The organism is Pseudomonas putida (assembly GCF_002741075.1).
Taxonomy (GTDB): domain Bacteria; phylum Pseudomonadota; class Gammaproteobacteria; order Pseudomonadales; family Pseudomonadaceae; genus Aquipseudomonas; species Aquipseudomonas putida_T.
Map to the genome: position 1 here is coordinate 2,354,151 of NZ_CP016634.1, position 51,512 is coordinate 2,405,662.

Genomic DNA, 51,512 nt, shown 5'->3' on the forward strand with positions numbered 1-51,512 from the left:
GGGTTCTACCATGCAGCAACACCCCTTTGGACGCTGTGAATGGACTAGAATCCGGCTTCTTGGTGTCGACTCTGCTGAATAGCTGGATACTGTGCAGGCAACAGGCTGCGCAATCGATAAATCACAAGGGCAAACCGTATACGCTTAGGCGGAAGCCAAAGCCTCCTCCTCCACCTGCTCGATGGCTTCCTCAGCCTCGATCTGGTGACGCGTCCATTCGGCAGCAATCACTGGGTTTTCAATGATCTGTTGCTCGATGCGTTGAGTCTCTCTGTACTCAATCGCCTTGGCGCTCATCGTCCACTGCGTTTCGACACCGAGCTGCTCTAGTTCAGCCCGGATAGCTGGTAAACCAATGCGGAAGAATTCCTTACGCGGGTTGACCTTGTTCACCTGTTCTCGCAGGAAATGGCGATGAAGCTGTTTCTCAAGCCCAGGTGCGTCGTCGCTGAAGATCATGGCATGCACATCGAATTCGAACGGAACACTTGCGTCACCGAGTTCCCGTACCCGATCCAGAGGCTCCAGGCGACGAGTCATGCCGATTTTGAAGACCTGCTCACCGAATGAGCCGATGTTGGAGATGATGTAGACATGGCCAGCACGTGTCTGTTGGGCCATAGAGAGTGCGCGCTGGTTCTTGTCTTCGGCTGCTTGTAGCTGTTCCTGCAGCAGCGCCAGGCGGGCCTCGAAGTCTGCGCGCTCAGCGGCACTGGCTGCGGCCACCTGCTCTTGGGCTTTTTCCAGCGCTTTGCGCAAGGTGGCCTCTTCCTTCGCAGCATCCTTGATCGCGCGCTCGAATTCGCGTCGAGCCTTCTCTTCCTCACGGATTTGCTCACGCAGTTGACGTTGCTCTTCACGCTCCTGGTCTTTGAGGAGCTTTGCAGTCACTGCCCATCGCAGCTCCTCCAAACGAGCGCTCATGAACTCCTCAGTGATTCGCGCATTTCGGAATGACGCACCGTTAAGGTTGACCAGTGCGGCAGCATCGCGGATTTCCTGCTCCAGCTTCCCATGGTTGTCAGCTTTGGAACGCGTGAGGATGGAATCCACCTTGCCGTTAAAGGCATCTACGACGAAGCGTACAGCGGTGTCGCGACGGTTAGCCTCGACATAGTCGCAAGCTGCGGCCCTTCCTGCCTTGACCATAAAGCGTGTGTAATCCCGAGCGGCTTTGAGCTTCTGGCCAGCTTCGGTGAAACCGAATTCTTCGGCGAGGTCATCCAGGAGGTTGTAGGTTGGAACGATGTAAGCATCGCCATACCCTTCAACAACGTTCTTCATGGCTTGGGCAGCATCGGCGTAGTGCTTGGCCTTACCCATTGCAGCCAAAGCATCGCCAGCGACCTGCTGAGCTCGCGCCTGAGCATCGGCAATGATCTTGTCGGCATCTGTGACAGCCTGCTGCAAGCGGCTCTCGGCCTGGCTGACTTTCAACTGAGCTTGCTGCAGTAGCTGATCGCGCTCTGCCCTGCCCTTGCTGACTATTTGGACTTTCTCGGCTTCCGCATCTGCAATGGCTTGCTTGAGCCTGCTCTCGGCCTCCGCCAATTTGACCTGAGCCTGCTGAAGCAGTTGATTCCGCTCGGCCCGGGTCTCACCAAGGATCCTCGCAGCTTCTGCTTCCGCGTCAAGAACTTCTCTGAAACGCTCCAACTCAATCAAGGTTCGCTGCAGCTCGGCGTTCAGCGCTGCGGATCCTTCCTCGGTGGACTTGAGATCGTTTTGCCTAGCCTCGAGCTCCATCCTCAGCTGGCCAATGACTCCCTTCGCCCTGATGCTCTGTACGAGAAACACACAGGCGGTGATACCTGCGACTATTGCTAGAAGCTCCATTTGCAGCAATTCCCTGTCTGAAACGAAAGCAGAATCCTACATCGCTATGCCGGCCATTAGCCACCAACACGATTCACCGCAGAGCTTGGTACAGCTAACATGCCTCAGCTCGGGACGAGTACATTTGTACTCCTTCCGCTTGGCACTGCCCTTCGTCTACATCGAGGGGCTCTAAGGCTTAACTGTGCCAGCGCAAGTCGGCACGAAACCATCCAAATGGATCTCCAGAAGCCTGTACTAGACGCATCTTCGGGCAAATTCCCTTGCACGCTTAGAATGGGGTTGGTAGATTTCAGATTGCGTTAGGTAGGCGCACCTCACTCGTCAGTGGCAGCTGGAAACGGCACTACCTGTAATACCTCTTATGCATAGGCCGTGTTTTATCTGGCCCCCTAGCAACGTAGACGAGTGGCGTAGCTCATGGGGCGGAGAAGAACATGCGCACTACTGATACACCTCCCTCTACCCTCCGTGGTATCCGGCGAAAAGCTAAGAAGCTCAAGCACGAGAAGCACATCACCCACGATGAAGCGCTACATCTTGTTGCCCGTGAGTGTGGCTTCCAGGACTTCCATCACGCTCGGCGATCGCTGGAGCGTGGCTCATCTACATCAGAACCACAACCTACCCCGACCGAACAGCAACCACCCGCTGAAAAACCGCGCGCAGAAGGAACAGCTATGGGCATCAAAATGAACCTCGCGAAAGACCAGAATGGACGCGAGTGGGACGCAGACACCTATCAACGCGGGATGGGTGCCGAACCCTTGATGTGCACACACTGCGGAGTCGCAGTCACACACAACCCTTCCTACACGCGCGAAATGTACGACAAGCCTGTTCTGGTGCCTGGCTACTTTCGGCTGCTTCCCAAAGGCGCTCATGCCTCACATTGTCGCTTTGGGGTGGATGAAGAGGTCGACAAGATCGCAATGGAGTCTGAGGGGCTGATCGAAAGCCTTCAGCGGGACAAATACCGGATGCGCCTGGTGATGATCAAAGAGGCGTTGGAAGGTGGCAGCCCGGCAAAAAAACCGGACTCTGATGGTTCCCGAGCGAAGACTGGGCGTACCTACGTCCGCAATCCCAGCCTCTTGCCCGCCTATATCAACTCTGCGAACCGCGCCCTCAAGCTGCGGGCCCTCTGCGCGAGCAACCAGGATATCGAGCAGCACTTGGAACTGATTTTCGAGGGCAACGTAAAGGTTAGCTGGGATCAGTTTTACTTTGAGACGGAACGGCACATGGAGGCCTTCCATGCAGTGTCGCAAAACGTGGTTCAACACCCCATCGCGATTCAGGGCAACGTCAAGAGCGTGCGCCGGGCGCTAAAAGGTGACGCAACGAAGAATGTGCTAAATCTGCAGATGAACCCCTTCCGCGTTGATCAAGACGATGCTGAGAACGGTATCGGGCTAGAAGTAAGCATTTGGGCGCGGGAAACATCCTGGTTCAATGGCATCGAGGATGGCGATGACGTTGTAGTGCTGGGTGTGTGGAAATCTAGCGTCACTCCGCCCTCTGCTGCGCCTCGGGAAGGAGGACGATTCAAGACCCTAACCAAGCGTCGGCTTAGCTTGAGCATGGTGCTCAAACCGCAGATTTCAAAGATTCGGTAGGGAACCTATTTGCATGACCGCCCAAACGCACAACGCATAAGAATCTCACTGCCATTACGGCGTCCAATGCGGTCAGCCTGGCCTCGGGAAGCATTTTGAAACGCTTCCCGACACGCCACTCAAAAAGGCTGAGGTTGATCAGGTAAGGTAGGCGTGACCTGCCCAAAATCCCAAAAGAGCTGCTGGAGCAGTTCGGTGAGGGCTTGATGACCGCAGAAGCTATCGAGGATGCCTCTGCGGCGTTCAAGAAGGCCCTGATCGAACGTGCTCTGCATGCCGAGCTTGGCCACCACCTAGGTTATCCGCCGGGCGCGCAGCGCCCAGAGGATGAAACCAACCAGCGTAACGGCAAGAGTGGCAAGACGGTTTTGACCGGCGATGGCCCGCTGCGACTGGAAATTCCTCGCGACCGAGACGGCAGTTTTGCGCCCATTCTCATCCCCAAGCACGAGCGGCGGTACACCGGTTTCGATGACAAGATCATCGCCATGTACGCCCGGGGCATGACGGTCAGAGAGATCCGAGCCTTTCTGTCCGAGCAGTATGGAACCGACGTGTCGCCTGATTTCATCAGCTCTGTAACTGACGAGGTCATGGAAGAGATTGGTGCTTGGCAACAGCGGCCACTGGAGCCGATGTATCCGGTCATTTTCTTTGATGCACTGCGGGTGAAGATCCGCGAAGAAGGCCTGGTGCGCAACAAGGCCATTTACCTGGCACTGGGCGTTCTCCCCGACGGTACGCGCGACATCTTGGGTATCTGGATCGAAAACACCGAAGGTGCGAAGTTCTGGATGAAGGTCTTTAACGATCTCAAGACGCGTGGCGTCGAAGATGTGCTGATTGCCGTGACCGATGGCCTCAAAGGCATGCCAGAGGCTCTCAGCGCCGTGTTTCCAGAGACGACGCTGCAGACGTGCATCGTGCACCTGATCCGCAACAGTCTCGACTTCGCGGCCTGGGACAAGCGCCGGGCACTGGCCAAGGCGCTGAAGCCGATTTACCAGGCTATCAATGCAGAAGCGGCTGAGCAGGCATTGGATGAGTTTGAAAACGGCCCCTGGGGCAAGCAGTATCCAACGGTCGTTGCGGCCTGGAGACGCGCCTGGGATCGAGTGATTCCCTTCTTTGTCTTCCCGCCAGCCATCCGGAAAGTGATCTACACCACCAACGCCATCGAGAGTATCAATGCCCAGCTGCGCAAGATCATCAAGACCCGAGGCCATTTCCCGAACGACGACGCAGCCACCAAGCTGATCTGGCTGGGGCTGCGAAACATCACGGCGAACTGGGGCTCAGCGGCGCATGATTGGAAAAGTGCGATGAATCAATTCGCGATTTTGTACGGAGATCGGTTCATCAGGCCGACTTGGTGAAAATCAGGGCCTGCCTGACGGCAGGCCGTTACCGGCCCGCACACAAAAAATCTGACACTTCCACGGTGTCAGGTCCAACTAGTTCCCTACGGAGAGAACTAGCGCATTCCGGACGCGGGCTCAACTTCCCCGGCCCAGCACAGGCTATCCAACGCATTCTTGTGTCACCACCCGGTAGATCGGAAGAGATAAGGCACATGCCCTTCAAACCGATAGAAGGTTCGAATTAGAGGCTCATGGAGCAATGATGCCCTCCTTACACCTGAGTGGCGAATTTGCCTCCTATGAAGTAGGTAAGACTGCCCAGCAAGCCCCGAAGCCCCTGATTAAGTTCTCTACGGGCGATTACTACTAATCCGAGCTGATCACCCTCGCCGTGTCGCACTGTCCCCAAGACACTCAAAAACCACCAGGCATAAAAAAATCCAGTCGCCTCACGGTGACTGGATTTTTAGGGATTTTTGGTCGGGACGGAGTGATTCGAACACTCGGCCCCTTGCACCCCATGCATGCCAAGCCAACCTAAAGGCATGATAACACAGGATTTCCGGCCCTGCTTTCGCTGCAACGAAGCCTCACGCGTCCGGACGCATCCTAGCGAAGTCACTTCAAAAGTCACTGGCCCAGGCCAGCCCGCCCGCGGCGTTCTGCCGACCGTTTCCCTTCCTTTATATAGCTACTCACAGATCGGCGCCATCCAGCGCCCACAGTCTGGCCGACTCGACGATTTCCAGCATGTCGACCAGGTCGCCGTCATCGACCTCCAGCCGCCGGCGCGCGGCATAAGCCATCTCATCGAGCACCGCTGCGCGCCCATCAGGGTCAGCCACCAGGGCAGCCTGATCGTTCAGCTCGGCCAGCCAGGCCTCCGGCAGTTCAGTTGCCATATTGCCCTACCGCCCTGCACCACCATGACTGCGCGTAAAGCACGCCGTCGATTTCCTCGACCCCGTTGATGTTGATCCCGAGCTGGGCCATGCCGTTGAGCTTGGCATCGTGCAGCCGGGGGATGATGTCGGGCCCGGGCGATGGGTTGAACACCCAGGCCTGGGTCGAAACCCGGCCCAGCGGCTCACTGTAGTGGTCACCGATATGGATGTCGGCCCGCAGGGGCTGGACCTTCCGGAGCTGATCGGAGGGGATGGCCACGCCATTCACGCGGCGGCGAACGAGGAGGAAGTACATGCTGCACCGATACTGTATAAAACCACAGTATCGTATAGATGCGCATCACTGCGGGCAAATGCCGATCAATGGAGCGGCGGCAGGTCCTTGCCGCGCAGCTTGGCAATCACCCGAAGCTGAAGTCGGACCCCACTTGGAACAGAGACTCAGCCAGGAGGCGCAGGCGTTCGACCTCTTCAAGCGGTGCGCCGCTATCTTGGGCCTGGTGATACTCACGCATGGCGTCGACAGCCTGCTGAATTAGCGGCTCCCCTGCTTCAATCAACCCTGCTAGAGTTCTCCGCTCCACGAACCTGTACAATATAGTGGATATCTGGGAACAATAGCGGATCAGAATGGAATTCCAATACATCTACGTTGAAGCGGCAACATCTACCGATTGGTGGGAGCCCATTCTCGCTGTTGCTTCCGGAATAGTCGCGCTATGCGCTCTTGGCGCATCACTTTATCAGGCCTACCTGTCAAGGCTGCACAATCGTCTCTCGGTTAAGCCCCACCTGGCGCTGCATGTAGAGCAGAGCCCTGGAAAATACAAAATCGAGCTTAGAAACGACGGGATAGGCCCAGCCATTATCACTTCGGCGGTGCTCATGAATCGAGGGTCTGCAGTACAGGGTGTAGGGCTGCCTCTGATTGCTAATGCAGTGGCTCTTGTTCCGGAATGCAACCTGGTGGAAAGTGAATTTTTCAAGCCTGACTTTGTTCTGCCGGCAGGAAAAGCAATCGCAATTGCCACGATCGAGCACAACCCGATTATTGCTGATTTCGACGACTATCTCTCTGGGCATCTGGAACTGACAATCACCTATGAATCTGCCTACGGCGAGAAATTCACTCTTGAGTCAGAGCGACCTGAATAGAACCAGCCATGGGCTTGCCTCCAGTGCAGCACATAGTTAATCGCTACGGGCTTTAACCCGATCAACCACGGCCTCGCACGCCAGGCCGGCTATTCGGCTTCGCTCAAGCGCTGTCGCGAGGTCTCCCGCCATTCGGTCAGACTCTTCAAGCAATCCCCCGAGCACCACGACGGCAGAGGTTCCTGCTTTGCGCTGCTGGGTAGCGATGGTGTCGCAGGTGGCTGCTCGGCCGGCGCGCAGTCGGGCGATTTCACCCCGCAGCCCACCAGCAGCAGACTCAGCGTCAGCGGCGCGGCCTTGGGCCAGCTCCAGTTTCTTGCGTGCACTCTCACCCTCCTCGTCCGCCGCAGCTTGGCGGCGCTGTTCTTCGGTTCTGGCCTGGGCTGCTGCGCGCCTGTCGCGCTCGGACACCTCCAGGCGGTAGTCAGCCAAGGCATTGTCGGACTTGGCAGTGTCACCCCTGGCCACGGCCGCTTCGCCATTGGCTACCACGACCCGGTATTGCTGGCCGCCGGCGACCAGCACCAAGGCGATCAGCCACCAGCACCAGGCCGGTACCGCGCGGAGCCAGGTCATGCCAGCACAGCCTTGAGCGCAGCCGCGTAATTGCGCTTGAACTTGGCGCGCAGCTCTTCGGGCTGTCTGGCGTACGCGCCAGGGCGCCACACGCGCAGGTAGAGATCCCACGCGGCTTGCTCATCGCCGGCGCCGGGCAACGGCTTCGGGTCGGTCCAGATCAGCAGGCGTGCCAGGGCCGCAGCCAGTAGCGGGTCGCGACCGATCGTCTGATAGATCGATTCGGAATCGAAGGCCACGCCGCGGGCACGGCACACCTCCTCGGCCAGACGCTTGGACGCCGGGTGCGTCATGACACCCTTCACCCCGCCGCCGCGCTCGAACTGGTAATCCCCGCGTGCCGGGCCTCCTACCTGCTGCTCCAGGCGTGTCGGGTTCTCCTGCAGATTGAAGGCGTGCAGCAGGATGCGCGCAGATCGGGTGCCCATCTGCGGCGGCAGCAGGGCCAGGCCTTCGCGGATGTCTTGATCCAATGGCATGGGTTTTCTCCAGGCAAAAAAATGCCCGCAACCTGGCGGGCACTGGTGATTCTTGAAAAAGCTACTAATCAGATATATAAGCGATGTGGTTATCTATCGGGCAGGCCGTAACATCCATATGGGAGTACTCCAAAATATGACGGAGCCTCATTTAAATTGTGATGTTTAATTTAAGCGCAATCCATAACGTTATGGTCCAGCATCAATTTTTTTGAAGTCATCATAGAATCCCTGAATGCTAACATGCTCCATACCTACTCTAACTCCTGGGTAGAAATTTTCACCAGCATACTGCCAGAATATTGGATTATATGAATCGCTATATATACCTTTTGATGCATCACATGTTCCCAATCTCATATCCGAGTATGAGCACTTGTAAATCGCCCCAAGCGTTGGGTCAACTGTGTATGTCTTTCCTTTTTTCTCTACTTCAACAACGGTATGCATGGCTTGTGTTTCTGTTGTTCCAGCTATAACCTTCCACTTAACTTTATCGCCCAGATCATGCGCCAAAATGTAGCTATAATTACCACAATGCAGAGACTCTTTTTCTCGAAACTCTTTTGCTAGGTCATCAGCATTCTTAGCTGACACCTGCGTGACACCTGGCCCATATGGAGCAATCAAGGATACTTCCTTTGCTTTTTTAAGAAGGTCATATGATTCAGGGTCTATTTGTTTTTTGAAGAATGGAGATAGCGCTCTCAGAAGTAGCCTATCCTGACTCGCTCCTGAAATGTAATTCACGATAAAGCTTTTATATTTAGAATCAGAATCTATTGAGATGTCGGAGTAATAAACTCCATCATAGCTATATAAAGGTAAATCATTAGTACCAGAAACCATAACATTGGTTACACCATCAGCATCAACACCAATTACCTCAATATGCTTTGGCGCCTCGCTTTCGGAATACCATACCATCTTTAGCCTAGATAGCTGCGATGGCTCCCCAGCTTCAAAACAGACACTAGAATCCTCACTATTGGTCGACGCTAAATAATCATCTATTGTATCTGTATTCAGGGCCTCAACGCCACTTCCATGATAGTACTTAGATTCTTCGCACGGTTTGAATATTACATCACCAAGAATGCTAATCTCTGGATAATTATTTGCATTATTTGCATTTTCCGACTTACTGTATTTAAAATAAAAAAGCCAAGACAAGGCCAAGGCCAAGGCCAAAATAACAAATACAAACCTTAAAGACTTGACGCGCGCCACATCAACCTCCAATTAATACAACTTCCAAACGATAAATATTGCACTTTACATAATCACTATTGCGTATAGCGAATATGTGCTATTAATTTTAAATTAACATTATATCATAGATTCTAATTTAATTGCACAAAAATTACAACTCTCGATTTCGCGCATTAGGAATCCGCCTGTTTCTTTTCCATGAAAATCAGGCGGATCTATTAAACAAATGTGATCCAGTAATGTTTCTATAGGCGCACGAACTAAACTATGTAGTTTGGAGAAATTGTATTTCCAGACCCTGAATTACTAATAGTATTATTGGTGCAATCGGTGAATGTATTGTTAGCGACTAGATTGTTTGTGCTGCCAGCATCAAGGCGGACGACAGTGTTTATGTTTCTAACCCTGACATCTCGGAAGACGTTTCTGTCTCCGTTCGAGTTGAATGCCCAACCAGTTGCGCCTGCGGCGAAATTGCTTACTGATCCGCCATTCACCGTTACCTTTGAGGAGGTATCCAGGGAATATCCAGTTCGCCATCCGAAAAGGTGATTTCCCTCGAAATGGAAGCCTGTTACCCCGGATGCTAGAGCCACTGCGGCTCCGGTAGACTCGGCGCCGCCAGAAACCGCAGCTAAATTTTGAACTATGTTGTTCCGCATCGTGGTGCTAGCGCCCACTGATACCGCAGGACCAACGTTAGCCACCGCTACGTTGCTTGCTTTCAGGTCGATTAGGCGAACCCCATCCATTACGGAGGAAGTTTCAAAACGGATAGCTGAGCCCGCGGCTACCTCGGCTGTATACCCATCGAGTCGCACCCCAATTATGTCTATATTTCGTACCGTTTGGCCGGGCCCACCGATGATAAGACCTTGATATGCGTAACCGCTGCAGCCGCCTATTACTTGGGTATCACTTCCACCTTCGATTCGCATGAAGGAATAGCAGCCATTGGCAATATTGTTAGCCCACAGCAAGTGCTGGCCTGTCCCGTGCATTTCGTATGCGAAGGATCGACCTCCGCCCCCGGACATACTGTCGTCGGATACGTTATCATGGATAACTCCGAACATACACTGTCCCCATCGGCCCAGGCCCGCGCTGGCGGCTGTAGTGATAACGAGATGGCGCGTCCGACTGCCGAGATTGTCATGCACCTGGAAATACTGGCAAGCGTCTAGTAAAGCCACACCATAAAACACCGTTCCGGTTACGCCATCATAGAAGGTTCCTCGAATCTTGTTGTGACGCACGGAAAACTTTATAGAGCAGCTTACCTCAATGGAGTAGTGGTCTATGTTTTCCACGGTGCATGCTCTCACCTCGAAGTTCCTGGAAAACCGGAAGCATATTCCTCGCTCTCCACTGCTTGCCACTCCGGAGCCGATAATTTTCACGTTATCGAGCACAATGTTTTCAGCAAAAGTAACTTTTTGAAGTTTAACGGCAGACGACGCCAAGTACCCTTGCACCACAGGTGTGGTGAAAGTTACGTTGTTCCCCGCTATGCTACGGACTTGTACCCACTCTCCTCGGGCGACGTTATACCCAGGGTATGGGTAGTAGCTGGAGTCCGAAGAAAGCAACAACCATTCGTCTGGCGAAAATATAGAGCCGTCCGAAACCGTCGCGGTGAAAGATTTAGCGGCAACGTCCGCGACAACGCCGCTAGAAGCACCCACCGCACCAGCAAATACCAAAGCGTGTTTAGCGGGGCCTGATAAGCTGGTAGCGTCTACGAATATGTCTTGCAGGTAGCAATTGCTTAGCCCCAGCAAACTGCTCGTGATTTTATAGGTCTTACTCTTATCTCCAAGCAGGCGAAGACCTGAAGTGCCCGCAGCGCTAATCGCGGCTTGCAATTTGGCAGTCTCGTCGGAACCGTCGCCAATAGCCCCGAAATCTGCCAAATGCAAAACATCTCCTAAGCGGTCGGATACAGTGCGACCACGGTACCCAACCATGGCCGCGCCTCGAGCAGGGTCTGAGTTGTTAGCCAGGTCCTGCTGCAGCACGTTACCCGTGTCAAATGCCACGAAATTTGTTTGCTCAAGCGCCCAGTTTCCAGTGGTGGTGTATGGAAGCGTAGTGGTGGTGGAAAGACGATATGCATATCCATCGCGAACCGTGTACTGACTGCGACTGGTGAATGTCAGGCCTGCTGCGTAATCACCAATCCAGACGAACGACGACGCCTCAAGAAACTGGTCGAATGCGGCTTGGCGACCATCCTGCGAGTTCTGGAAGTCTTGTTCCATCCCGCTCCAGCTGATTCGCTGCTTACCCAAACGATCCGGATAGAACGGGCTTTCGCCATTGACGTACTTGTCGAGATTGCCAGCGTTGTCATAGAGGTCGCGCGGGTCAGTAGAGCCAACAGGGTTGCCGGTGTTATAGGCCATGTGTTTCTCCAAGGCACAAAAAAGCCCGAGCATGGCGGGCTTGGTTTAATCGGGGTTTTGGTCGGATCAGGCCGGAGGGAAATTGTCGTCGTCCAGATAGACGCGCTCGTCGTAGTTCACAGCGGTGACATTGCAGCTGACGGTACCGCTTGGGTTGACCTCCTTGATCAGCGCCGGATAGCAGAACTTGGTCTTTGGCCCGAACTGCAGCACAGGCGCGTCCATAGCGCTGTCCAGCACCGGTACGAAGTCCAGAGACGGAATAGTCAGTCGGTAGTCGTCAATGCGCGTTGCGACGTATGGCCCAGAAGCACTGCCATCTCGCCGGCGAAGCGCAATCCAATGCTCGCCTCCAGCAGACCAGTCAAGCCGCTCCGAGGAGACCAGCATGTGCTGGCTGCCCAGCTGCGCGTAACCCTTGAGCATTGCGCTCTGGCCATACCCGGGGGTGGTATCGCCCAGCAGCGCATAGTCCAGATAGCCGCTGTTCAGCGCATCCAGTTCCGTGGAGAAGCTGTAGCGCTTGCGCTGGTACACCTGCTGGCGGCGCCGGCGCATGCCTATCCGCCAGGCCCTATGCTCGTCGCACACGCCCTCTATCTTGACCTTCTCGGTACGCAGACCGAGATCGCCAGCCAGGCGGCACTCAACTGTCTCGACCTGCCAAGTGGTGCCGTCCAGATATTCAACGTCGACGCCATCGAAATCGTCGGCGGTGACATGCTCCGCTTCCCGCTTGAGCGGCTTGGTCATCACCTGCGGGTTGTACATGTGGTCGAAATCTGGCCCGCGAGCCTCATCGCGAACCGGTCGGATAAGACCACGGTCAATGGTCAGCTCCGCGAACCCAGCCTGCAGGCACTCGATCATGCTGGCCTTAACGGTGCTTGCCGACTCAATCGTCCGGTCGTAGTAGTCACCACGATCCGTCCATATCGCCTGCAGCCGATCAAGCTCATCGAGGTCAATATCCGAGTCGCCATCTTCTATCGAATAGCCGACGCTCTCTGCGATGTAGCCAATGCATGCAGAAATGTCGCGGGTAGGCTCTTCGCCGGTCCATGCACCATCCCTGCGCGTGCGCAGAATTCGAGTAGCGATGCAAGAAACCTGGCTCTCCGACTGCGAGGCGATACGGTTTCCGCCCTTCACTCGAATAGCGATCACCGTCACCCCGTCGTACTTGGTGGGCGCTGGCAAGTTGGCGCGCAACCCATACCACTGCACGGTATTGGCGTCATTCGTGCTGGTCGACTTGGCGCCGATCCGACGCAACCTGACCTCTGGGCGCATCTCCGGAATGTCGAGATACTCCGTAAATCCGAGCTGGTCCAGCGTGGCCTGGGTGTAGGTCTTCTTGAATGACGTCCAGGCACCGGCCAGCGCCATGTCGCGATATTGGATCTCGACAGTGACAGAGAAGTCCCGCGGAGTGCCGGTGTTCTCACCAATGTGTGTCAGCCCCTGCGGATAGAAGATATCCACGGCCAGACGCGTAGTCTTGGTTCCGGTCGGGCAGGCGGCATAAGGTCCAGCCCAGTCACCCTCCTGCGTTGATCCGTCGAGCTGGAGTATCGCCGTGGACGTGGTGAGCGCGTCGAACCCTGGCCAGGTCGTGTCGTTCTCGTTGGCAGCATTTATGCGCTCAACGCTAATCGACGCAGTCGATGCCGCTGTGATCCGATAGCGCAAACCGGAAATGCCAATCGCCATTTGAAGGCCGGTACCGAGAGTAAGCCCCGTGGCGGGGCCTCCGGCTGACCAATCCAGCGTCATCTCGTCCGGGGCAGTACCTACCCCGGGCGTGTAGCTGGCAACTGTGTAGTTGCCTGCGTTGCTGCCGACGATTTCAATCGGCATCCCCACATAGGGCGCAAGCTGGTCCAGGCTCCCCCGGATAATGTCGCGCCCTGCCCCGCCATCAACCACGTCATACGCATACCCAACAACTATGCGAACAATCATCCCGGCAGCCCAGCCGGCCGGGAACGATCCGGCCCCGGTCGGTATGGACACATTCTTCCCGGCGAACTGGTAGGACTGCGCTGTCGGCACGGGGGAAACGGCGTACGTGGCCTTCAGTTCAATGCCGGCGGTGCCGGTGGATGTTGCCCCCACCTCTGGCGCTGAGTGCCACCACTTGGCGGCGGTCTCGGCACTGAGGTTGGCACCGGGCCCGTAGATCGTGAACTGAGCGTCAGAGCCGAGGGAGATCAGCGGAGTCTCACCAATCAGGACATTGGCCAGCGGGATATCGTACTTTCCTCGACCAACGCACAGCAGCATCTCGATCCACTGCGAGCGCGGGTCATCGAAGTAGCGGTTTGGCGGCAGCAAATAGTCAGGGTACGGGCGCTGCCTGCCGAAAATCTCCCTAATAACCGAATTCAGCTTGACCTCGTTGCCCTTAACGGTCGCCAGGCCAAGGTCCTTACCGCTCTTGGTGTTGCTGCGGTTGTTCAGGGACGGCATTTTCGGCATCAGCGCACTGAGCACGGCCTTTGCGCCGAACACCAGAGCAAAAGTGATCGAGAACGGATCGGTGCCCTTAGGCTCGCGGTAGATCTGCACCTGGTCTTCAGGGCCGAACTCGATGCTTGCCCACTGAGTCGGCAATGCGCGATCGCCGTTGACGAACACGCTCAACGGCAGCGCCTCCGGCTCAACCTCTTTCGGCAGGCCGTCAGCATGGAACCATGCCAGAAGGCTCTGCCGGATTTCGACCGGGCGCACCTCGGCAGGCTCGGAAGCGAGCTTATTGGGGTAGATTTCGATCATTCCCGGTCTCGGTAATAGATAACGGTGTTGTGGTCGCGTTGCCACTGGGAAAGCGGAATGCACCGGGCGCCGCGCTCTGGATTGATTTCCAGAACCTTCAGGCGACCGCCTGACTCGACGACAAGGGCGACGTGCACGCAGATGTGGCCGCGCATCACGGCGGCAATTGCGCCAGGCTCTGGCCGGCACACTTCCATGTGCTCGGCTTCGGCCCGGTACGCCCGGGTGAACTCCTTCGGCTCGGTGTTGCGCACATGACCCCAACTGGGCAGCAAGCGCTTACCCATGTGCAGGTGTCGCGCCTCCCTGACCAGCCCCCAGCAGTCGTACCTTTCTGGACCGCGAGCGCCGTCCTCATACCTGCATGACAGATACGTGTTGATCCATTCCATAGGGGGAACCTTTAGAGGTACTTGAGGCCAGGCACGAACTTGGTGGTGTACAGCACGCGCGGCCAGGCGGTGCCGATTAGGTCGAAGAACCCGCACTGCAGGTTTGCCTGATTCTGCTCAAATGAGTCGCTGTCGACTGACATGCGATATGGCTTCTCACATGGCGCTGAAAGGTCGCTGGCCAGATAGACGCGGTAGGTGGCGGTGACTCGGGCGGCGGCATCAAGGGCCTGGTCGGCCTTCTGCTGAACTTCGCCCGTGGTGTTGTCCACGGCGAAGGCCAGGGCCTGGTTGCCCTTGTTGTTCTTGGACGCGAGAGCGATCCCGATATTCGCAGCAACGAAGGTGAGCAATCGCCCGTCCTCGGTACCGCAAATGCGATCCTTGAAGCCGTTGCAGATGAGCACTGGTTCTGACCAGGCCGGGCACGTGATCTCTAGAGTGCGAACGAAGGCCTCTTGGCCGCCCGATGCCACGGCTTCTCGATAGATCTGTTCAAGAATGGAAGTGCTGGTCATGGCTGCGGCCACTTCTCGTTAACACCGTAATCAAACGCGTTCATGAACGTCTCATACTTACTGAGCGGCCATTGCTCATTAACTGCACGGTCGATGATGTCCATCATGAACCAGAACTCAGGGAAATCTTCCCAGCCTGGCTGGATCAAAGGCGGATCGCGCAATTCTAGGGTCGCCGAATATTCCCAGCGACTGACTTGCACCAGAGTTGGTCCGGTGTAATGCCCGGTGAATCGACACTCGTACTCCTGAAACCCGATCGGCGTCAGGAACGTGGCTTTGAACCACTCCACGCCCTGAACCAACGTCCGTGCGTACCATCCCTGGAAGAACGCCATCTGGTTGCGGTCGCAGTTCCATTTGGCGTTGATCAGGTAAGGGACCTCATCGAAATTCAACCTTTGGCGCGCCCTGCCCGACTCCATCTGCGTGCGCAGCATCGGATCAACAGGGGTGTCCAGCGCATAGCCATCCTGCAGCGGTAGCGGCAGTTCTGCAGGGTACTCGATCATGATCCAACCCCTGATATTCCGAATTTGCTGCTGACGGCCTGGTACAACTCGCCGTCGCCCATGATGCTGGCCACGCAGATCTGCAGGATGTTCTGGCCATCCTCTGTGGTTGATTGCGACACCTTGCCGGCGTTGGCCTTGTCCTCGATCAGGTTGACCGTGAGGCTCATCCCCGACGACTGGGCCTGAGTGCCGCCAACCTGATTCGACGCATTGACCGAGAGGTTTTCGCCGGCGAAGGACACTCGCTCATTCGAGTTGATCGCCTCAAGTAGCTCGCGATTACGGGCAGTTGCCTTGGCGTTCACCACAAACTCGCCGTTACTCAGTCGCGCCGGGATGCTGTCGGATGTGCCCGTGCCGGAGCCCGAAACATAGCCGCCAGTGGAAAAGCCCTTGATCAGCGCGAAGGCAGCAAGCAGAGCGGTACCGCCGACCACTGCCGCCGCACCGAACGAGCCAATGGAGGCGACCAGTGCCGCCGGCAGCCAGGCGCTTGCCGTGGTTGCTGCTGCTGCCGTCTGGGCTGCTGTGGTTGTGGCTGTCGCCGCAAGGCTGGATGCGGTAGCAACGCCGTCAGCCGCAACCTTGGCTGTGGCCACAGCCGCTGCACCAGTGGTCTCTGCTGCCGTGACGGCGCCGACCTGGGCGATCTGCTGAGCCGCCAGCGCTGCCGAGGTCTGCCCGAAAGCAGCCTGGATGCCCTGATTGATTAGCCATTGGGCGGCCATCTGACCCAAGCCGTTGATAACCCCACCTACCAGGCTGCGTAGCACCTGCGTAGCAGACTCGCCGAAGGTCTGGCCATCGAGCGTCATGCTCTCGAACGCGCTTCCAACACCGCTAGAGATAGTGCCGAAGGCGTTCGTGAACAGTGTCTGCGTCTGCCCGGCGACGTTGGTCGCGGTCACCTGGAAGTTCTGCAGCGCCGCTGTCCAGCCGTTGATTGGGCTGAGCATCGCCTGATCCATCTGCGCCCAGCCGGCCTGCTGGGCAGCAAGCTGCTTCGGCAGGAACTCGTTGGTCAGGTCAATCTGCGCCTGCAAGTCCTGGCGCTGCTTCTCCGTCGTGGCGTTGGCCAGTTCGGTGCGCAGCTGCAGGATACGGTCGTTGGTCTGCTGCTCGAGCTGGACGCGCTGCTGAAGGCGCTGCGTCTGCTGGTCGCCCATGCCGACACCGGCTGCCGCAATGCTGTACTCGCTCTGCTGTCCAGCCAGTTGCCGCTCAAGCTGAGCCCGGTATTGCTCAGCCTGGGTGAGGCCTTGGGCGCCCTTGATGGCGGCGGCGTAGTTGATCGAGGCCTGAGCGAGAGCCTTGCCGTACTCGTCCTGGCTGATCTTGCCCTTGTCCAGAGCCAACTGAAGCTGAGTTTGCTCTTTGGTAAGGGTGCGCGCAGCCTGGGCTGCAGGGTCGTACTGGTTGTACAGGCGGGCGAACGTGGTCTCCGCCTGCGATACACCCTTGTTAACCCCCTTCGGCGCGTTCTTCTTCGCCTCGCGAGCTTTGATGTCCGCGATTTCCTGCTCGATGTTCTTGCGGGATTTCGCGTACTTCTCTTCCTCTGCAGCGCTGAAGCCGCCTGCGGCAATGGCATCCTTGCGCGCCTTGTCCAGGTCCATCAGTTCCTTCTGGAGCTTCTGGGTCTGAGTCAGAGACGACTTGTAGGTCGAGTTGATCAGGTCGATGCCTTTCTTGCCGGCATCCTGTGTGGCCTTGTTGCTGGCATCCTGCGCAGCCTTGGCGGCATTGTTTGCCAGAGCCGTCTGCAGCTGCTTGAGCCTGGTTTCGAGCCCGCGCAGGGTCTGGTCGTCATCGCCGGCGAAGAACCCGATGATTCCCCCTTTGCGCTGGGCAATCAATTTCTCGGTGTTGGCGATTTGATCCTCGATCGTCTGATCGCGACCAACGTCTAGCATGGCATCCCAGGCCTTCTTGGCCGCCCCGGTGATGGACTGCCACGCGGACTCCAGCGTGCCCAGGTTGCGCTCAATCTCCCCTGCCCGGCTGTTGATGGCCTCGGCGTACAGGCCGGCCGCCATAGCCGCAGCGTCCATCGTCTTGCCCTGCTCCTGCAGGGATTGGATGTTGGCGTATTGCGATGCGGTGAGGATGTTCAGCTCGCCATCGAGCTTCTTGATGGCCTCGACTGGGTTCTTGCCGATCTCGTTGAAGGTCTGGACGACATCGTTGATATCGCGGCCGGTTTGCTTGGACCACGCCAGGGAGGCCTGGGTGATCTCCACGTACATGCTGCGCAGCGGGTTACCGGCGGCAGCCAACTGGGTCAGCACACCAGCGGCCGCACCGACTGTGCCGCTGCTCGCCGCCACCTGATTGGCCATATCGGTAAGTTGGTTGGCGCTCAGGCCTGCAGCATTTCCATTCTCGATCAGCGCATTGGCGAAGCGCTCGGTCTCTTCAGAGCCCTGGTAGTAGGCAACAGCCAGCACACCAGCAGCTGCGGCTGCGGCTGTGAACGGGTTAACCAGGCCGAGTATGTAGCCGCCCATGGCGCGAGCAGCCGGGCCGATACCGCCGAACATGTCTTTCAGCTGACCGCCCTGCTGCAGAAGGACAGTCAATGGAGCCTGTCCGCCCTGAAGGCTGACGGCAATATCTGTGAACTGAGCTGGCAGCCCGCGCAGCGCGGCGTTGTAGGCCTTGGCTGACATACCGGCGGTGTTCATGGCCGTGGACGTTTTGCCAAGCTCGTCCCGGGCTTCCTTCAGACGCCCGCTGTACTCCTCAAAAGTTTCGGTATCAACAAGCCCGGCCTTTTTGAACTTGCTGAGCTTATCCTGCATGGCGTCCAGGCGATCAAGCGCGGCAACCGCCGGGTTGATCTGGCCAATCAGGCGAGTCAACTCCTCTCGCTGCTGCTCGAGCGAGGCGTCAGCCGCCTTGGTGCTACCGGACACGGAGTCCATGGCCGCATCAGCCTGGCGGGCGCCACTGGCGACCTGCTCAAGAGCCGCGGCGACACGAATAAGCTGGGCGTTAACCTGGCTCTGAGTACTGGAAAATACACTGAACCCATTCGACAGCTGGCCGATGCCCGTGGACATCTGAGAAAGCAGCGCATTCGACTGAGTCAGGCTGGAGTCGAGCTTTGTGACGCCAGCCCCAACCGACAGCATGGCTGCCTCGAGGGCGTCAGACTTTGAGACCAGGGCCGTCATCTGCCGGTCGGTCGATGCCGTCGACTTCTCGACGCGATCCAGGGCGGTGACTGCGGCGGACGCCATTTTGCCCATGTTCGAGCCAAGGGTGACTGTGACCCTGCTCAAGTTCTCGGCAGAAACAGCAGCACCTTCCCCGCTCTGCTCTACCTTATTGAGCGAATCACTCAGGTCATCCGCATTTTTCTTCGCTGGGCGCGAGTCAATCGTGATGGCAAGGCGGGATTCTTGCGTCATTTCGCCCTCCGGCGTCAGCGCCTCTTGGGCTTGGATTTGGATTCAGCGTCCGCTCTGGCCTTCTCGTTCTGTTCGTCCCAGTGCTTGCGGAACTGGTCGTCGAGGGCAAAAACAGCTGCGTCAAACTCTTCGCGGCATAGCGCCGAGGGGTAGCGGTCGAGGTATTCGGTGATGGCTGATGGCGCGATAGGCGCCGGAGCGCCCACCATGCCGACGTACTGCCGGGACCGGCTGATGTAGGCGTAGGCTTCAAGGATCTCTGCGGTTACACCGTCAATCTCGGGCGCCTCGGGCACGCCAGAGCCAAGACGCTCATGCTTCCAGCGCTTCTTTTCGTTGGCATCGCCAGTCCAATCGCGTCCCCACAGGTATGCCGCTACTGCTTTTCCGCAGTGGCTGCAGCCTTCTCCTCAACGCGGCGTGCGATATCGGTCGCGGTACGCAGGGCCAGGAAGTAGACGCTTGGCATCTGGTTGATCAGAGCGATGCACAGCTCAGCGCTGTAAGGAGCTGGTTCGCCGGGCTTCTCTTCTACGTCGACGCCCTTCCAGTCCTTGATCAGGTGCTTGGCCGCCAGCTCGACGAACAGATCATCGTCGGTCTCCAGCTCAACATCAGGGATTTCCGAAAGGCTGAACTCAGCGGTGCCGACCCTTGCCTGTTGGTTAATCGCGGCAAGGTGTCGATTGATCAGCGCCTGATGGGACTTGTAGAGCGGGTTGGCAATCGACCCAACGAGGATTTGGGCGCCAGGGGCGAACTCGACCCAGCGCTCGCCGCTGATATCCAGTTCTGGCTTCTTTGCGATGGTGAAGGCCATGGTATTCCTCTGCGGTAAAAGGCCCGGCGCACACCGCAGGGCGCGCCGGGCAAAGGATTAAACAGTGACGGTGACAGCGCAGGTGTCGGTCTTGGTGCCGTCTGCAGCGCTGGTCGCGGTGATGGTTGCGGAGCCCGCCGCGATGGCGGTGACCAGGCCGGTGGCGCTCACGCTGGCGATGGCCGGGGCCGAAGAGGTCCAGGTGACCAGCTGGCTTGCACCTACCGGGGTCACGACAGCCTCGAGGTCGCCGGTTTCATCGACTGCCAGGCTCAGGGTGGCCGGGGTCACGGTGACCGCTGCGATCGCAATCGGCGCTGGCAGACGGGTAATGGTCGGCGGCACGCGGCGGGCGGTGTATTCCAGTTCGACCTGGATGATGTCGGTGGCGCCACCGTCCGGCCAATCACCGCTCACTTCCATCTCAGGGATGAAGAAGGTGTAGCCGCCGTCGGCGTTGTTCAGGGTGAACTCGAAGCTGAGCGAGTCGCCGGTCTGCTGGGCCTTCCAGTACTGATATGCGGTCTTGGACCAGCTCATGGTGATCGAGCCCGACGGGGTGAAGGTGGTCGGGATAATGTTGCCCGGGAACGGGTTGCCGTTACCGATGCAGCGCTGGGTTTGAGCGTTGTTAGCGAACTGCAGGTTGAAGCTGTCAACGCAGGCGTTGTCTTCGCCCAGCTGCACGCCGTTGATCTTCAGGCCGGTGACGTCCTTGAAGCCGTAGCGCCGCTGATTCGCCTCGGGCGCAGGGCTGACGATGAACGACGTATTGTCGGCCTTGTCATCCCACGACGTGGCCATGAACGTGGTGGTGACGCTGATTTCGTTGTCGTTCGGGACCTCGATGTTGATCGTGTCCACCTGGGCGCCGCGGGCGATGCCAGCGATACCCACGTCGGCATCGTAGGCGCCGATGGAGAACGAAATGCGGTCGTTGCCCATGGTCAGGACGTTGCCGACCCAGTCCTTGCCGAAACAGGAGGCCAGGAACTCGTCCAACGCACCGTAGCGGAACTTGGTTTCGATATCGCCACCGACATCGACGGTCGTCTGGGCAGTACCCTGCGACATGCGGCTTTCGCCGATCTCGTTGTTCTCTTCGGTGTTGTAGGTGGGCACCAGGCCGAAGCTGACGCGGGTCAGCACGTTCCAAGGGCCAGGCGGGGTAATGCCCGGGGTGACCTCGCGAATCCACGCGGTCGAGCGCTTTGCACCGCTACTCATGGGGTGTTTCTCCTATCAATAGGCGTAAAAAAACCGCCATTTGGCGGTGCAGGTGTTTGGTTGGCGTTATGCCGGAATCGTGCGGACCACGATGATTGGCGCCGGATCGTCGTCAGGCCTGAATACAACCTCGCCCTGCTCAAGCTTTGGCTCGGGGTATTCGTGGATCGATCCGTCTTCCTGGATCGCCCGCGTGATCTGGGCTATCTCTCGGTCGACCAGCTCCCCGTCGATGCGCACCTTCATGGTTTCGCTCATCAGTAGGCCCTGTATGGCACGGAGATGTTGACCTGGTACCAGCCGTTACCGTCGTCACCGATGACGTTGGCCGAGGCGGCAAAGAAGTCCAGCGGCCCCTCGGGCGCACTGTAGTACTCGAAGTGCTGGGCCAGGGTATCGGCGGCTTTGGTGATCGCCAGCGTGCCCTTGTAGGTCGGCACGAACAGCTGAATTACGAGAAGACCGGTACGGCGCACGCTCGGGCCGTTGCCGATCTCTGGCGTGCTGCTAAGGCCTGGAATGTCCGCCAGCCTCGCCCAGATGGTCTTACCTGCCGGGTCAAACGGCGCTGCATTGTTCGGATAGTCCACGTTCGCAGCCGGAATGCCGGCCCACTGCTGCATGCGCCCGATGACGACGGCGCGAATCTGTTCAAAGGTCATGAGCTGTAGGCCTGTGAAACGCCGTGGAACGAAACGGCGTAGACGCCACCCGGAGCCTGGGTCGAATGACCATCTTCCAGCGGCTCCGCGTACGGCAGGTTGTTCTGGATGTAGACCACGGCGTATGCCTCGACCGATTGGAGCACGGCCCCGCCATTGCTGATGGTTGTAGCGCCTGATGGATCTACGGCGTCTAGTTGCGCATAGCTCGGCGCACCGACAGTGACGATGTTGTTGGCTCTGAACCTGCCGCCTACATAGCCCTGCCCGGCAGCCACCTGGTTGACGAAGTAGTTCTGCTCTCGCTCACGCTTGGTCAGCTTCTTGTTGCCAAGCTGGGATGCCTTGGCGTCGTAGGCATCAGCCATGGCGACATTCCTAGCCTTGAGTTCCTGATTCACCTTCCAAAGGCTGGGGTTGCCCACAGGAGAGCGCCGCACGACCTCCTGCAGCATGGCCATGGCGATGACTCGGGTTCGGGTAGCGACTGCTTCGTCGATCTCCTCGCGGAACATCGTCGGTGGCGTGCTCCACCCCCTGCCCTTGCCTTTGGCCATGATCACTTCCTCAGCTGGATCTCGTAATGCGCCTTGGCCGGATCGATGCCGGGACTGACAATGCGGTACGTGGCCGGCTCGCCGGTGATAAGGTCGAGCGCCGTGATCTGGTGGCCAACAGCCGGCCTATCCGTGACCTCATTGGCCAGGCAGATCAGAAGTACGTCACCCACCATGATGTTCAGGCCGTCGATGCGGCGGCTGTCGTAGCTGTCGAGCACCCCGCGCCCGGTGTAGGTAACTGGCTGGGCTGTAGTGGTTTCGGTAACCGGATCAAAGACGCCCGGCCCCATGTAGGTGCCGGTGAACGCTGACACGGCATCAGCAAGATCCTCGTCGAAGGCCTCGGCAAGGTCTGCCTGGATATCGTCGCGAAGGCCCATGGCTACCCCCTTTTCACAGCAAAGGCGAACTGGTTGCTGCGCCATGGCGTCAGCAGCGCCAGTGCCAACTGCACACAGGCTGGCTGGGCGACAGTGCTGGTCTTGTCGATCGAGCCGAAGGTCTTGCTGGTCGATACCGATCCGGCCTTGACCGTCTTCGCCTCGAGCGAGCCCTCGGTCTGCTGCTGGTAAAGCTTTCCTTGGGAAGCGCACTTGGCCAGCCGCGCGCCTGCCTGTTTCACATCGTCAGGGATGTTGTCCATGTCGATGCCGACCAGGTTGAGCGCAGTGAGGTAGGCATTCGCCTCGAAGACCGCCTCGTCCTTCAGCTCTGGAGCTGCCCAGTCAGGCCCAAGGATGGCGTCTACGTCGGCCACGGTGATGTAGGTAGCCATCAGGCCTCCGCTTGAATGAGTTGGGCGGCGGATTTGCCTACCGCCCGGTGTTTACTTGGCCAGATCTTCCACCAGCTTCTGCAGTGACTCTTTCGAGGCATTGGAGCGGTAGGAAACGTTCGCGGCGTCGAGCTTGGCCTTGAGCGATTCGACCTCGGGGTCAGCGTTCGCCACCTTGAGAGCCTCGATCTGCTTGAGCAGTTCGGCCTTCTCTTGCTCCAGCGCGGTAACCTTCTGCACTTCACCGTCGCGCTCACGTTGCAGGCTGGAGACCCCGGCATTAACTGCTTCGAACACTTCGAAGAGGCGCGATGCGGTTTTGCCCAGGTCGCCCTCCGGGCGCTCCAGGCTCTGGACGGCGAACGATTCGACGATCACGCCGATGGATTCCAGCTCGGCGGTCAAGAGGTCGAAATGGTCCTGGCTCAGGCCGCCAGCCTCGACAACCACGGTCGAAGCCAGCAGTTCGGGGCGAATGGTCACCTCGGGGACATCGTCGGCCTCGCCCTTTCGGCTCAGGGCAGAGTTGGCATCGACGATGATCAAGCCGTGCTCCTTGGCCAGCGCCTTGATGTCCTCCTGGTACTGGTGGAACGGGCCAGCCAGATACCAGATGTTGTTTCTGCTCATGCGCATATCCTCAGCAGGCCAGGCCATAGGCCCAGCCCGCCATCAGGGTTACTTGGAAGCATCACCGATCAGAGCAACACCGGCGGTGTGCTTGATGCTGGTGGCGGTCTTGTCCCAGTTCGTCCCGGTGGCGATCTCGGCATCGGTCGGGGATTTGCCGCCGTTGGTTTGATCCCAGGTGTAGCCCTTGAGGCCAAGGCCGAAGCTGTAATCCACCTGCAGCGTGGTCTCGATGCGCTCCTTGCCGTTATTGGTCTGGACGTTGCTGATCATGTCGCGACCGTCGTGAACCAGAGCAGCCGCCTGTTGCAGGGAAAGAATGATTTCCTTGTTCGGGGTGCCGGCCTGCATCAGTGCCGGTGCATCAGTGACAACAGTGGTTTTGCCCAGAATATCGATGACCCGCACGTTGCCAGCCTGGAAAAGCTGGTTCTCGTTGGTCAGCGCCTGCCCGATCAGCTTGTGGTAGGTGGTGCCCTGCATGATCTGGGTGATGAGGTTCTGGCTGGCATCGCCGAACTTGGCATGAGCGTTGTTCAGTGCGGTCTGCGAGACGCCAGCGGTGGCCGATACATCGTTGACGGCTGCAGCCTGAGCGGTAATCGCAGCAACCAGAGCAGCAATGGCGGTGTTCAGCTGATCCTTCAACAGGATCTCGGCGAACGCGCGCGATGCCACCTCGACGCCTTGAGCGGTTGGGCGCTCGAGCCAGGTCATCTGCGATGGCTCGTAACGAACCGGGCCGAAGCCACCAGCGATCTTGACGGACGAGTTCTTCAGCTCTTCCAGGTCGGTGATCGGGGCCGTGCCGTTGGCGGCATATCGATCCACGCGGCGCTGGGCAGCCGCTAGGGTCTGGAAGAACGATTCCTGAAGGAAGTCGCCAGTGAAGCCATCCGGAGAAAGGATGATAGCGCCACGACTGGCGGCGTTGAACGCAACGAGCATCTGATCCAGCGTCTCGATGGTCGCCGGCATGATGTACTCGTTGAAAACCTGCATTTGCGACAGGGACATAGGTGTTTTTCCTTACGATTGAGGGAGGTCTGGGAACCGGCTGGCGATTGCCGCCGTGCGTTCCGCTTTGTTACCGCCGAAATTGCCTTTTGCGGCCCCGCCGCCCTTTCCAGCACCCCCGGCCCCGCCGCCAGATGCCTTGCTACCAGCGATCAGCGGGCCGAAGGCCGGATCGTTGGTGAATTCTGCTTTCAGCTCATCCAGCGTTGCCGCCGAGAGCTTGCCGGCAGCGTCCAGCACGACAACGGTTGGTTTACCGTCGCGCTGCTCGACGCTCAGCCGGCGTTCGATGTGGGGAAGCAATGCCTTGGCGCTGCCTGGCACGGCCAGAGCAGTCGCGATCTCGGTGGCGGTACGGCCCACGGTCAGATCCCGGATCTGGCCTTGCAGGGTGGCGCGCTCGCTTTCGAGGGTGCCGGTCAGCTCAGCTTCGCGGCGGTTGTATTTCTCGGACCAGGACTTTTCGAGCTCCTCGACGTTGCCAGACTTGCGGGCGGCCTCCTCAGCCTCGGCGCGCGCCTTTTCTTCGGCCTCGCGGCGGGCTTTCTCGGCGGCCTTCTTCTCGCCCAGGAGCTCCTCCACCTTGGCCTTCAGGCCGGTGACATCCTCCTGCTGCGGCAGACCATCGATGCCAAGGACGAACTTGCCGTCCTTCTCGACGTACAGGGCTGCTACCGATTCTTCGACGCCTTCGAGGCTGTCCAGTTGGAATTTCAAGGTCATTGCTGTCTCCCAGAGACGTTGAGCAGGCCCTGCCTGCGGGTACAAAAAAGCCCCGGCTCAGCCAGGGCTTGGAAATTGCGCGCCACGAAATCGAAGCGCCGTGTTTTGTGGCGCGGATCAGTTCAGGCCGGCCCGCTCGAATGCCATCGGCTCACGCTCGCGCAGCTGCTTGAGGGTCAGGGTGCGGCCGTCATCGTCGACAAACCGGTCGATGGTGAGCTGGCCCTTGCTGAACAGCTTGTAGCGAGCCGGGCCGAGCACATCCTCTTGGAACGCTGCAGGCTGGCGTGCGAGCCATTCGCCGTAGGTGGTCTTGCTGCTGACCTGTTCGGCGCCGTCCTGGCCTACCGCTGGGCGAGTTGAGCCAGGGATATCTCGGGCAAACTCATCCTTGAGGACTGGGATCTCGGTGGTCCGGCAGTTCCAGTGGAACGGCGGCGACGGCGCTGTCATGGGCACCACCGTGCCATCCAGCGCACGGCAGAGCGGCGTGGTCCTGCCGTCCAGCGTGGCGACCCGGCGCTTACCCTTCAGGATGTCGTCGTTGTCGGCCATGACCTGCGACCTCGCCGAACTGGCGATATGGTTGGTCATGGTCCGAACCAGCGCCCCGGCCTGGTCGCGCTGCTGCACGCCGAGCGATGTGAGCCGGCGGGTGATCTGACTTGTCGTCTCACCCAGCGCCGAGCCCATGCGAATCTCGCTGATGATCTCGGCGCTCTTCTTGGTGCCGTACTGGTCGAGCGCGCCGGCGATGCTGATGCGCTGCCGCCCCTTGCCGACCTCCAGGTCGAGCGGATCGGCCAGCGCTGCGGCGGCGACCTGCTCAATGCTCGGCTTGTTCAGCTGCACGACCGTCTTCACGACCTTGCCCAGCAGGGTCATGTTGAACTCGGCCTCATACCCGGCGAATTCCGTCAGGTCGAGCACGGCCTGCTGCTTCATCTCGCCGTACACGCCCGCCAGCTCGCCCTGTAGCTCCTGAATCTGCTTCTCGTACCGTTGGGTGCCGTAACGGCTCAATCCCTCTGATACACGCGATTTGGCGGTGCTGATGGCCTTCGTGATGAACTTGGCCAGGCGCTTTAAGCTACCACCGGCGTAGCGCTGCACGTGCACCTGGTGGCGAGTCGCTGCGTCGGAAAGGTAGCCGTCACTGCTCATCCTCACCGCCTCCGGCGTCGTTGCCGGCCACCGGCGGCTGATCGGCAAGTTCATCGTCGATTAGCTCATCGGTGCGGTCTGCCTCGAGCACACCACCCTGGCGAAGGTTGGTGCGCAGGTCGGACTTCGCGATGATGCCCTGCTGCCAGAGCTGGACCTGGGCCAGGATGTCCTGGGCGGTCATGGTCTCGTCGAAGAACGACTGGTTGAGCCAGAAGACCGTCCCCTCCTCGTCCAGCTCGCCCATCATGAAGCGCTCGGCGTCGAGGATGGCCCGTTTCAGGGCCTCGGACACGTTACCGGCGATGGTACCCAGCACGCTGTTGTCCGAGCTGTAGCGGATGCGAACGGCCTCTGCTGTCTCGGCTCCGCCCGCCTTCTGGACGATGCGCGCGCCGATCATCAGCATCTGCTCTTCCTTGTCCTTCAGCAGCGTTCGGGCCAGCTGGCTCTCGGTCGCCTGGACAAGCTTTGCGTCACCGGACTTTCCGAGGTTGAAGCCGCGGGTAGAACCGATGTGGATGCCATTGGGGTTCAGCTTGGCGAAATCATCCGCGCTGATGTCGGTGGTTATGAACAGCGTGGGCTGGCTGCTGATGAACCCGCTCTCCTCCACCGTGGCACTGTTGCCGTAGTGCAGGATGTTCACATCGGCCAAGTCTTCCAGCGGCGACTTGTCGATGCTGGCGTCGTTGTCCTCGGCCCCGTAGAAGCTGAACAGGATGTGATCGAACGGCTGGCCATTCTTGTCGAGCGGCTGGGTCTCGGTGTAGGTCTTGCCGTCCTTGCTGTAGAGGCGCTGGACGTACTTTCCATCTACCAGCAGCAGCACCCGGTACTGCTCTTCCTTGATGCGATCGAGGTTCTCCTGGCTGAACTCGGACACGCATTCCAGCAGACAGACGTAGACCAGGCGCAGCACGCCATCAATGACCTGCTCTTCCCAGTCGATGATCGAGGTCGCGCCGTAGTGGTGGATCAGTGCACGCCGGCCCTGCATGTCGGCCATGGAGGACACGCCTTCAACTGGCGGGAAGTCCACCAGGAAGCCGCCACGCCCAGTATCCAGGCACTCACCCACGGAGCGCTTGGAAAGCTGCTCCAGGCTCGTGCCGTCGCCACTGGCGTTCTCCTTCAGGTACTCCACGCCGGCGGGCAGTTGCAGTTCGGCTGTCTTGCGGAACACCGCACCCAGCAGGCCGGTACGTGTGCGCCCGGTGATGTTCAGGAACATCGCTCGCTTCTTGTACTGCTTGTACCGCGCCAGGTTCTCCGGTGATTTGTTCTCCGGGTCCGGCATCGGCAGGTATTCGTCGTGCTTGCGCACCTCACGGGCGCCAGCCACGCAGCGCTTGACCAGCTGCCAGCCGGGCAAGGCCTCCGAGTACTCTGCCCGGGGAATGAAGTTCGGCATGGGTAGCCTCAGAAAGTGAACGTGATGGGTACGCGCTTGACCACGGAGCGCTTGGTCTTGGCCACGGCGAAGTAGCGGAAGGCGTCAGACGGGTGGGATGACCAGTCATGGAGCGGCTTGTCTTTCCAGCAGCCGCGCTTGTCGTCCCACTCCTTGCGGTAGCTCTCCAGGGCGGTAATGCCCTCCTCGCATTTGGCTTCGTCGAAGGCGCAATTCGGGAGGATTTCCCGGGCCTGCTCGATGCCTTCGTCCACTCCGAGCTTTGGTACCACCTGGAACGTCAGCGAATAGCGCTGTCCGTCGATTTCGTAGCCTTCTCGTGCGAGTTCGCGCCGCGTCTTGCCGTCGCTACCGAATTCCCGGTTGTCGATGTCGTGCGGGCCCCAGTGCTCGCCATACTCGTAGCCGCGATCCTTCAGCACCTTCATGTAGTGCCGCAGGCCTTCGCCGCTGTTCTGATAGAAGTCGACGACGTGGTACTCCTCGCCGACGATCCGGACGAACCAGATAGCCGTGGAGTCGCCCACACCGATGTCCCAGAACGTGTGCACCGGCAGGTGGCTGTTGTCCGGAAGCTTCCCGATGCGCTGGGCGGCGTAGAGCTTGGTGAACTGCTTGGCGTAATAGGCGCCCTCGATCGTCTGCTGGAATGCCTCGGCAGGGATCGACGGGTATTCCCGCTTCATGTCGTCGCCGAGGGTCTTTTCCTTGGCGGCGTACCAGGCGCGCTGGCCTGGGTTGGTGACGATGCCGTGCTTGGCGGCCAGGTCGTCGAAGTACTTGGCCAGCCGGTCCGGGATGACTACATCGGTCGGGTCAAGCCAGTAGAGCGGGTTCCGCCACCAGCTGAAGAAGAAGAACTTCCAGTCCAGCAGGCCCAGGGGCACGCCGGCCAGCTGCTGCTTCTCGGCAGACTGGCTGTAGTCGAAGAAATACCCGGCCCGTCCTTCCGCCGTCGATTCGATGGTGACGAAGCACTCGGCTGCCACGGCCTCGAACGCACCGGTGACGATCTCCCGCGCCTTGTGCGGGAACTTGGCGCAGATCTTCCCGAACTCGGAAACGTGCAGGTAGCGCAGCGTGCCGCCCCGGAAGGAGGTGGACACGTAAAGCGACCCGCCCTTGCTGAACACCAGCTCGCCTGCGGCGTCGTTGCGTGCCGGATTCGCTGCCTTGATCTCCTTGGGCAGGTGATCGTAGGCGTACTTCACCTTCTCCCGGAATAGGCGCTTGGCGTCGTTCAGGGTGTGGGCGATCAGGGCGCACTTGGCGGCCTCGAACAGCGCTGCGTCAAGCTGGACGATGCAGACCAGGGTGGTGAAGCCAAGCTGCCGGGCCTTGAGGATGATGTTGCGGGTATGGAGGCCGCTGAAGTACTCAATCTGCTCCGAGGTCATTCTAAATCTGACTTTTTTGCCAGATTTATCTGTGATCATGTAAAGATTATTGAGCCTCCAGAACTTGTCTCTCAGCCGTTCAAGGTGCTCCTTGGACAAAGACATTGCGCTGACTCTCCATGCCTGTCGGAATAGCCGTTTTGCTCATTCCAGGCAATTCGCGCTTCAGCTGCTTCCCGTCGCGTGACGAAAGTACCGATGCTGATGTTCTTTCTCACCCCGTCAACCAGTTCGGTAGCCTGGGCACGCCATCTGCGCTTGTCTTTCAGGTAGACGACTCCGTTGACACCGCTAGTGTTAGCTCTGCTCATCGCTGCATTCCTGTTGTTCACAGAAAGCGTGGCGGGCCTGAGGTTTGAAATGCGGTTATCTGTGGCGTCTCCATTGATATGATCCAGGGCCAGTGGCGCCTCGCCATGCACGTAAGCCCATGCAAGCCTGTGCGCATAGAGCAGGGTGCGATTGATCCTTATAACGCAGGATGAATGCCCGTCTTTATTGGTCTTGATCGACCCAGCCGGGCGGCCTGCGTATTTCCCATGGAAAATATTGAATGCCCGATCACTGGCGAATCTATCTCGCGGCCTGGACTTCCAGGTGAATGAGCCGTCGTCAGGGTTGTAATCGAGGTCAGACCTAAGCAAGTCGACATCAATAGGGTTATTGATGATCTCGTATCTGGATTTCATAGCTATCACCGTAGCTGCACCGAATGGGGGATGTGCAGCAGGGAGTCGGTGAACTCCTCTTCGGCTGGCCGGCCTAGCTGCACCCGTCAATCATACATCACCCAAGCCCGGAGGTCAGGCATCCTTCGAAAGTTCATCCATCAGCTGCGACAGTTCATCGGCGTCTTTCGACTGCTCCTTGTCGTCCAGGCCGAATGCAGTTCGCTCGAGCACCTGTAGGTTCTTCATGGCCGAGGACAGCTGGAAAAGGGTCTTGGCGTTGCTCGGAAGGCTCACCGCCCCAAGCATCGCGCTACGGCGGAAGCCACTCTGATCATCAGCAGTATCGCGCTCGATCTCTTCTTCGATCTCTTCGCGATGCTTGATGGTCGTCATCAGATCGTCCATCAGCAGGTTCGCAAGATTCGTGGCCTTGCGAATGTCTCGGCGGTGGCTGCGAACAACCGTCGCGCCCTCTTCTGCCGCCTCTTCGATGATCTCGGCGTCCCGCTCAGGGTTCGCGCATTGGTCTTCGCGAACCTCGCCGCGAACCAGCTTATTGCGAACCTCTTTTCGGACCTGCTCGGAAAGGTCCCGCTCCCAGCCCAATGCCTTGGCCTTCTTCCGGATTGCGGTGTCACTCACCCCATGGCGATCTGCGATGGTGCGGATGGAAAGCGCGCCGGCCCGGAAGGCTCGTTCGATCGCCTCCCAGTCTGGCTGCTTGGTGCTCATACTGAATCCTTACTGGTCGCGGGCGATCCGAACTGTACGAACCTTGCCGCCGGTGTAGATATCCCGCTTCATCGCGGCACGGACCGCCTCTTCGGCACTTGCGCCCATGTCCATCGCTGCCAGGGCATAGGCCGAGCCGCTTCCGATGGCATCGGGATTGGCCGGATCTAGGTCCTGCCGCCATACGCCAGTCTTGTCGTCATGGCCGACCATCTGCAGCCTGCCGCCATCCACCACGTAGCCCGAGCACTCGACAGGCACCGGCGATGGCGTGCCGAAGTAGGCCGCAATCAGGGCCTTCTCGTCACACACGGCACCGGATAGGAAGAAGCTGACGCCATCCACGACGGTGAGCTTTTGGCAATCATCGGAAACGATGGAGCCACTGCGGGTCTGGCGGGAGTCGTAGGCAATCACGCCATCCTTGTAGGCGATGGTGGTCATGGCTGCACTCAGCTGAATGGATCGGCGGGCTTGGCTATCGAGCGCACAAACCACATGAAGCCTTGCTGCAGGTTGGTCTTGGCCAGGGCCAAGGTGCGCTGATCTACGCCTTCGATCTGACCGATCTGCTTGAACAGCTCGCCGGCGTCGGCCTCCAGGGCCTTGATCGAGTTCATGCCGTCGATCTCGCTTTGGGTGAGGTCGCGGTAGCCGGTGATTTTCTTGTGTGGTTGTCCATGGTGGATCCTCAGGTGTTCGCGCCACGAAACGGCGCATGTCGAATTTGTGGCGCGGATCAATCAGCCTTGCGGGCCGGCAGCTTGAAGTCAGTGACGCGGTCGGCAATGTTGCGCACCTTCTCGACACCGAGGAAGCCGACCCATCCACCTACGAAGGTGGACATGCTCTGCGGCAGGCCGAAGAACTCCAGGCCGCTGATGATCGTCAGGGTCAGGCCGCCGCAGATCGCACCCTCGACCAGCATCTGGCGACGGGTGCCACCTCCGTAGGTGATTCGCAAAACAGCCATGGCGCAGGAAAGGCCTGCCGCGTACAGGAGGGGCGAATGCTGGCTCAACCACGCAAGAGCAATCGCCCAGGTGTCTGGTTTGTCTGGCATGTTGGACATACTCGATATCCCCTGAGGGGCGGCAAGAAGAAAAGGCCCGGTAAGGCCCTATTGAGGGGCCGGGCAAGCGTGCGGAGCAGCACATAACGAAATTGGAGCAGATACAGGGACTCGAACCCTGAGCCTCCGACTTGGAAGGACGGCGCTCTAACCGATTGAGCTACATCTGCATGTGTGGGTCTCTCCCCACCTGTCCACCGAAGACCATCCCGACGCCAGCACCCTACTGCACTGGTCTCGCCGATCCGATCACGCGCCACCCACAGTTAGTCGAGGCATGGGTGCGCGGGCTGCCGGTGTTTTTCTGCATCGCGGCACTACCGGCTTATCCGCGTCCAGATACCCCTTTCGGGCCACACTGGCAGTGGGTCCCGCACCAGAAACAAAAATCCCGGCACTTGGCCGGGACTCTTGAGGCCCTCTTCGGGCAATAAAAAACCCAGCGCAATGGCCGGGTTCTTGGTGATGTTTGCCGTAGGCAAAACTCTAACAATGGACAAATAGTGCCATCACGCGTGCGGGAACGCAATAGGCCCTCAAGCGGCCTCCTTCATTTCGTAAATTGCGGCTGCTACCGGCGACAGAGCGCGCTTGTCCAGGTCCTCGCAAACCTCGAAGCAGATCTGCACGAATGGCTCCCAGTCACGGGCCCAGGCACATGAAGGCAACGCCACCCCGTAGGTCTCGTCGATCCAGCGCTTGAACCACTCAGGACTGGCGAACGGGTCCTGAGCCGATGACTGCCCGCCCTGGTGCATGCGCCGGTACCGGAACATGACCCCCTTGGTCACATACTCGCAGCGCTCACGCTTGGCCGCGGTCATCCGCCCGGACTTGGCCGTGGCCAGTCCGAATACCACCTCCTCGGCTACCTCGCGCTCGTCGTCACTGCAGCTCGGGGCGTACATGAAGTTTCCAAAGGCCCGGAGGCTGCCGGGAAGCTTGAAGATCGCCGCCTGCACACCGCCGGCCAGGGCCTGGTGCACCGCGTGGCTGGCCCTCCGCTGCTTCTCCGTGGTCTGGACCATGGCGCCCAGCAGACCGAGCTGCTCGATGAACACGCCCTGGCTATCCCATGGGATGTACAGGCAGTCGTGCCAGGACTGACGCGCGCTGTTCAGCTGCATGGGCCGCCCTCCTCGCGCTTGCGCTTAGCCTTGATAACCATGCCGCGCACGATCGCCGCCCCGCCGAAGATTGCCATGGCCAGGATCAGCAGCTGGCCGCTGTCGGTTGGTGTCCAGTTCATGCTGCCTTCTCCTTCAGCTGCTTGATCTTGTCGCGGTACTCGGCCTTGATGGCCTTGAGGTCGTCTATGGTGTAGCGCTGGGCCTCATGAGGGCCTTCGAGCCACGCCACCCGGTCGGCACCGATGCGCTGCACCAGGTTGATCCGGTAGTTCACGATGTCGCCCGACTTGTGCTGGTTACAGGGCACGCACTGCTTGTGGCAGTTGAGCGGCTCGAAGCGCAGCTCGGGGTTGCCTCCCACCGTCCGGTAATGGCCGGCGTCGTACTTGCCCTGGTGGTGCCGGCCGCAGCTAATGCATGGCTGAGACTCGTCGCGCAGGCGGACCCACTGGTTGAACACCGCCTGGGCCTCACGCACGTAGTCGGCTCGGCTCTTGAGCTTCTGCTTGCGCACCTGGATCTCGCGGCGCTCGCGCTGGGCAATCGCCTTGCGGGCCACTGCTTGGTTCTCAGGCTTCTTGGCCAGTGCCAGCGCACACTGCACACCGCAGGCCTTCTGCGTCGACAGTGATGGCCGGAACTTCTCCCCGCAGGCCTTGCAGGTCTTCTGCTTCACTTCCTTGAGAGCGGTCCGCATCAGTAACGCCCCTCCCACAGATCCTTCTGGCTCCAGCGCACCTGGTGCTCGGCGCCAAACGCCTGAATCCACTCCAGCAGGCTCGCGCACTGCTTCACGCTGAGCTGGCTTGTGCGCTCGTACACGACGTCGAAGCCGTTGCCGTCGAGTGCTGGTATCAGTTGAGGCTGTTCGCCCGCCTCACGCAGCCAGGCGGCCGTCAAGAGGCGCTTCCAGATCAGGACGTCCCATTTCTTGCCGGCGTGCTCCACCTGCTTGGCGATATCGCTCAGGCACGCGTGGAGCTTCTTGTTCTGCTCGCCGCTGCGGTCCTGGTCCTTGATGACGATCTTCTTGGGCTTGGTGAAGTCCTGGGCTTGCAGAATGCCGAACAGCCGGCTGGCGTCGTCCATGCTGCGCATCACGAAGTCAGTCATAGTGCTTCCCCTCGAGGGCGCAGATCCGCTTGTTCTGGCGCCGCAGCATTTCCTTCAGGCCATCCTCCTGGCGCTTCGCCTCGGCACGTACCGCCTCGATCTCGGCCTTGAGCTGGCGATTCTCTCTGACCAGTCGGATCAAATCCTGAGCGGCAGCATCCGAGCCTTTGGCCTCAAGCTCGGCGTATTGCTCCAGCCGCTCGATCTCCACGAGCAAAGCATCCACCTGCCCCTGATCGAACAGCGGATCCACAGGCCACCCCTTTTCCGCCCAACGCGCGGCCACCTCTGCGTCATAGGTGGTTGCCGATTTATCGGTGAGGTGGTCTTCGGTGCGCCAGGCCAGAGCCTTCAGGTTGTCTTTGTCGATGGTCATGGTTTCACCGCCTTCGGCTGCAGCCGTTCCAGCCGCTCGCGCAGCTCGTTGATCTCGTCCTGCGCGGCATCCATCACCTTCTGCGCCTCGTGCACGTCGATCCAGTTGCCGCTGACGTCCTCGAACTTCTGGATTCGGGCGCCTGAAGGCGCAAGCAGGAAGCTGAAGCGCGGGATGGCATTCAGCCGATCCCAGAACTCGAAGCCTTCGCGCGTTTTGATGTTCCTCATGGCGCCACCTTCAGGCCCTGGGCCACAAGGGCAGAACTGATCTCGTCAATGGCCTGATTACGCCCTTCGGAGTGCAGGCTGTAATATTCGACGCCATTCGTAGTGAACGGGCCATCTTTCTCCGGCAGCTCCACCACCACGGCCTCGCGGGAGGCCTGCCAGGAAGCAACCCACGAGCAGTAGAGCCAATGAGTTATCGGGCTTTTGTAGGCCCCATGATTTCCGCGAGACAGATCGAAATGCTCGCCATGTGCCTTCGCGCGAAGCGCCCATGCCTCGAACTGCTCGCGCATCTTGTTGGTGTCCATCAGTGCTTCTCCTCGGCGCCTAAGTCGATTTCCTGAACTTCGAATTTCATTCGCGGCTCATCGTCCGCGTAGAGCTCGCGCCATTGCTCGGCCAGGCTTGCGCAAGGGTTTCCAAGTAGCTTCTTGCCAGCAGCCTGATAGGCATCGTCCTTGTCGCTGAAGCCCACGCACTCGGTCCGCCCTTTGTTCCAGACCAGATAAACTTTGCTCACACCCCCTCCCCGGCCGGCTGCCCGGCGCGCTTGATGTTCAACTGTGCGACTGCGGCGCGTGTCTGCCGCTTGCGCAGATAGGTTTCGATGCGCCGACGCTGGTCATCCTTGGCGCGCTCGCGGTCTTTCTTGGCCTTGGCTGCCTTGAGGATGCAGCGCACCTCGGCGAGCTTCTCGCGGGTCTTGGCGCTGGCCTGCGGGCGCACCTCGCCGGTGAGCAGGCCTGCAATGGCCTCCCCGTCTTGGGTGATGGGTGCGATGCGCAGATCGGCCAGGTACTTGGCTCCTGTCTCGTGGGTGATGAGCTGGGCGCGGACGGCAGACTCGATCGCGGTCACGCGCCGGCCTTGGTCGTAACCCAGCGACACCTCCCACTTGGCTGGCTGATCCTCGGCACGGGCGAAACTGACCAGGCGCTCGTAGGCGCTCATGAAGGCCATTCGAGCGCCGATCTTGTCGCCAGCCTCAAGGATTGGCTCGGAGGCGATCATGGCCTGGCGGATTTCAGTGGTGAGCACCACGGTCTCGTGCTCGTCACTGGCCGCCAGGGCAATCGACCACGCCTCATCCTTCCCGGGGCGGGTGTCGGCCGCGTGGATGTGCTTGAGGACCATGCCGAGCGAAAGCCGCCCAGCAGGCTCTCTACGGCACGAACGCAGCGCGCCAATGATGGCGGCAGGCTCATAGGCCGAAAGGTCCTCAGCGATGAGCTGAGCGCCTCCAGCGCTGATGGTCTGCCCCATTGCCTCGGCAGTGGCGCAGATGGCCACGGCCAGTTCGGCTTGTTGGTCAGAGGAAAGCATTGCGCTTACCTCCCTGGCCGTTGCGGATCGCGTCAGCCGCTTCCTGCGCTGCGTTCATGTTCGCCTGAGTCTGCTCCTGCTGGCGGGCAGTCGTGGCGTTCATCTGGCGGTTGGTTACCCATTGGGTGTGGTAGGCCTCGGCCTTGGCCAGCAGGTCGCCCAAGTTGTGGCAGCCGTTGATCAGCTTGGCGTCGTTGATCCGCAGGTAAAACGCGGCCACGTGGTGTGCAACTTCGATCCCGAGGCGGTCAATCAGCTGGCCCATCTGTCCGCCTGCCTTCGCATTCCATACCGGCCAGGTCTGGTAGCGCTTGCGATAGGCCATGGCGTAGTTGGCCCAGGCCTTGAAGGTTTTGCAGGACTGGTCCTTCGGGCCTGGCATGTCTGCCGGGATTTCGCAGCGCGGCTCTTCGACCCCAACAGGGATCAGTGCAACTACTTTTCCGGCAGGCTGGTTCGGCTCGTCCGAACCTTCCTGCGAACACTGACTGGTGACCTGATTGGTATCCTGATTATTGGTATCCTGATTTGTCGGATTTTTTTCCGACCTTGGATCGGATTTTTTTCCGACCTTGCTCGGATTTTTTTCCGAGGTAGATCGGATTTTTTTCCGACCTTTAGGGCCAGTAGGTGGGGTCGGATATTTTTCCGAGCCATCCAGTTTCTGGTTCCACTCGGTGGCCTTCTCGGTCAGGCGGAACAAGGTGATGCTGGAGGTGCTCGACAGCTCGATCAGGCCGACCTCTTCCAGGGCTTTCAGCATGCGGTAGGCGGTGTCAGGCTTGCCGGTCAGCAACGGCAGTTCGTCGGTGATCTTGGCCTTGCTCAGGGCAAAGTAGATCCCGTCCGGTGTCTGCATAGGCTTGGCCCAGCTCGGACATCCGTAGACGAACGAGAACAGCAGCGCCTGCTGGGAGTTGAGCCCCCATTCCAGAGCTTTCACCTGGTTGATGGTGAGGGTGAACTGCATATCAAATACCCCCTTGGGCTTTTTCGCTGCGGCGCTTGTCGCGGTAGGCGTACACCTCTTCCAGGCCTTCCTCGATCTTCACGACCTCCCGGTCGAAATAGGCCTGGGCCTGGGTTTCTTCTTCCGGCGGCAGTTCGCCAGGGCCGCGCAAGCCGTTCCAGATCCACTGCATCGCGGCATCGGCCCCTTTCCCTTTCTGCCACTCCACAACGGCGGCTCGCATGCCAAGCAGATAGCGCCCAAACAGCAGGTCGAGCTCCTTGACTTGCATGCGCAGCGCCTCGTTCTCGTCGAGCAGCTCCAGAATCGAAGCGGGGCTGGCGGCAGCGATGAACGCGGCATCAGCCAGAGATCGGCATTTGGCAACGAGATAGTCTTCAACATCGTCGTTATGGACTTCGAAGCCATCCTGGGCCCACTGGCCTTGGCTCGCAGCCTGAGCCGTTGTCTTGAGTTGATCCTTGCCGATAGTCATGACGGCTCGTTCCCCTCACGCATAGCGCGCAGCTTGTCGCGCTTGATGATGTCGGTGCACTGCTGGACGCCGTGATAGCACTCGTCAGGCATGCCTTCGTTGAAGGTGTAACAACAGTCGGCGCAGACCCATTGGCATTCGCCGCGCGCAGCGCGATCTGTCCACTCACGCGTCAGCTTGTTAATTCCTTCCAGATAGGCGGGAAGCTCGCTGGCCCGTATCTCGGTGACTTTCACGAAATCGCTCATGCGGCACCCCGCACGGCCTTGTCATGGGTGTGCAGGCCGTCCCAGTTCTTCTTCATGGGCAGTTCGCCGGCAAGGTACAGCTCGTACAGGCGAACAGCGCCCTTGCGCAGGAGGATCGGCGTATAGCTGATGAACGCCTCTTTCCCGTGCGGGGTGATCTCCTGCTGGTGTTCGGTCATGTACTTGTCGCGGGCGTAGGCAGCTACGCGGTACCGGGTACCGGACTTGCTCTCGTTGTAGAGCCAGTTGCGGCGCTCGAGGAAGTGGCCAACCTGCATCACGTTGACCCCATTGAGGCCCTTGCAGAACTGGACGTGGCTCATGCCTTCCTTGAACAGGTTTTCCAGGTGGTCGATCTTCTTGGCCTGGGCCTCGACCTGGACGGTGAGCAGCACGCGGGCTTTCTCCGACTCCAGGGCCATCTGGAGGATTTCCAGCTTGCTGAGGTCGGTGGGCTGGGCCGGGGCGGCTTTCGCCAAGCGCCAGAACTCCTTGACCAGGCGCTTTTTGAAGTCGCGGACGATCGAGGTGTTGCGCATGTAGGTGAGCAAGAGGGTCGCTTGCTGCTCATTCAGCAGCGCGATCTCGCGTGACTGGGCGCCGCCGGCAGTTTCAAAGGGTTCGATTTGAAATCTGACCCCTCCGAACTCTCCGAAATCTGCCTGATACTTGCGAACCAGCGCGATCACGCTGGCGTGCTCGTTGTCAGTTTCGCGGGCGACGGTGACGGTGCTGGTGACAGCTTCACCATCGAACACCGTGACAATTTCCGTGCGCGCCACGAAATCGTGGTTCGCATTTTGTGGCGCGGCCCTTGAGAGGGCCTGTACACTTTGGGTCTGCATATGCATAATTCCCCTACAGAGTTTTGTATTGCAGAGAGCCGGGCCGCGAACCCGGCTTTTTTGTCTCTGCGATTTGGCGTCCCTTATGAGGGACTGGCGCCCGGGTCCCTAATTAGGGATCGGACGGTTACCTCGGCGCCGCGAACGGCACCACGTTGCTGCTCTTGGGCTTCCCCCGCTGCGCGAGGAAGTGCGTGGCCTTCTTCAGGATCTGCGCGGCGAGCTCGTCGGTGCTGACACCCACCTCCTCCGCCCAGGCCTCCAGGTCCGCGAAGTCATTCCGGCGGAACCGGGCGACCTCTACGTCGTGCTGCTGGACTGCTTCGTTTGCAGGCGACATTCGTCCTCCCATGACCTATTCAGGCCCTGGCCTTCTTCTCGTTGATCAGCGGCAGGTGGCCGTGCTCTTTCTTGAACGCCAGCGCGGCCAGGATGATTTCCCGGGCAAGCACGCTGTGCTGCGCCTTGAGCTCCAGGTCGTACCCCTTCAGCTCGTGGAAGTCCTCGTCATCCAAGCGGACCTTGACCTGGTGGTCGTGTCGGTGTGCTTTGTCGTCGTAGGCCATCGGGTGATCCCCTGGATGCTTCGGTCGTTTGTGTTTTAGTGTTAAGAGGGCCTCCGCCCTACCCTGAAGAGTCCCTCGCAGAGGCCCTCATTGGGGTCACCAACTGCAAGACTTTGGCCTTCCTGCGGCCAACCACTGATAGAGCGCCACTGGCTACAGCCGCTTCGAACACCTGGTTCATCGCTGTGCTGAAATCCCAGTTATTGGCCCTCATCAGCCCCTCTATTCGCTGCCGCACATCTGGCGACAGCTGATCAAGCTGTACGGTCATTTAGGCCTCCAAAGGGCCTTCAGCCCGCGATATCTTCTTGCTGCTTGTCCTGCATCAGCTCTTCGATAACGCCGTTGGCTACGGCCCATTCGATGATTTCGTACAGATAGGTGGCGTGCTGCATGCGGGTCTTGCTCGCAGCCTTGCGGAGGATCCGGTCGAGCACGGGCTCGAAACGGACCTTCACCGGGATGGCGCGCTTCTGATTCGGGTCTTGGTACATGCTTGGTTGGCTCCTTGCGGCTATGAAATGGGTTAAGCGGCGGATTTAGCTGTTGGCCGAACGCACAGTTCGCGAGCAGTGATCACGCCAGATGTGAGTTCTTCTGCCTTGAACGCCTTCTCAGCGCTCATGAAATGGATCCCGGACACCCAGTACGAAACCGCAGCCTGGGATACGCCGAGAGCCAATGCTGTTTTGGTCTGGCCGCCGAAGAATTCGACGAGCCTTTCGATGGGGGTCATACGAGATCCCTCCTGATAAGCCTGCTTATATCGTATGAATAAGGAGCCTTATTTGCAACCCCATAAGGCAACTTATAAATTGCTATGCATGACGACACTCGCCCAACGCATGAAAATCGCCCGCTCGCACGCCAAGCTCACCCAGAAGCAACTGGCTGAAAAAGCAGGCGTAGAGCAGCCAGCCATATCGCAGCTGGAAACAGGAAAGAGCCTTAAAAGCGCTCACATAGCGGCTATCGCAAAGGCCTGTGGGGTCAGCGCTATTTGGCTCGATAAAGGCATTGGTGAAATGACTGACGATGCTCCTGGCTTCGACGCTAACGTTGAGCCCGCTTCGGGGCCTTTCAGATATTACGAGTACCCAGAAATCAGCTGGGTCCAGGCTGGGATGCCCGTGGAGGCTGTAGAAATTTCAAACGTGGCCTCTTGCGAGGTTCACCCATCAGACGCCTGGGCTGGACCAAACGGGTTCTGGCTCAAGGTAAAAGGCCCATCGATGACCTCGCCAAGCGGCATGTCGTTCCCCGAGGGCATGGTGATCCTAGTGGCACCTGGTTTCGACGTTGAAAGCAGCCAATTTGTGGTGGCCAAGATGGCCGACACCAATGAGGCCACCTTCAAGCAGTTCATCTGGGATTCTGGCCGGGCCTTCCTTAAGCCACTCAATCCGTCGTTTCCGACCGTCGAGATGGATGGCGAGTGGGTGCTTGTGGGGCGAGTGGTCGATGCCAAGTGGCCACGATCAGCTCTGTGAAGGTCTGCCATGCCCCTAACCAAGCCCAACCAAGCAACCTTCAGGAAGAACAATGGCAAGTGATGTAACTACCCAGGAATTCATCCGGTTCTTGAATGCGACCAGGGTTCAATCTGCCTGCCCAGCATGCGGAAGATCACCGTCGAAATGGGGTCTTTTCGCTGATGACTGGGAAGGCAATGACTCTGCCAGTGATGAGCCGGTGATGGAGCTTCTGTTCCATCGCTTCCGTAAGGTTAGGGAGGACGGTAAGCCCTACGGGATTTCTACTTACGCAATGTTTTGTCACAACTGCGGGCATGTTGAGCATATCTATCAGCCGGTCGTTGCAGAGTGGCTGAGCGCCAACCCGGCGAAGAGGGCCTGATATGGTCAGAATGCCGGGCAGCAAGGAGTGGTCAAAAGATCTACCCGACTCTATCGACTGGAATAATCTTGTCAGTCCACGGGCGCCGCGCCCTGAAATAGGTGTTCGTGACAAAAATGAGCAAAATGACCATACTCAGCCCATGAATGACATCACGCGCGAAGAGCTCAACGCCCTACTTGAGAATCATCAGCTCAAGGCGGATGCGCGCCTGAAGGAATTTGAGGGCCGTGTAGCTGATGGGTTACTGAAAATGGACCACAGCCTTCAGCTCCTGGACAAAGACCTTTCAGGGGTGCGGGGACTGAAAGGGACAATCATTCTTAACTCGGTCCTGTCAGTGATCGCGATTGTCGGCATCACCATTGCTGTGATGGCGTACGGGGTGGCGAACTTTGATTCTGGTCGAGATACGTCTGCCGCCCTCCAGGAGATGAAGCAGCAGTCGTTCGAGACAAGGCAACTGCTGGAGCAAGTCAAGGCGCAGCAGAAAGCTCCCCAGGCTGCTCAATGAATTAACTGGTTAACACCAAACAGCCCGCCTCGGCGGGCTTTTTCATGCCTGCGTGATGGCTCAGGGCCAGAGTGGTAGGATGGCCTCTCAATTCACAGGGAGGGATGCCTATGCCGCTTCATGTTCGCCAGCTATCATTTATCTTGCCACTGGCTCTGCTAGTCGGCTGCTCTTCAGGGGCTGGAACTGGATCTGCCCAGCAGGTCGCTTACTCGCCATTCGCGGATTCCAGGGGGGTGACATTCAATAAAATCGCCACCCCAAGCGATCTGGCAAAGATGGTTGGAGATATCGGCGGGGCTCAGCAAAAGTTTGAGACCGACGTAGACTTCAACCTTCGAATGAAGAAGCTAAAGCCTTTTGAGGTGTGCAAGAGCGTCAGTGAATCTAGCCTAAAGTTCGACTCTTCGACAGGTAGCGCCATCTACAAGGAATGGCTCTATGACGCCCAGATTTCAGGCTATCGAGAGAAAAATGGCGAGACATTCAGTGACCCTGCCGTTTTCATGCCTGGCCTGGATGCTTCATTTGGGTCAAAGAAAATTGGCGAGTACGCGGGGCAGAATTCTTTTGGAGCAACAGCAGTCGTTGAGATCCGCAAGGCAGACACTGTTCACCTAGTGCTTGATCCCATCTTTAAGAGCCCCCTCACCTTCCCGCACCCCTACATAGAGGCAGATGCGAGAAGCCTAGTGGCAGCGCGCCAGAAGGCTTTCTTGTGTGTGACCGCCATTCCGACGGCTCCATTCTATCGCCAGAGCGTGCTCCACTCATCCCCTACGCTGGCACACCCTTATGAGGGAGAGGTCACGCACCACTTTTTCAGGGTGAAGATTGGCAGCGTCAGGCTCTCTGATGATAAAGGCAACACCATTCCTGGGCAGGTATCCGTCAGCCCAGGGGTTTAACCGAAACCTACGCCCCCTCATGAGGCCCGCCTAGTGCGGGCTTTTTTGTGAGCGCCATAAAAAATATAAGCGCGCTTATTGACAGTGAAAATAAGCGGACTTATATTTCACCTCAAGCAGTCACTCACGAGGGACTGCAGAGGCCCTCAAGCCTCACCGCTCTTTCACATTGATGGGAACCTCGCGGATCGATCCCGGCAACGGTACAGCGCGAGCAATAAATTCGATCCCCATGCCAGCTCTGGAACTGGCCAGCTCGAAATCAGGCGGAACGTCAGCACGGCAGGAACATTGGCCGGGCCACGGAAAGCGGATGGAGGGTTGCGCTGCAAACGCTCCCTGCCGGGATGCCCTCAGAACGGGTGTCAGCGCCTGGCACAGCGCGAGCAGTGATTAACCAAGAGGAGGAACCTGCCCATGAAGTAGATAGGCCAGCCGGAACGCGGACCGGCAACCCACGACGGACTGCCCCACCCAACGGGCCACAGAGCTGCAGTCGGCAGTCGTGTAGCGAACACCTTACCCAACGACCACCCCGCCGAGGCCGATCGACGCGAGGTGATAGGGGAGCTCAAGGCCAACCGAACTGAGAGCAGGGCCGTCGGCGGCTGAGCTCGAACGACCACCACTGACGCAATACCCCGGCCTGTCGCCAGTAGCGAGGCCGGGATTTCACCAGGTGCCATTCAGCGAGTGGCATCCGGGAAATCAACCGGAGGGATTAACGATGTTCAACATGGCAACCATGGCGGCTGATGAATGCCGCGCCGACGCTCAAGAGCGCACCTACTACCGCTGGATCGACAAGGCGTCCCAACTACTCGGCCATCAGGTCGCCCTGGGCTCGCAGGAAGAAAGCGACCTTCACGACCTCTACGCCGACGACTGCACACCGGCCGAGGCTGTTACTGAGCTACTGGCACAAGCTGAACTGGCTCGCGCTGCCTGACAGACGATTCCCCGGTGCGCCTCAAGCGGGGCGCATCAGGGGGAATCCACTGAATAGCAGAGGGCAAGACAATGTCAGGCACGTTCGAACAAGGCTGGGCAGCGCGACCCTTCGCGCAGCAGTTCCCGGAAATGAGCGCCGACGAGGCAAAGCGCCTCGACCACATCAACACGTCGATCACCACGCTGTATCTGGCTGGCCTTTTGACCGACAAGCAAGCTAATGAGATCCGCACCAAGAAATTCCCCAAGGTCGTCACCAAAGCGGTCATGGGCAAGAGCTGATTCCCTGACAGCCGGAAAGACGGCCCGATGCCCTGCTCCCCATCGCAGGCTGCATCGGAGTGCAAGTTCGCAGGAGGCATCTGTGCGCGGGGTCAGAAGTCGAGGGAGTAGCTGCCCGCGCCTACCTGACCGTGGCCTGACTGATCACTAGGCCGAGAAAGTCCGACGCAAATAGCGGTTCGATTCCGCTGAGCTTGCACCCCGATGCATCCCGCATCCACTTCTTGAGTGCCGCTGCTCTTTCAGCGCGCGATCACCGGAGGATTTAGCCATGAAGTAAGCCAACGCTACACCTCGTGAGGCGCAGTAAGCCTGAAGGCTGCGCCCAATACCTGACAGGCAGCGGAAAGTAGGGCCGGCGATGTGACCGCGCATCAGTCTTCGGACAGGCCCAACCGAAATGACGACGTGTACCGCAGGCGAGTCCGAGGGCATCAGCTGGCCAGACTCGACGCATCCCGGGCAGCGCCGGGCGCCTGCACCCCTTCCCTTCACATCGACCGCATTGGCAGGCGCCAGGCCACCTTTCACGGTGGGTTTGGTCACCTTCGCCTGGCTCCTGACCAATGCGGCCGCATAACCAACCAGGAGGACGCCATGGGCGCACTTCGAGCAGCACAGTTTGAGTACGACAACCGGATGCCGCCGGCGGTGAGTGAAATCTCGCCGGAGGAGCAATGGATCGACGACGGCATCGCTGAGCTGATGGCGCGCCGGGACTTCGTGTTTCAGCGCCGGATGCGCCCGAAGCAGGGCGTCACCTTCGAGCGCTTCGCCCAGGCGGTGGATGAGTTCGTGATGGGCCAGCTTGGCTTGCCTGAGGTCAGCGGTTCGGCGCTGGGCCGGCTGGTCCTCGCGGCGCGCTGTAAGGTCACCAACGACGCAAAAGCAGCGGCTGACGAGATCATGAGCGTCGCCAACCCCGAGGCGGCGCTGGAAGAGATCGCCCGCCAGCTGCTCACCCCCTTCGCCAAAGAAGGAGTTCTGGCCCAGGCCGAGGAGGCGGAATGAGCCCTCACAGCATCGCGGTCAGCGCTATCCAAGGCGCCATAGAAACCATGCTTCTGCCGGGCTCTGGTCCGGTGGAAGACGGAAAGGCTGAATCCATGGTCGTCGCGTACTTCTCTCTTCAGGCCATCGACTCCAACGAGTTCAAACACTACTGCGAGCGCATCCGGCGGATTGCTGAGCGGCGCAAGGAGGCTGCATGAGTACGCCAATCGTGAAAACGCTCATCGACGAGCAGGTTGCCGAATTACCTGAGGCGCTGGCCATGCCATTCGACCGCGTCCTGATGCTGTTCAAGGGGCCGACTCTGTTCGACGCCAAGCGTGCAGCAGCTGAGGCTTTCATCGAGAACCCCGAGGCTATCAGTCGTAGCTGGTGGATGTGCGGCGAGTGGACCCTGGGTTACGAGGTGCGCCTGTGAGAGACATTGAGCGCACCATAGAAATCGGCTGGCAGGCTGAGAGCGCCGAACGCCGAGCAAAGAATCGCCAGAGCAGCGCTGAGATGCTCACCGAACGTGGCATCCAGTTCGAAACCAAGAACATGGGCGCGCACCTGATCGTTTCGCACGAAGGCAAGGTCGCTGACTTCTGGCCAGGCACCGGCAAATACATCCCGCGCGGCGGCGGCAGGCCGGGTCGCGGCGTTTTCAATCTGTTGAAGTTGCTGGGCGTCAAGCCATGACTACCCGCCAGCAAGCGCGGCGCTGGGCATTCTGGCGCGGCAGCTTCATCACCCTCTCCCTGTGCTCCGCCTGGATGCTCGCAAGCGCCCTAGCCGGCTACATCACCCAATAACCAACTTGTCAGCGCCCACCGCATGGATGGCGCGGGAGATTCGTATGTCCAATATCAGTGTTGAACTCGAACAACCACAGGTAGTGAACCTGACCCCGGAAATTCTCGCCAAGGCTTTCTGGGCCATGGGCAGCGACGGTCAGGCGGCGTTCTTCGATGCCCTTGGCAAAGTGGTCGAAGAAGACAACCTCACCAACAGCAAGTCCTACTCATACGGTGAGCTCCAGTGGTGCTACCTGAAGGACGAGCTGCGCAAGCCAGGTATGGAGCGCGCCAATAAGATGCATATGGCGCTGTCGGCCTTCGCGTATGACTTCTGGCCTATCAAGAACAGCGGTGCGCGGGAGGGTATGTGATGGGCGAGAAAAGACACACGCCCGGCCCATGGGTCGCACGCCCAGTTTCCAATGTCGGCCTTCGCGGCCATACCGGCTATGCCATCGACTTCAACGAAGATCAGGAGCAGGTCGTGGACTTCGTCTACGAAGAGGCCGATGCCCGCCTGATCGCTGCCGCCCCTGATCTGCTGGAGGCGCTTGAAAGCTGCATTGAACACGGCTCTATGACCGGCGCCGAATGGGTAGCTGATAAGGCCCGCGCCGCTATCGCTAAAGCCACTTCCTGAATCACGTAGCCGAGCACGGCGGCCCTTCGGGATAACCGTACCCACCAGGGAGCGTAAGCGGCGAGAGCGCGCAACCATCCACCGCAGCCAGGGCCTGGAGCGTACCTCCGTGCCTTGGTGACCTGGCGATTCCCTATTCCAACTGACGGCGCCGGCCTGGCGCGAGGTTTTCTAATGTCCGCAGAACAGAAACTGATCGCGATCGAAGAGATCAGCGAGGCGAACGCCCCGGCCATCTATGTGGCTGGCGGCCTGAAGCAATTCATCGACCTGGTGAAGGCTGAGGTCGAAGGCGAAGTGCCCGACCTGACCACCCGCAAGGGCCGCGAGCGCATCGCTAGCCTGGCCGCCAAGGTCAGCAAGTCGAAGACGGCTGTCGAGAAGCCCGGCCGCGACTACCTGCGCCGGCTCAAGGAAATGCCGAAGGTGGTCGAGGCCGAACTGCGTGAGTTCGTGACCACGATGGACGCGCTACGGGACGAGACGCGCCGGCCGCTAACCGAGTGGGAAGCCGCCGAGGATGCGCGGATCGACCGCCACAACGACCGCCTGAACTGGCTGAAGACGCTGGCCGACGACCTGGGCGATCTGAACTCCCTGCAACTCAAGGGCCTGATTGCAGAAGCTGAAGGCATGCAGCTCGGCGCTCACTGGGAAGAGTTCGAGGCCGAGGCGGCAAACGCCAAGGACAAGGTTCTGGCGACCTTGCGGGCTGCCCTGCTGAAGCGCGAGCAGTTCGAGGCTGAGCAGGTCGAGCTGGCCCGGCTGCGCGCCGAGGCAGAAGCCCGCGAGCAGAAAGAGCGCGAGGAGCGCATTGCTCGGGAAGCAGCGGAGCGTGCCAGGCTGGAAGCTGAGCAGAAGGCCCTGGCCGAACGCGAAGCCGCACAGCGCCGCGAACAGGAAGCCAAGGCCGCCGCAGAGCGCCGAGAGCTTGAGCTGAAACTTCAGGCCGAACAGGCAGAACGAGCCAAGGCACAGGCTGAGGCCGAGCGCGTGGCCGCCGAACAGCGCGCCGAGCAAGAGCGCCTGGATGCCAAGCGCCATGCCGAAGAGGCAGCAGAACGAGCCCGCCAGGACGAACGCCGCCGCGCAGACGAAGCAGCCGCCGAAATCCTTCGCCAGCAGCAGGCCCGCGAGCGCGACGTCGCACACCGCCGCACCATCAACCGCGCCGCCCTGGACGCCTTTGTCGCCGGCGGCATGACCGAAGAATGCGCCAAGCAGGCAATCACCCTGATTGCCGAGCGCAAGATCCCGAACATCGCCATTTCCTACTGAGGTCGCCATGAGCCAAGCAGTAGCCATCATCTCGCAGGACATTTACGCGCAGCGGAATCAGTTCGCCAACGTGCTGACTGACCGCTCGCTTAACTTCGAGCGCGAGGCCGAATTCGCCATACAGGTGATCACCTCGAGCGAGTACGCCACCAAGGTGGCCATGCAGAACCGGCAGTCGGTGGCCAATGCGATCACCAACATCGCCGCCATCGGCATCAGCCTGAACCCGGCCAAGAAGCAGGCGTACCTGGTCCCGCGAGACGGTCGCATCTGCTTGGACATCAGCTACATCGGCTTGATGGACCTGGCCATGTCGACCGGCGCCATCCGCTGGGCGCAGGCCGAACTGGTGTACGCAGCCGACGCCTTCAGCCTGAACGGCTTCGACAAGCCGCCAACCCACTCCTACAACCCGTTCGCCAAGGATCGCGGCGAGGTGATCGGAGTGTACGTCGTGGTCAAGACTGCTGACGGCGATTACCTGACCGAAACGATGAGCATCGAGGATGTGAACGCCATCCGAGACAGGTCAAGCGCCTGGAAGGCCTGGGTCAGCAAGAACAAATCCTGCCCTTGGGTCACCGACCCGGGCGAGATGGCTAAGAAGACCGTGGTGAAACGCGGTTACAAGTACTGGCCGAAGACTGAGCGACTGGAGCAGGCGATTCACCACTTGAACACGGACGGGGGTGAGGGTCTTGCCAACCTGGCTGGCTCGGCACCCACTGATCCAGAGATGGTGAACAGCTGGATCGCATTGGCACAGAAGGCCTGCAGCCTGGAGGCGCTGACCGATGTGTATCAGCAGGGAACCGCAGCCATGAAACAGGCAAAGGATGCGGCCGGTCACGCCCACTTCAAGGCTGAGGTCACCAAGCGCGCCGACGCCATCAAGGCAGAGGCGGCGCCCATCGAGGGCGAATCTGAGGAGGTGTTAGATGGAGCAGCGTAGTGCTGAATGGTTCGCGGCACGCCTTGGGTGCGTGACCGCCAGCCGAGTGAAGGACGTTATGGCGAGCGGCCGAGGTGGCGCGCCGTCTGCGACCCGCAAGAACTACATGATGGAGCTGCTGTGCGAGCGCCTCACCGGCCAGCAAAGCGGACCTGACCTGTCCAACAAACCTGCCGTGCAGCGCGGCGTCGAGCTTGAGCCATTTGCTTGCATGGCCTACGAGGCAGACAAAGGCCTGATGGTGGTTGAAACAGGCCTGGTCATGCACCCGAGCATTCCGGGTTTCGGCGCTTCGCCGGATGGATTGGTCGGCGACGATGGCGTGCTGGAGATCAAGTGCCCAAACACTGCGACCCACATCGCCACCATGCAGTCTGAGCGCCACGACCCGCAGTACGAGTGGCAGATGCTGGCCCAGATGGCCTGCACTGGCAGGGCCTGGGCAGACTTCGTTAGCTACGACGACCGCCTGCCTGAGCCGCTCCAGTACGTGTGCCATCGCTTCGAACGCGACTTCAAGCGCATCCGCGAGATGGAAGCTGAGATCAAGGCGTTTCTGGAAGAGCTCGGCGACCTGGAGAAGGAGATGCGCGAGCGGATGAAGGAGGCAGCATGAACCAATCAATCGACCTGGAGGCCGCCAAAGCGGCCTTCTTCGCGTCTGGCGGCCAGCTGATCGTGCTGGAGGGCTTCACCTACCGGCCTCTGCCGCAGCGCAAGCACCCTGAGCCCAAGCCGAAGCGGGCCAAACCTGGTTCGTCCAAATCCGAACACCCGCAGCAAAGCCGTGCCAAGGCGCGCGCAGCACAAATCGCAGAGCTTGCCAAGACCATGAGCTGTGGAGAGGTCGCGAAACTTTTGGGGGGTGACCAAGAGCGCGTTGTGGGGCGTTGCGGCACGGGAAGGTTTCAAGTTCTTCAAACCGCCACGCCAAGCGCAGCCGGTGAGAGACGTCGCCGACCAGGAAGCTGCTGATCGGAAATTTGCTGATCGGATCATAGCTTTGCGCGACGCAGGCATGTCCCGCTGCCGTGTGACGGCGGAGCTGGGAATCGGAAACCGCAAGCTGGAGCGGATCATTGCGGCCTTCGAGATCGACTTCCCGCTCAAACGGAGTAAGCCATGAGCAATCGCGGCGAGCACCCCAGCGTTTACTACGAAGGCCGGGACTGCCGCCGCGCCGGTGGCAGCAAGCTAGCTAACCCATTCGTCTCTCACACGTTCCACGGCTCCTGGTTTTTGGCCGGCTGGAATGACATGGACCTTGAGATTGAGCAGAAAAATCCGAAGCGCGCTGCAAAGAACAAGGCGGCGTGAACACTTGCACCTTCCCCCAAGCGGCCTGCAGGAGGTCGAACATGGCAACCCTTTTCGACGCATCAATGCGCAAGCCGGTGCGAAAGCTGTATATCACCCGCAGCGGCGGCCAGTACCGGCCTGATGATGTGGCCCTGGCCTTCGCGCTGAGCCTTCGTGAGCACAACAGCGCCGACCACCTGCGCAGGCTGGCCAGGCGCCTGGTCGACAAGGTCTGCCTTGAGCACCAGCCGAACATGAAGCGCCTGGCCCGCGAGCCGGACGACGCAAAAGTGTTCGACGCTGCGCTCAAGATCATCAACCGGGTGTGCGACCTGCTGGAGTACGCACCAGGCACCCGCTTTGTGCGCAATGGAGAGAATGATGGCTCTGACGCAGCAGCAGCGTAATGAAAACACTGAGAGGAAACGCATCAAGTTCGACGAGAAGGCGCTGAGACATCGGGTGCGGCCAGGGATTCATCAGGCGATGGAGCGCATCTGCGAGCGATCCAAGGGCATGCAGATCAACGAGGTGCTTCAGATGGCTATCCTCAAGATGGACGCCATGAAAGATGATGAACTGGCCAAATTTCTTATGGTGCGCCACGAAATCTTACTCAGAGAAGATGTGGTGCAGGCCTTCTATGACGCCAGCGTGCGCTGCATCGTATCAGATCCGGACCAAGACGCCTGCGACGAAATCGAGCGTCCAGCTGCCTGACCCTCCAACGCTGCCGCCAGCGCCTTCCCCTATTCAACGATAACGCCGACCCGGCGGAGATCACCAATGCCCATCACCTACGGAAGTGTCTGCAGCGGTATTGAAGCTGCGACCGTCGCCTGGGAGCCGCTCGGGTGGCAAGCGACGTGGTACGCCGAGATCGAGCCATTCCCTTGCGCGGTGCTGGCTCACCACTACCCAGAAACGCCGAACCACGGCGACATGACCCGCCTGGCAGCCATGGTGCTGTCCGGCAAGATCCAGGCGCTCGAGGTGCTGGTCGGCGGAACGCCCTGCCAGGCCTTCAGCGTGGCCGGTATGCGGGAAGGTCTAGCCGATCCCCGTGGCGCCCTCACCATCAAATACGTGGAGCTGCTCGATGCAATTGACCATGTTCGAACCATGCACGGTCAGCCAGAGGCCGTCTGCCTCTGGGAAAACGTCCCCGGCGTCCTCTCCGACAAAGGCAACGCGTTTGGCTGCTTCCTCGGCGCCCTGGTGGGCGAATCCGAAGAACTCCAGCCGCCAGGGGGCAAATGGAAGGACGCTGGTTGTGTGTATGGACCCACGCGAACAGCCGCATGGCGGATTCTGGATGCCCAATATTTCGGCCTGGCCCAACGACGCCGCCGTGTGTTCGTTGTCGCAAGTGCTCGAACAGGGTTCGATCCCCTCGAAGTACTTTTTGAGCGCGAAGGCGTGCGCCGGGATACTCCGCCGCGCAGAGGCGAGGGGCAAGACCTTGCCGGACGAGCTCCATTCGGCCCTGCGCTCCAGTGCGGGTGCGGATGGGTCTTTGGCCTAGACCTGGGCCAGTACGGCTGCCCGAACTGCGAGGGTGATGAAGGGCCAGCGGTCGAGGTTCTGGCCGGCATTCCTGCCTACGGCGGCCATGGCCTCCATGGCGATGTCAGTCAGGCCGCCACGCTGACCGCCAAGGACACCCGCCTGGACATTGAGAGTGAGACCTTCTGTGTTACTGGCACCCTGAGTTCAAGGACAACAGGCGGTGGAGGC

At 59.4% G+C, this 51,512-nt stretch carries 71 protein-coding genes, 1 tRNA gene and 1 pseudogene (1 of these 73 only partly in view); 23 read left to right on the top strand and 50 right to left on the bottom strand.

The window, feature by feature from the left end; all coding sequences use genetic code 11:
- Nucleotides 1-144: 144 nt before the first annotated feature.
- Nucleotides 145-1,836 (bottom strand): GIY-YIG nuclease family protein, encoded by a 1,692-nt coding sequence (locus tag IEC33019_RS10785; RefSeq protein WP_070094423.1) that lies wholly within the window; start codon nt 1,834-1,836, stop codon nt 145-147.
- Between the two features lie 437 nt (nt 1,837-2,273).
- Here IEC33019_RS10785 and IEC33019_RS10790 point away from each other — a divergent pair, with 437 nt between their 5' ends.
- Both IEC33019_RS10790 and IEC33019_RS10795 read left to right on the top strand, forming a co-directional pair.
- Nucleotides 2,274-3,455: a hypothetical protein gene (locus IEC33019_RS10790; protein WP_244509799.1), complete on the top strand. Its 1,182-nt coding sequence runs from the start codon at nt 2,274-2,276 to the stop codon at nt 3,453-3,455.
- 158 nt (nt 3,456-3,613) lie between these two features.
- A complete protein-coding gene (locus IEC33019_RS10795) occupies nt 3,614-4,831 on the top strand; it encodes an IS256 family transposase (RefSeq protein WP_099593426.1) in 1,218 nt (405 codons plus the stop codon).
- A gap of 680 nt (nt 4,832-5,511) precedes the next feature.
- Here the strand turns inward: IEC33019_RS10795 and IEC33019_RS10800 are convergent.
- The 3 genes and pseudogenes from IEC33019_RS10800 to IEC33019_RS27805 all read right to left on the bottom strand — a co-directional run bounded on the left by IEC33019_RS10800 (nt 5,512) and on the right by IEC33019_RS27805 (nt 6,281).
- The gene (locus IEC33019_RS10800) at nt 5,512-5,718 is read right to left on the bottom strand and encodes a hypothetical protein (protein WP_099593428.1); all 207 of its coding nucleotides are present in this window, start codon (nt 5,716-5,718) and stop codon (nt 5,512-5,514) included.
- Nucleotides 5,708-6,016 (bottom strand): hypothetical protein, encoded by a 309-nt coding sequence (locus IEC33019_RS10805; protein WP_099593430.1) that lies wholly within the window; start codon nt 6,014-6,016, stop codon nt 5,708-5,710. The genes IEC33019_RS10800 and IEC33019_RS10805 overlap by 11 nt, the downstream gene beginning before the upstream one ends.
- A gap of 65 nt (nt 6,017-6,081) precedes the next feature.
- A pseudogene (locus IEC33019_RS27805) lies at nt 6,082-6,281 on the bottom strand (hypothetical protein).
- Nucleotides 6,282-6,351: 70 nt separating this feature from the next.
- Here IEC33019_RS27805 and IEC33019_RS10815 point away from each other — a divergent pair.
- Nucleotides 6,352-6,876 (top strand): hypothetical protein, encoded by a 525-nt coding sequence (locus IEC33019_RS10815; RefSeq protein ID WP_099593432.1) that lies wholly within the window; start codon nt 6,352-6,354, stop codon nt 6,874-6,876.
- Nucleotides 6,877-6,912: 36 nt separating this feature from the next.
- Here IEC33019_RS10815 and IEC33019_RS10820 read toward each other — a convergent pair whose 3' ends face one another.
- From IEC33019_RS10820 to IEC33019_RS11040, 46 genes are all read right to left on the bottom strand, one after another.
- Nucleotides 6,913-7,452 carry a DUF2514 family protein gene (locus tag IEC33019_RS10820; RefSeq protein WP_099593435.1) on the bottom strand — a complete coding sequence of 180 codons (540 nt, stop codon included), beginning with the start codon at nt 7,450-7,452 and terminating at the stop codon, nt 6,913-6,915.
- Nucleotides 7,449-7,931 carry a hypothetical protein gene (locus IEC33019_RS10825; RefSeq protein ID WP_099593437.1) on the bottom strand — a complete coding sequence of 161 codons (483 nt, stop codon included), beginning with the start codon at nt 7,929-7,931 and terminating at the stop codon, nt 7,449-7,451. The genes IEC33019_RS10820 and IEC33019_RS10825 overlap by 4 nt, the downstream gene beginning before the upstream one ends.
- 189 nt (nt 7,932-8,120) lie before the next feature.
- Nucleotides 8,121-9,161: a hypothetical protein gene (locus IEC33019_RS27355; RefSeq protein WP_157765885.1), complete on the bottom strand. Its 1,041-nt coding sequence runs from the start codon at nt 9,159-9,161 to the stop codon at nt 8,121-8,123.
- Between the two features lie 242 nt (nt 9,162-9,403).
- Nucleotides 9,404-11,548 carry a hypothetical protein gene (locus IEC33019_RS10830; protein ID WP_099593439.1) on the bottom strand — a complete coding sequence of 715 codons (2,145 nt, stop codon included), beginning with the start codon at nt 11,546-11,548 and terminating at the stop codon, nt 9,404-9,406.
- A gap of 66 nt (nt 11,549-11,614) precedes the next feature.
- Complete coding sequence (locus IEC33019_RS10835) at nt 11,615-14,326, bottom strand: host specificity factor TipJ family phage tail protein (RefSeq protein ID WP_099593441.1); 2,712 nt, start codon at nt 14,324-14,326, stop codon at nt 11,615-11,617.
- On the bottom strand, nt 14,323-14,613 hold the full coding sequence (locus tag IEC33019_RS10840) for a hypothetical protein (RefSeq protein WP_367613842.1): 291 nt from the start codon (nt 14,611-14,613) through the stop codon (nt 14,323-14,325). The genes IEC33019_RS10835 and IEC33019_RS10840 overlap by 4 nt, the downstream gene beginning before the upstream one ends.
- Nucleotides 14,614-14,729: 116 nt before the next feature.
- The gene (locus IEC33019_RS10845) at nt 14,730-15,236 is read right to left on the bottom strand and encodes a DUF1833 family protein (protein WP_099593445.1); all 507 of its coding nucleotides are present in this window, start codon (nt 15,234-15,236) and stop codon (nt 14,730-14,732) included.
- Nucleotides 15,233-15,748, bottom strand: coding sequence for a transposase (locus tag IEC33019_RS10850; RefSeq protein ID WP_216641845.1), 516 nt, complete (start codon nt 15,746-15,748; stop codon nt 15,233-15,235). Before IEC33019_RS10850 ends, IEC33019_RS10845 begins: the two co-directional genes overlap by 4 nt.
- Entirely contained in the window at nt 15,745-19,164 is a 3,420-nt protein-coding gene (locus IEC33019_RS10855; RefSeq protein ID WP_099593447.1) for a phage tail length tape measure family protein, read from the bottom strand. Before IEC33019_RS10855 ends, IEC33019_RS10850 begins: the two co-directional genes overlap by 4 nt.
- 14 nt (nt 19,165-19,178) lie before the next feature.
- Nucleotides 19,179-19,460, bottom strand: coding sequence for a hypothetical protein (locus IEC33019_RS10860; protein WP_253776142.1), 282 nt, complete (start codon nt 19,458-19,460; stop codon nt 19,179-19,181).
- Nucleotides 19,461-19,540: 80 nt separating this feature from the next.
- Complete coding sequence (locus IEC33019_RS10865; RefSeq protein WP_099593449.1) at nt 19,541-19,984, bottom strand: hypothetical protein; 444 nt, start codon at nt 19,982-19,984, stop codon at nt 19,541-19,543.
- Between the two features lie 57 nt (nt 19,985-20,041).
- The gene (locus IEC33019_RS10870) at nt 20,042-21,211 is read right to left on the bottom strand and encodes a phage tail tube protein (RefSeq protein ID WP_099593451.1); all 1,170 of its coding nucleotides are present in this window, start codon (nt 21,209-21,211) and stop codon (nt 20,042-20,044) included.
- A gap of 66 nt (nt 21,212-21,277) precedes the next feature.
- The gene (locus tag IEC33019_RS10875) at nt 21,278-21,469 is read right to left on the bottom strand and encodes a hypothetical protein (RefSeq protein WP_099593453.1); all 192 of its coding nucleotides are present in this window, start codon (nt 21,467-21,469) and stop codon (nt 21,278-21,280) included.
- Nucleotides 21,469-21,873 (bottom strand): phage tail terminator-like protein, encoded by a 405-nt coding sequence (locus IEC33019_RS10880; RefSeq protein WP_099593455.1) that lies wholly within the window; start codon nt 21,871-21,873, stop codon nt 21,469-21,471. The genes IEC33019_RS10875 and IEC33019_RS10880 overlap by 1 nt, the downstream gene beginning before the upstream one ends.
- The gene (locus IEC33019_RS10885; protein ID WP_099593457.1) at nt 21,870-22,430 is read right to left on the bottom strand and encodes a hypothetical protein; all 561 of its coding nucleotides are present in this window, start codon (nt 22,428-22,430) and stop codon (nt 21,870-21,872) included. Before IEC33019_RS10885 ends, IEC33019_RS10880 begins: the two co-directional genes overlap by 4 nt.
- 2 nt (nt 22,431-22,432) lie before the next feature.
- The gene (locus tag IEC33019_RS10890; protein WP_099593459.1) at nt 22,433-22,813 is read right to left on the bottom strand and encodes a glutamate 5-kinase; all 381 of its coding nucleotides are present in this window, start codon (nt 22,811-22,813) and stop codon (nt 22,433-22,435) included.
- A gap of 2 nt (nt 22,814-22,815) precedes the next feature.
- Entirely contained in the window at nt 22,816-23,208 is a 393-nt protein-coding gene (locus IEC33019_RS10895) for a protein singed (protein WP_099593461.1), read from the bottom strand.
- 51 nt (nt 23,209-23,259) lie between these two features.
- Complete coding sequence (locus tag IEC33019_RS10900) at nt 23,260-23,838, bottom strand: hypothetical protein (protein ID WP_099593463.1); 579 nt, start codon at nt 23,836-23,838, stop codon at nt 23,260-23,262.
- 48 nt (nt 23,839-23,886) lie between these two features.
- Complete coding sequence (locus IEC33019_RS10905; protein WP_099593465.1) at nt 23,887-24,855, bottom strand: major capsid protein; 969 nt, start codon at nt 24,853-24,855, stop codon at nt 23,887-23,889.
- Between the two features lie 12 nt (nt 24,856-24,867).
- Entirely contained in the window at nt 24,868-25,578 is a 711-nt protein-coding gene (locus IEC33019_RS10910) for a hypothetical protein (RefSeq protein WP_015269849.1), read from the bottom strand.
- 117 nt (nt 25,579-25,695) lie between these two features.
- The gene (locus IEC33019_RS10915) at nt 25,696-26,742 is read right to left on the bottom strand and encodes a minor capsid protein (RefSeq protein WP_099593467.1); all 1,047 of its coding nucleotides are present in this window, start codon (nt 26,740-26,742) and stop codon (nt 25,696-25,698) included.
- Nucleotides 26,732-28,156, bottom strand: coding sequence for a DUF4055 domain-containing protein (locus IEC33019_RS10920; RefSeq protein ID WP_099593469.1), 1,425 nt, complete (start codon nt 28,154-28,156; stop codon nt 26,732-26,734). Before IEC33019_RS10920 ends, IEC33019_RS10915 begins: the two co-directional genes overlap by 11 nt.
- A gap of 8 nt (nt 28,157-28,164) precedes the next feature.
- A complete protein-coding gene (locus tag IEC33019_RS10925) occupies nt 28,165-29,652 on the bottom strand; it encodes a terminase (RefSeq protein WP_099594161.1) in 1,488 nt (495 codons plus the stop codon).
- Nucleotides 29,625-30,242, bottom strand: a complete 618-nt coding sequence (locus tag IEC33019_RS10930; protein ID WP_099593471.1) for an HNH endonuclease signature motif containing protein — start codon at nt 30,240-30,242, stop codon at nt 29,625-29,627. The genes IEC33019_RS10925 and IEC33019_RS10930 overlap by 28 nt, the downstream gene beginning before the upstream one ends.
- Nucleotides 30,243-30,356: 114 nt before the next feature.
- The gene (locus tag IEC33019_RS10935; protein ID WP_099593473.1) at nt 30,357-30,956 is read right to left on the bottom strand and encodes a hypothetical protein; all 600 of its coding nucleotides are present in this window, start codon (nt 30,954-30,956) and stop codon (nt 30,357-30,359) included.
- 9 nt (nt 30,957-30,965) lie between these two features.
- Nucleotides 30,966-31,400, bottom strand: coding sequence for a proteasome subunit beta (locus tag IEC33019_RS10940; protein ID WP_099593476.1), 435 nt, complete (start codon nt 31,398-31,400; stop codon nt 30,966-30,968).
- Nucleotides 31,401-31,408: 8 nt separating this feature from the next.
- Entirely contained in the window at nt 31,409-31,645 is a 237-nt protein-coding gene (locus tag IEC33019_RS10945) for an Acb2/Tad1 domain-containing protein (protein WP_099594163.1), read from the bottom strand.
- Between the two features lie 50 nt (nt 31,646-31,695).
- Nucleotides 31,696-32,028 (bottom strand): phage holin, lambda family, encoded by a 333-nt coding sequence (locus IEC33019_RS10950; protein ID WP_054830717.1) that lies wholly within the window; start codon nt 32,026-32,028, stop codon nt 31,696-31,698.
- Nucleotides 32,029-32,121: 93 nt separating this feature from the next.
- Nucleotides 32,122-32,198 (bottom strand) — tRNA-Gly (locus IEC33019_RS10955).
- A 366-nt stretch (nt 32,199-32,564) separates the two neighbouring features.
- Nucleotides 32,565-33,155 carry a hypothetical protein gene (locus tag IEC33019_RS10960; RefSeq protein ID WP_099593478.1) on the bottom strand — a complete coding sequence of 197 codons (591 nt, stop codon included), beginning with the start codon at nt 33,153-33,155 and terminating at the stop codon, nt 32,565-32,567.
- On the bottom strand, nt 33,146-33,277 hold the full coding sequence (locus IEC33019_RS27985) for a hypothetical protein (protein ID WP_301336697.1): 132 nt from the start codon (nt 33,275-33,277) through the stop codon (nt 33,146-33,148). Before IEC33019_RS27985 ends, IEC33019_RS10960 begins: the two co-directional genes overlap by 10 nt.
- Nucleotides 33,274-33,855: a recombination protein NinG gene (locus IEC33019_RS10965; protein WP_099593480.1), complete on the bottom strand. Its 582-nt coding sequence runs from the start codon at nt 33,853-33,855 to the stop codon at nt 33,274-33,276. The genes IEC33019_RS27985 and IEC33019_RS10965 overlap by 4 nt, the downstream gene beginning before the upstream one ends.
- Entirely contained in the window at nt 33,855-34,271 is a 417-nt protein-coding gene (locus IEC33019_RS10970) for a recombination protein NinB (RefSeq protein WP_099593483.1), read from the bottom strand. Before IEC33019_RS10970 ends, IEC33019_RS10965 begins: the two co-directional genes overlap by 1 nt.
- Nucleotides 34,264-34,647 carry a hypothetical protein gene (locus IEC33019_RS10975; RefSeq protein ID WP_099593485.1) on the bottom strand — a complete coding sequence of 128 codons (384 nt, stop codon included), beginning with the start codon at nt 34,645-34,647 and terminating at the stop codon, nt 34,264-34,266. Before IEC33019_RS10975 ends, IEC33019_RS10970 begins: the two co-directional genes overlap by 8 nt.
- A complete protein-coding gene (locus IEC33019_RS10980; RefSeq protein WP_099593487.1) occupies nt 34,644-34,877 on the bottom strand; it encodes a hypothetical protein in 234 nt (77 codons plus the stop codon). Before IEC33019_RS10980 ends, IEC33019_RS10975 begins: the two co-directional genes overlap by 4 nt.
- The gene (locus tag IEC33019_RS10985) at nt 34,874-35,185 is read right to left on the bottom strand and encodes a hypothetical protein (protein ID WP_099593490.1); all 312 of its coding nucleotides are present in this window, start codon (nt 35,183-35,185) and stop codon (nt 34,874-34,876) included. Before IEC33019_RS10985 ends, IEC33019_RS10980 begins: the two co-directional genes overlap by 4 nt.
- Nucleotides 35,185-35,397 carry a hypothetical protein gene (locus IEC33019_RS10990; RefSeq protein WP_099593492.1) on the bottom strand — a complete coding sequence of 71 codons (213 nt, stop codon included), beginning with the start codon at nt 35,395-35,397 and terminating at the stop codon, nt 35,185-35,187. The genes IEC33019_RS10985 and IEC33019_RS10990 overlap by 1 nt, the downstream gene beginning before the upstream one ends.
- Nucleotides 35,394-36,200, bottom strand: coding sequence for a hypothetical protein (locus tag IEC33019_RS10995; protein ID WP_099593494.1), 807 nt, complete (start codon nt 36,198-36,200; stop codon nt 35,394-35,396). Before IEC33019_RS10995 ends, IEC33019_RS10990 begins: the two co-directional genes overlap by 4 nt.
- Nucleotides 36,187-37,170, bottom strand: coding sequence for a phage replication protein (locus IEC33019_RS11000; RefSeq protein ID WP_099593496.1), 984 nt, complete (start codon nt 37,168-37,170; stop codon nt 36,187-36,189). Before IEC33019_RS11000 ends, IEC33019_RS10995 begins: the two co-directional genes overlap by 14 nt.
- A 1-nt stretch (nt 37,171) precedes the next feature.
- Nucleotides 37,172-37,645 carry an ead/Ea22-like family protein gene (locus tag IEC33019_RS11005; RefSeq protein WP_099593498.1) on the bottom strand — a complete coding sequence of 158 codons (474 nt, stop codon included), beginning with the start codon at nt 37,643-37,645 and terminating at the stop codon, nt 37,172-37,174.
- Complete coding sequence (locus tag IEC33019_RS11010; RefSeq protein ID WP_099593500.1) at nt 37,642-37,893, bottom strand: hypothetical protein; 252 nt, start codon at nt 37,891-37,893, stop codon at nt 37,642-37,644. The genes IEC33019_RS11005 and IEC33019_RS11010 overlap by 4 nt, the downstream gene beginning before the upstream one ends.
- Nucleotides 37,890-38,738 (bottom strand): Rha family transcriptional regulator, encoded by an 849-nt coding sequence (locus tag IEC33019_RS11015; protein ID WP_437436780.1) that lies wholly within the window; start codon nt 38,736-38,738, stop codon nt 37,890-37,892. Before IEC33019_RS11015 ends, IEC33019_RS11010 begins: the two co-directional genes overlap by 4 nt.
- Before the next feature lie 127 nt (nt 38,739-38,865).
- Entirely contained in the window at nt 38,866-39,078 is a 213-nt protein-coding gene (locus IEC33019_RS11020) for a hypothetical protein (RefSeq protein ID WP_099593504.1), read from the bottom strand.
- Between the two features lie 19 nt (nt 39,079-39,097).
- Nucleotides 39,098-39,304 (bottom strand): hypothetical protein, encoded by a 207-nt coding sequence (locus tag IEC33019_RS11025; protein WP_099593507.1) that lies wholly within the window; start codon nt 39,302-39,304, stop codon nt 39,098-39,100.
- A 290-nt stretch (nt 39,305-39,594) separates the two neighbouring features.
- Entirely contained in the window at nt 39,595-39,798 is a 204-nt protein-coding gene (locus tag IEC33019_RS11035) for a hypothetical protein (protein WP_027907145.1), read from the bottom strand.
- A 32-nt stretch (nt 39,799-39,830) separates the two neighbouring features.
- Entirely contained in the window at nt 39,831-40,040 is a 210-nt protein-coding gene (locus IEC33019_RS11040) for a transcriptional regulator (RefSeq protein ID WP_099593511.1), read from the bottom strand.
- Between the two features lie 88 nt (nt 40,041-40,128).
- Between IEC33019_RS11040 and IEC33019_RS11045 the strand changes: the two genes are divergently transcribed.
- The 20 genes from IEC33019_RS11045 to IEC33019_RS11140 form a co-directional block, all read left to right on the top strand.
- Nucleotides 40,129-40,794: a S24 family peptidase gene (locus tag IEC33019_RS11045; protein ID WP_099594166.1), complete on the top strand. Its 666-nt coding sequence runs from the start codon at nt 40,129-40,131 to the stop codon at nt 40,792-40,794.
- A 52-nt stretch (nt 40,795-40,846) separates the two neighbouring features.
- A complete protein-coding gene (locus IEC33019_RS11050; RefSeq protein ID WP_099593513.1) occupies nt 40,847-41,161 on the top strand; it encodes a hypothetical protein in 315 nt (104 codons plus the stop codon).
- A gap of 1 nt (nt 41,162) precedes the next feature.
- The gene (locus IEC33019_RS11055; RefSeq protein WP_099593515.1) at nt 41,163-41,675 is read left to right on the top strand and encodes a hypothetical protein; all 513 of its coding nucleotides are present in this window, start codon (nt 41,163-41,165) and stop codon (nt 41,673-41,675) included.
- Nucleotides 41,676-41,911: 236 nt separating this feature from the next.
- Nucleotides 41,912-42,583, top strand: a complete 672-nt coding sequence (locus IEC33019_RS11060; protein ID WP_157765886.1) for a hypothetical protein — start codon at nt 41,912-41,914, stop codon at nt 42,581-42,583.
- A gap of 727 nt (nt 42,584-43,310) precedes the next feature.
- The gene (locus IEC33019_RS11065; protein ID WP_070085589.1) at nt 43,311-43,532 is read left to right on the top strand and encodes a hypothetical protein; all 222 of its coding nucleotides are present in this window, start codon (nt 43,311-43,313) and stop codon (nt 43,530-43,532) included.
- 71 nt (nt 43,533-43,603) lie between these two features.
- Nucleotides 43,604-43,816 (top strand): hypothetical protein, encoded by a 213-nt coding sequence (locus tag IEC33019_RS11070; protein ID WP_099593519.1) that lies wholly within the window; start codon nt 43,604-43,606, stop codon nt 43,814-43,816.
- A gap of 597 nt (nt 43,817-44,413) precedes the next feature.
- Nucleotides 44,414-44,827, top strand: coding sequence for a hypothetical protein (locus IEC33019_RS11075; protein ID WP_099593521.1), 414 nt, complete (start codon nt 44,414-44,416; stop codon nt 44,825-44,827).
- Entirely contained in the window at nt 44,824-45,027 is a 204-nt protein-coding gene (locus tag IEC33019_RS11080) for a hypothetical protein (protein WP_099593523.1), read from the top strand. Before IEC33019_RS11075 ends, IEC33019_RS11080 begins: the two co-directional genes overlap by 4 nt.
- Nucleotides 45,024-45,245, top strand: a complete 222-nt coding sequence (locus IEC33019_RS11085; RefSeq protein ID WP_099593525.1) for a hypothetical protein — start codon at nt 45,024-45,026, stop codon at nt 45,243-45,245. Before IEC33019_RS11080 ends, IEC33019_RS11085 begins: the two co-directional genes overlap by 4 nt.
- On the top strand, nt 45,242-45,508 hold the full coding sequence (locus IEC33019_RS11090; protein ID WP_099593527.1) for a hypothetical protein: 267 nt from the start codon (nt 45,242-45,244) through the stop codon (nt 45,506-45,508). Before IEC33019_RS11085 ends, IEC33019_RS11090 begins: the two co-directional genes overlap by 4 nt.
- A 157-nt stretch (nt 45,509-45,665) precedes the next feature.
- Nucleotides 45,666-45,977 (top strand): hypothetical protein, encoded by a 312-nt coding sequence (locus tag IEC33019_RS11095; protein ID WP_099593529.1) that lies wholly within the window; start codon nt 45,666-45,668, stop codon nt 45,975-45,977.
- Nucleotides 45,977-46,246, top strand: coding sequence for a hypothetical protein (locus tag IEC33019_RS11100; protein ID WP_099593531.1), 270 nt, complete (start codon nt 45,977-45,979; stop codon nt 46,244-46,246). The genes IEC33019_RS11095 and IEC33019_RS11100 overlap by 1 nt, the downstream gene beginning before the upstream one ends.
- Nucleotides 46,247-46,420: 174 nt before the next feature.
- Entirely contained in the window at nt 46,421-47,524 is a 1,104-nt protein-coding gene (locus IEC33019_RS11105; RefSeq protein WP_099593534.1) for a hypothetical protein, read from the top strand.
- A 7-nt stretch (nt 47,525-47,531) separates the two neighbouring features.
- Complete coding sequence (locus IEC33019_RS11110; protein ID WP_099593537.1) at nt 47,532-48,476, top strand: recombinase RecT; 945 nt, start codon at nt 47,532-47,534, stop codon at nt 48,474-48,476.
- Nucleotides 48,463-49,092, top strand: a complete 630-nt coding sequence (locus IEC33019_RS11115) for a lambda exonuclease family protein (protein ID WP_099593539.1) — start codon at nt 48,463-48,465, stop codon at nt 49,090-49,092. The genes IEC33019_RS11110 and IEC33019_RS11115 overlap by 14 nt, the downstream gene beginning before the upstream one ends.
- Nucleotides 49,089-49,451: a hypothetical protein gene (locus tag IEC33019_RS11120; RefSeq protein WP_253776149.1), complete on the top strand. Its 363-nt coding sequence runs from the start codon at nt 49,089-49,091 to the stop codon at nt 49,449-49,451. Before IEC33019_RS11115 ends, IEC33019_RS11120 begins: the two co-directional genes overlap by 4 nt.
- 147 nt (nt 49,452-49,598) lie before the next feature.
- Nucleotides 49,599-49,793 (top strand): hypothetical protein, encoded by a 195-nt coding sequence (locus IEC33019_RS11125; RefSeq protein WP_099593541.1) that lies wholly within the window; start codon nt 49,599-49,601, stop codon nt 49,791-49,793.
- Nucleotides 49,794-49,834: 41 nt separating this feature from the next.
- A complete protein-coding gene (locus IEC33019_RS11130) occupies nt 49,835-50,182 on the top strand; it encodes a DUF7740 domain-containing protein (protein ID WP_099593543.1) in 348 nt (115 codons plus the stop codon).
- A complete protein-coding gene (locus tag IEC33019_RS11135; protein ID WP_099593545.1) occupies nt 50,157-50,495 on the top strand; it encodes a hypothetical protein in 339 nt (112 codons plus the stop codon). Before IEC33019_RS11130 ends, IEC33019_RS11135 begins: the two co-directional genes overlap by 26 nt.
- 66 nt (nt 50,496-50,561) lie before the next feature.
- Nucleotides 50,562-51,512 carry the 5' portion of a DNA cytosine methyltransferase gene (locus IEC33019_RS11140; protein WP_099593547.1) on the top strand. Its footprint extends 678 nt past the window's final position, so the window shows 951 of its 1,629 coding nt (coding positions 1-951); the start codon lies at nt 50,562-50,564; its stop codon lies beyond the right edge, outside the window.

What these genes read in the sequence shown, in the direction of transcription:
- IEC33019_RS11005 (WP_099593498.1), bottom strand. Translation starts at nt 37,645, where the DNA reads ATGACTATCGGCAAGGATCAACTCAAGACAACGGCTCAGGCTGCGAGC.
- IEC33019_RS10900 (WP_099593463.1), bottom strand. Translation starts at nt 23,838, where the DNA reads ATGAGCAGAAACAACATCTGGTATCTGGCTGGCCCGTTCCACCAGTAC.
- IEC33019_RS11105 (WP_099593534.1), top strand. Translation starts at nt 46,421, where the DNA reads ATGTCCGCAGAACAGAAACTGATCGCGATCGAAGAGATCAGCGAGGCG.
- IEC33019_RS10800 (WP_099593428.1), bottom strand. Translation starts at nt 5,718, where the DNA reads ATGGCAACTGAACTGCCGGAGGCCTGGCTGGCCGAGCTGAACGATCAG.
- IEC33019_RS10850 (WP_216641845.1), bottom strand. Translation starts at nt 15,748, where the DNA reads ATGATCGAGTACCCTGCAGAACTGCCGCTACCGCTGCAGGATGGCTAT.
- IEC33019_RS11000 (WP_099593496.1), bottom strand. Translation starts at nt 37,170, where the DNA reads ATGCAGTTCACCCTCACCATCAACCAGGTGAAAGCTCTGGAATGGGGG.
- IEC33019_RS11020 (WP_099593504.1), bottom strand. Translation starts at nt 39,078, where the DNA reads ATGTCGCCTGCAAACGAAGCAGTCCAGCAGCACGACGTAGAGGTCGCC.
- IEC33019_RS11065 (WP_070085589.1), top strand. Translation starts at nt 43,311, where the DNA reads ATGTTCAACATGGCAACCATGGCGGCTGATGAATGCCGCGCCGACGCT.
- IEC33019_RS10935 (WP_099593473.1), bottom strand. Translation starts at nt 30,956, where the DNA reads ATGAGCACCAAGCAGCCAGACTGGGAGGCGATCGAACGAGCCTTCCGG.
- IEC33019_RS10950 (WP_054830717.1), bottom strand. Translation starts at nt 32,028, where the DNA reads ATGTCCAACATGCCAGACAAACCAGACACCTGGGCGATTGCTCTTGCG.
- IEC33019_RS10835 (WP_099593441.1), bottom strand. Translation starts at nt 14,326, where the DNA reads ATGATCGAAATCTACCCCAATAAGCTCGCTTCCGAGCCTGCCGAGGTG.
- IEC33019_RS10820 (WP_099593435.1), bottom strand. Translation starts at nt 7,452, where the DNA reads ATGACCTGGCTCCGCGCGGTACCGGCCTGGTGCTGGTGGCTGATCGCC.
- IEC33019_RS10965 (WP_099593480.1), bottom strand. Translation starts at nt 33,855, where the DNA reads ATGCGGACCGCTCTCAAGGAAGTGAAGCAGAAGACCTGCAAGGCCTGC.
- IEC33019_RS11070 (WP_099593519.1), top strand. Translation starts at nt 43,604, where the DNA reads ATGTCAGGCACGTTCGAACAAGGCTGGGCAGCGCGACCCTTCGCGCAG.
- IEC33019_RS10915 (WP_099593467.1), bottom strand. Translation starts at nt 26,742, where the DNA reads ATGAGCAGTGACGGCTACCTTTCCGACGCAGCGACTCGCCACCAGGTG.
- IEC33019_RS10985 (WP_099593490.1), bottom strand. Translation starts at nt 35,185, where the DNA reads ATGGACACCAACAAGATGCGCGAGCAGTTCGAGGCATGGGCGCTTCGC.
- IEC33019_RS10910 (WP_015269849.1), bottom strand. Translation starts at nt 25,578, where the DNA reads ATGACCTTGAAATTCCAACTGGACAGCCTCGAAGGCGTCGAAGAATCG.
- IEC33019_RS10970 (WP_099593483.1), bottom strand. Translation starts at nt 34,271, where the DNA reads ATGACTGACTTCGTGATGCGCAGCATGGACGACGCCAGCCGGCTGTTC.
- IEC33019_RS11125 (WP_099593541.1), top strand. Translation starts at nt 49,599, where the DNA reads ATGAGCAATCGCGGCGAGCACCCCAGCGTTTACTACGAAGGCCGGGAC.
- IEC33019_RS11120 (WP_253776149.1), top strand. Translation starts at nt 49,089, where the DNA reads ATGAACCAATCAATCGACCTGGAGGCCGCCAAAGCGGCCTTCTTCGCG.
- IEC33019_RS11045 (WP_099594166.1), top strand. Translation starts at nt 40,129, where the DNA reads ATGACGACACTCGCCCAACGCATGAAAATCGCCCGCTCGCACGCCAAG.
- IEC33019_RS11080 (WP_099593523.1), top strand. Translation starts at nt 44,824, where the DNA reads ATGAGCCCTCACAGCATCGCGGTCAGCGCTATCCAAGGCGCCATAGAA.
- IEC33019_RS10805 (WP_099593430.1), bottom strand. Translation starts at nt 6,016, where the DNA reads ATGTACTTCCTCCTCGTTCGCCGCCGCGTGAATGGCGTGGCCATCCCC.
- IEC33019_RS10865 (WP_099593449.1), bottom strand. Translation starts at nt 19,984, where the DNA reads ATGGCCTTCACCATCGCAAAGAAGCCAGAACTGGATATCAGCGGCGAG.
- IEC33019_RS10845 (WP_099593445.1), bottom strand. Translation starts at nt 15,236, where the DNA reads ATGACCAGCACTTCCATTCTTGAACAGATCTATCGAGAAGCCGTGGCA.
- IEC33019_RS11095 (WP_099593529.1), top strand. Translation starts at nt 45,666, where the DNA reads ATGTCCAATATCAGTGTTGAACTCGAACAACCACAGGTAGTGAACCTG.
- IEC33019_RS10975 (WP_099593485.1), bottom strand. Translation starts at nt 34,647, where the DNA reads ATGACCATCGACAAAGACAACCTGAAGGCTCTGGCCTGGCGCACCGAA.
- IEC33019_RS10785 (WP_070094423.1), bottom strand. Translation starts at nt 1,836, where the DNA reads ATGGAGCTTCTAGCAATAGTCGCAGGTATCACCGCCTGTGTGTTTCTC.
- IEC33019_RS10790 (WP_244509799.1), top strand. Translation starts at nt 2,274, where the DNA reads ATGCGCACTACTGATACACCTCCCTCTACCCTCCGTGGTATCCGGCGA.
- IEC33019_RS11010 (WP_099593500.1), bottom strand. Translation starts at nt 37,893, where the DNA reads ATGAGCGATTTCGTGAAAGTCACCGAGATACGGGCCAGCGAGCTTCCC.
- IEC33019_RS10895 (WP_099593461.1), bottom strand. Translation starts at nt 23,208, where the DNA reads ATGGCTACCTACATCACCGTGGCCGACGTAGACGCCATCCTTGGGCCT.
- IEC33019_RS10980 (WP_099593487.1), bottom strand. Translation starts at nt 34,877, where the DNA reads ATGAGGAACATCAAAACGCGCGAAGGCTTCGAGTTCTGGGATCGGCTG.
- IEC33019_RS11130 (WP_099593543.1), top strand. Translation starts at nt 49,835, where the DNA reads ATGGCAACCCTTTTCGACGCATCAATGCGCAAGCCGGTGCGAAAGCTG.
- IEC33019_RS11025 (WP_099593507.1), bottom strand. Translation starts at nt 39,304, where the DNA reads ATGGCCTACGACGACAAAGCACACCGACACGACCACCAGGTCAAGGTC.
- IEC33019_RS10870 (WP_099593451.1), bottom strand. Translation starts at nt 21,211, where the DNA reads ATGAGTAGCGGTGCAAAGCGCTCGACCGCGTGGATTCGCGAGGTCACC.
- IEC33019_RS11135 (WP_099593545.1), top strand. Translation starts at nt 50,157, where the DNA reads ATGGCTCTGACGCAGCAGCAGCGTAATGAAAACACTGAGAGGAAACGC.
- IEC33019_RS10930 (WP_099593471.1), bottom strand. Translation starts at nt 30,242, where the DNA reads ATGAAATCCAGATACGAGATCATCAATAACCCTATTGATGTCGACTTG.
- IEC33019_RS10920 (WP_099593469.1), bottom strand. Translation starts at nt 28,156, where the DNA reads ATGCCGAACTTCATTCCCCGGGCAGAGTACTCGGAGGCCTTGCCCGGC.
- IEC33019_RS11085 (WP_099593525.1), top strand. Translation starts at nt 45,024, where the DNA reads ATGAGTACGCCAATCGTGAAAACGCTCATCGACGAGCAGGTTGCCGAA.
- IEC33019_RS10890 (WP_099593459.1), bottom strand. Translation starts at nt 22,813, where the DNA reads ATGGGCCTTCGCGACGATATCCAGGCAGACCTTGCCGAGGCCTTCGAC.
- IEC33019_RS10875 (WP_099593453.1), bottom strand. Translation starts at nt 21,469, where the DNA reads ATGAGCGAAACCATGAAGGTGCGCATCGACGGGGAGCTGGTCGACCGA.
- IEC33019_RS11035 (WP_027907145.1), bottom strand. Translation starts at nt 39,798, where the DNA reads ATGTACCAAGACCCGAATCAGAAGCGCGCCATCCCGGTGAAGGTCCGT.
- IEC33019_RS11100 (WP_099593531.1), top strand. Translation starts at nt 45,977, where the DNA reads ATGGGCGAGAAAAGACACACGCCCGGCCCATGGGTCGCACGCCCAGTT.
- IEC33019_RS11110 (WP_099593537.1), top strand. Translation starts at nt 47,532, where the DNA reads ATGAGCCAAGCAGTAGCCATCATCTCGCAGGACATTTACGCGCAGCGG.
- IEC33019_RS11040 (WP_099593511.1), bottom strand. Translation starts at nt 40,040, where the DNA reads ATGACCCCCATCGAAAGGCTCGTCGAATTCTTCGGCGGCCAGACCAAA.
- IEC33019_RS10880 (WP_099593455.1), bottom strand. Translation starts at nt 21,873, where the DNA reads ATGACCTTTGAACAGATTCGCGCCGTCGTCATCGGGCGCATGCAGCAG.
- IEC33019_RS27985 (WP_301336697.1), bottom strand. Translation starts at nt 33,277, where the DNA reads ATGAACTGGACACCAACCGACAGCGGCCAGCTGCTGATCCTGGCCATG.
- IEC33019_RS10855 (WP_099593447.1), bottom strand. Translation starts at nt 19,164, where the DNA reads ATGACGCAAGAATCCCGCCTTGCCATCACGATTGACTCGCGCCCAGCG.
- IEC33019_RS11075 (WP_099593521.1), top strand. Translation starts at nt 44,414, where the DNA reads ATGGGCGCACTTCGAGCAGCACAGTTTGAGTACGACAACCGGATGCCG.
- IEC33019_RS10885 (WP_099593457.1), bottom strand. Translation starts at nt 22,430, where the DNA reads ATGGCCAAAGGCAAGGGCAGGGGGTGGAGCACGCCACCGACGATGTTC.
- IEC33019_RS10940 (WP_099593476.1), bottom strand. Translation starts at nt 31,400, where the DNA reads ATGACCACCATCGCCTACAAGGATGGCGTGATTGCCTACGACTCCCGC.
- IEC33019_RS10815 (WP_099593432.1), top strand. Translation starts at nt 6,352, where the DNA reads ATGGAATTCCAATACATCTACGTTGAAGCGGCAACATCTACCGATTGG.
- IEC33019_RS10825 (WP_099593437.1), bottom strand. Translation starts at nt 7,931, where the DNA reads ATGCCATTGGATCAAGACATCCGCGAAGGCCTGGCCCTGCTGCCGCCG.
- IEC33019_RS10840 (WP_367613842.1), bottom strand. Translation starts at nt 14,613, where the DNA reads ATGGGTAAGCGCTTGCTGCCCAGTTGGGGTCATGTGCGCAACACCGAG.
- IEC33019_RS11055 (WP_099593515.1), top strand. Translation starts at nt 41,163, where the DNA reads ATGGTCAGAATGCCGGGCAGCAAGGAGTGGTCAAAAGATCTACCCGAC.
- IEC33019_RS10905 (WP_099593465.1), bottom strand. Translation starts at nt 24,855, where the DNA reads ATGTCCCTGTCGCAAATGCAGGTTTTCAACGAGTACATCATGCCGGCG.
- IEC33019_RS10960 (WP_099593478.1), bottom strand. Translation starts at nt 33,155, where the DNA reads ATGCAGCTGAACAGCGCGCGTCAGTCCTGGCACGACTGCCTGTACATC.
- IEC33019_RS11115 (WP_099593539.1), top strand. Translation starts at nt 48,463, where the DNA reads ATGGAGCAGCGTAGTGCTGAATGGTTCGCGGCACGCCTTGGGTGCGTG.
- IEC33019_RS10995 (WP_099593494.1), bottom strand. Translation starts at nt 36,200, where the DNA reads ATGCTTTCCTCTGACCAACAAGCCGAACTGGCCGTGGCCATCTGCGCC.
- IEC33019_RS11050 (WP_099593513.1), top strand. Translation starts at nt 40,847, where the DNA reads ATGGCAAGTGATGTAACTACCCAGGAATTCATCCGGTTCTTGAATGCG.
- IEC33019_RS10830 (WP_099593439.1), bottom strand. Translation starts at nt 11,548, where the DNA reads ATGGCCTATAACACCGGCAACCCTGTTGGCTCTACTGACCCGCGCGAC.
- IEC33019_RS11015 (WP_437436780.1), bottom strand. Translation starts at nt 38,738, where the DNA reads ATGCAGACCCAAAGTGTACAGGCCCTCTCAAGGGCCGCGCCACAAAAT.